Genomic DNA, 46924 nt, shown 5'->3' with positions numbered 1-46924 from the left:
CGACGAAGGAGCAAGCCCCGGTGGCTAACCGGCGGCCCCTCGGGGCCGCGACTCGAGCGCGCCAGCGCTCCAAAAACACAGCGTCAAACCTCCTGGGACTACCGAACAAGTGATCCCCCCTGTGACCACCCCTTCAGCCCCTCGTACCCTGGAAAGGCTGCCCCCACCGAAAGGCTCCCCTTTGTCCGAGTCCGGAGAGAACGTCGCCCCCACCCCCCGCGGGTTGCCCGCCGAGGTGGCCCGTCGGCGCACGTTCGCCGTGATCTCGCACCCCGACGCGGGTAAGTCGACGCTCACCGAAGCGCTGGCCCTGCACGCCAGGATGATCTCCGAGGCGGGCGCCATCCACGGTAAGGCCGGTCGCAAGTCGACGGTGTCGGACTGGATGGAAATGGAGAAGGCGCGCGGTATCTCGGTGAGTTCGACCGCGCTGCAGTTCAACTACCGCGCCGCCGGGTCCGATATCGACAATGTGATCAACCTCGTCGACACCCCCGGCCACTCCGATTTCTCCGAGGACACCTACCGGGTCCTCACCGCCGTCGACGCGGCGGTGATGCTGATCGACGCGGCCAAGGGCCTCGAGCCACAGACGCTCAAGCTGTTCCAGGTGTGTCGCCACCGCGGCATCCCGGTGATCACCGTGATCAACAAGTGGGACCGGCCGGGTCAGGCCCCGCTCGAACTGCTCGACGAGATCAGCGAGCGGATCGGCCTCACGCCCACGCCACTGTTCCTGCCGGTCGGCATCGCGGGCGATTTCCGCGGCCTGCTGCGTCGCGGACCGGAAGGCGAGGCGGCCGAGTACATCCACTTCACCCGCACCGCCGGTGGCGCGACCATCGCCCCCGAGGAGTACCTGACCGCCGACGAAGCCGAAGCCCGCGAGGGTGAGGCGTGGACGACCGCGGCCGAGGAGAGCGAACTGCTCTCGGCGACCGGGCAGGACCACGATCAGGAGATGTTCCTGGCGGGCCAGACCTCGCCGGTGATCTACGCCTCGGCCATGCTGAACTTCGGTGTGCGCCAACTGCTCGAGACGCTGGTGCAGCTCGCGCCCGCGCCCGGCTCACGCGAGGACGTGACGGGCAAGGAACGCACGACCGGTGACCCGTTCAGCGCGGTGGTGTTCAAGGTGCAGGCGGGCATGGACACCGCCCACCGCGACCGGTTGGCGTTCATGCGGATCGTCTCCGGCGAATTCGAGCGCGGCATGGTGGTGACCCACGCGCAGACCGGTCGCCCGTTCGCCACCAAATACGCGCTGACGGTCTTCGGCCGCGAGCGCACCACGGTCGACACGGCCTACCCCGGCGATGTGGTCGGCCTGGTCAACGCCACCGCGCTCGCGCCGGGCCACACGCTGTTCGTCGAGAAGAAGGTGGAGTACCCGCCGATCCCGAGCTTCGCCCCCGAGCATTTCGCGACGCTGCGCGCGCAGAGCGCGGGCAAGTACAAGCAGTTCCGCAAGGCCATCGACCAGCTCGATTCCGAGGGCGTGGTGCAGGTGCTGCGCAACGACGCCCGCGGTGACGCCACCCCCGTGCTGGCCGCGGTCGGTCCGATGCAGTTCGAGGTGGTCACCGCGCGGATGCAGGGCGAGTTCAACGTCGAGACCCAGCTGGATTTCCTCCCCTTCACGCTGGCGCGGCGCACCGACGCGGAGTCGGCGCCCGAGCTGGATCGCCAGCGCGGGGTCGAGGTGTTCACCCGCACCGACGGCGTGATCCTGGCGCTGTTCAGCGACAAGTGGCGGCTGCAGTACATCGAGAAGGAACACCCGAAACTCACGCTGGAACCGCTGGTCGCCACCGCGGACTGACGCTGTCTGGGCCGGAGGTATCAGGCGGCCGGTCCGGGATTGCGTTCCACCGAGGAGATGTGGTTCTCCTGGGCGATCATTCCCCAGCGGCTCGCGGTGAGCCGCAGGCTGGGTAGATCGCTGAGCGAGAGCACTACTTCGTAGGTGCGCTCGTACCCGGTGTGGGAGATGCGCCAGTGCCCGTCCTCGCAGCGCACGTAGCTGTCGGTGTAGAAGGCGGCGCCGCGCAGACACATGTTGTGTTCGGGGATGATCACCGTGTCGGCCAGGTACCAGGTGCCGCTGGCGGTGTCACCGTCGACATCGATCTCGGGGTGGTCGCAGCGATGCTCGGTGATCACATGCGGTCCGAGGGTGTTGCGCAGGAAGGCCAGGAAGGCCTCGCGCGACTCGAATTGCAGATACTCGCTATAGGTAGCGGTCGCCTCGGGGACCAGGGTGTCGGCGAACTCGTCCCACGACTTGGTGTCCAGGCTGCGCAGGTAGCGGTATTTCAACCTGCTGATCGCGATGAGGTCGTCGGGGTGATCGGGCGGACGCTCGATCGGTGCGGGCTGTTCGTCGTCGTCCGACGGCGCTGTCGCCATCCACGCCTCCCCCGAGTCCGATCCGGCGACCAATGGCTCGTCCTCGCCGGGCAGCAACGGCACAGGGCCTGTCCACGCGGACGCGACAGGTTCGTCGACGTGCACGTTCGGCAATTCCGGGCCCTGCTCCATCTCTCCACGATCCCACCAGAAACGGCTCGCCGCCCGTTCTGTATCAGATCGCTATCACTGCCGACACCGGAGTGTGACCTCCGGCGCCGGCTGTCCCGGCTGTCTGAGCTACCCGATGGTGAAGCAGGTCCGGCAGAAATCCTCGCCGAATTCCGACAGACGCAGGCTCTTGCGCACGATCTTGGGCGCGCGGCCCGCCTTCTTGAGCGCGTGTTCCACGACCGGCTGCACTTCCAGCACCATGTACCGGCTCAGCACCACCGGATCGTCGGAGGTGAGCGTGAGTCCGAGGCGGTTGAGATTGATCAGGTAGGAGCGAGCGCGGTCCGGGTAGCGCACGCCCGCCTGTTCGGGGACCGAGGTCAGGTCGCCCTGCACCAGCTCCGAGCCGATGCCGAGCGGGCGGTTGGTGCGCACGTCGACCGAGGGTTGCGGACCGTTGAGGGCCATGAATCGCAGGATGCGGGCCTCGTCGGGAGCGACCTCGTCGAGGATGCGGTCATAGGCCGGGTGCACGTCTTCGGTGAAGTACACGTCGGCCGAGCGGGCCAACAGCGCGTCGCCGCGTCGCCGCAGGTCATCGGTAGTGGCCGAGCGCAGGTACGGGCCGACGGTGATGGACTGCTGCGACGCGCCGTTCGGCGTCGGCACATAGCTGACGATCTCGCGCACCGACCCCTCGGTGACGCCGAGTGCGCTGCGCGCGATGGAGCGCAGGGCATTGCCGGTGCGCTCGGCGATATCGGCGGAGGATTCGCCGTCCAGCGCCGCCTGCGCCAGTTCCTTGGTGACCTCATAGGTGGTGCCGACAGCCCATTGACTGCCGCGCACCGCGGTACCGGCGGCCAATCCGGCGGCGCGGAACACGCCACGGATCAACCGTGCTTCATTACTGATCTGTCGCTGCTCGACATCCGAGCTGCGCTCGACGGCGCGGGTACCGGCACGGGCCAGGTCCTGTCCGGTCCTGTCGTCTGTCACGTCCTACTCCGAAGTCTCGCCATGTGAACAGTGCCACCACCCACCGCGCGTCCCCTCTGCACGGTATTTGTGGCCTGTCACGAAAGGTGGTGGTGGTCATTGTGTCCGACTCGCCAAGGCGAGTACGCCATTCGGGACAGGTTCTGTGACTGATGTCTCAGACACTACCCTGTGGCCTGACCCACGACGAATGGACCCAGTTCCTCATCTCACAGTAGGGTCACCTCGCCGCGGGGGTGATAAATTTTTGGTTCTCGGTGAGGCGGTGGTCACCGGGTATCGGCAGGAGGGCGTGTCGTGTTGGAGAGTGTGTTCGGGTTACACCCGACACTCCTGCTAGAAATTCTGACCATTCCTCTTTTCACAGGAATTATCGGTTACATAACCAACTGGTCCGGCATTCTCATGCTGTTCCAGCCGATCAAATTCCACGGATTCCGACTGCCCGGTCTGCGCGCGGTCTTCCCTTATCTGCCCAAGCGGATCCAGGTATTGCCGCTGCTCAGCTATGACGGCCGGATCGGCTGGCAGGGCATCGTGCCCTCGCGTGCCGACAAGATGGCCAGCATCGCGGTCGACAAGGGCCTGTCCAAGCTGGGCAGCGTCGCCGACTTCTATCGCGAGCTCGACCCGGAGAAGTTGGCCGAACATCTGGCGGAGGTGGCCGACGCGCAGATCCGCGACATCGTCGAGGTGATCTTGCGCCGCGAGCATCCACAGCTCTGGTACAACCTGCCTGTTCAAGTCAGAGAGATGATCCATCAGCGGGTGCGTTCGCAACTGCCGGAGATCCTGCGCGACCTCACCATGGAACTCGGCGCCAATATCGATCAGCTGCTCGATGTGAAGCAGATGGTGATCCGCTACTTCCAGGCCCGACCCCAATTGCTCAACCAGCTGTTCCAGGTACTCGGCGCCAAAGAGCTTCGGTTCATGCAGAACTTCGGCTTCTACTTCGGCGCACCCTGCGGCCTGCTGCTGGTGCTCGCGCTGCACACCACCGGACTCTCAGCGCTGGTCGTGCTGCCGGTCGGCGGAATCATCATCGGCTGGGTGGTGAACTGGATCGGGATCAATATGATTTTCGCGCCCGCCACACCGAAGTGGTGGTGCCCGTGGCGGCAGGGTCTGCTGATCAAGCGCCAGCCCGAAATCACCGCGGGTTACGCGGCATTGGTGTCCACCGAGGTCGTCACGGTGGCCAACATCGGCGACGAACTGCTCAACGGACCGCGCTCGGACCGGACCCTGCAGATGCTCGAGGACACCCTGCGCCCGGCCGCCGACCGTGCGCTCGGGCCCGCGCGGCCCGCGGTGAAATTCATGCTCGGCAGCCGCGAATACGACTCGCTGCAAACAACTCTCACCACGCAGGCCATGACGATCGCGCCCATGGCCTTCGCCGACCCCGCGTTCAATGCTCAGCAGAGCAGGCAGGTCAACGATTACATCGCCCGGCAAATGTCCGCACTTTCCCCCCATGACTTCGTGGACATGCTGCGCTCGGCGATCAAACAGGACGAATGGTTGCTTTTCGTCCATGGCGGCGCGCTGGGACTGCTCGCCGGATACGCTCACATCCTGGTCTTCGGAACAGGAGTAGCGACGACATGGATGTAGACGACGGGACCCCGTCCACCGACATGGTGCGACGTTCGGTACCGCCGCTCGAGGTATCCACCGACAGGCGTGGCCTGCTGCCCGTCTCCCCGGTGCGCACGGTTCGGGCGGCGACCGGGGTGGCGCGCGTCGCGCTGACCGCAGCCTCGGGAATGACGCTGTGGACCCTGGACACCGCGCTCGGGGTGACCGTCACGGTGTTGCGCGGCAGCATGGCGGGCAACCCGCCCAACGAGGTGCTCGCGGAAGCGGAGACCGAAGTGCGCGACCGGCTCCGGCACGCCCTCGGCCTGCCCACGGGCGCGGAACACCACCACGAGGACGGCACGCCGACCCTGCGCGAGCAGGGCGCCGAACTGCTGCGCCTATCCGCCAGCACCACCGCCGCGCAGCCCGACGCCCATCCGGCCTATCCCGGCATCCTCGCCGAGATCACGCCGGACGAAGCACGGATCCTGCGCTTCCTGCACGTCGACGGACCGCAGCCCGCCATCGATGTGCGCACCGGCCGGCAGCGGGCGTTCGGTGGTGAGCGGTTGATCAGCGGACTCACCATGCTGGGCGACCACGCCGGCCTGCGGTTTCCGAACCGGGTGCCGCAGTACCTGCCCAACCTGCGCAGGCTCGGGCTCATCGAGTCCACCCGCGAACCCGTCGGCAACCCGCACCGCTACCAGGTCATCGAGGCCCAGGAACAGGTGCGGGAGGCGTTGAAGCGCCCCGGTTTCGGTACGAAGGTGAGCTACCGCAGCATCCTGCTCACCGAATTCGGCGCCGATTTCGTCCAGACGTGTTTACCGGTCGTCATCAACGACGGCCGAGAAACCACTGGTCCGCCTCCCCGCGACTTCGGGCCGGACTCGAGTGCGCGGTCACGGAGCGTCGGCGGCTGAGAGCAGGACTCCCGCCGAGTCAGCCCGTACCACGGGAGTTACCCATGTGCGTGCGAGATCACTGGTCGGCGGCTTCTGCCAATTCCATCCAGCGCTCTTCTGCCGCTTCTTTTTCGGCGACAACTTCCTTCAGCTCGGCTCCCAGCTTGACCAGCTTGTCCGGGTCTGTCGCGGCGTCGGCGAGGGCGGTATGGAGTTTCTGTTCGCGCTCGTCGAGTTTGGCGATGCTGCGTTCGACCTTCGACAGTTCCTTGCGGGCGGCGCGGCGGTCGGACGAATCCGTCGAGGTGCCACCGGTCTTCGCGGTGAGCGGCTTGGCGTTGCCCGCCATGGTGGCGCGCTTGGCGAGGTAGGAATCGATGCCGCCGGGCAGGTTGGTGAGTTTGCCGTCACCGAACAGGGCCCAGGTGGAGTCGCAGATGCGCTCGACCAGGTAGCGGTCGTGGCTGATGACCACCAGCGTGCCCGCCCAGTTGTCGAGCAGATCCTCGAGCTGCTGCAGGGTGTCGATGTCGAGGTCGTTGGTCGGCTCGTCGAGCAGCAGCACGTTCGGTTCGGCCATCAGGATGCGGGTGAGCTGCAGGCGACGGCGTTCACCACCGGAGAGGTCACCGACCGGGGTGCGCTGGCGGGCCGGGGTGAAACCGAGCCGTTCGGCGAGCTGACCGGCCGAGATCTCCTTGTCGCCGAGCATGATTCGCTGTGCGACCTGCTGCACGGCCTCCAGCACCCGCATATCGGTGGGCAGGTCGTCGAGTTCCTGCCGCAGCCAGCCGATCTGCACGGTCTGGCCCTGGATCCGCTTGCCCTTGGCGGGTTCGGTCTCCCCGGCCAGCGCGCGCAGCAGCGTCGTCTTGCCCGATCCGTTGACGCCGACCAGGCCGACCCGCTCGCCCGGCGCGAGCCGCCAGGTGAGGTCGTCGACCAGCACCCGGCCGTCGGGGGTGGTGAGGGCGGCATCCTCGAGTTCGATCACCACGCGGCCGAGGCGCTTGCGGGCGAAGGCGGCCAGCGAGACCGAGTCACGCGGCGCGGGCACATCGGCGATCAGTGCCTCGGCGGCCTCGACGCGATAGCGCGGCTTGGAGGTGCGCGCCTTGGCACCGCGCCGCAGCCAGGCCAGCTCCTTGCGGGCCAGGTTCTGCCTGCGCGACTCCGAGGCGTCGGCCTGACGTGCGCGTTCGGCGCGGGCGAAGATCCAGTCACCGTAGCCGCCCTCGTAGACCTCCACCTTGCCGCCGACGACCTCCCAGGTGCGGTTGGCGACGGTGTCGAGGAACCAGCGATCGTGGGTGACGACGACGAGCGCGGTGCGCCGGGCGACCAGGTGTTCGGCCAGCCACTGCACACCCTCGATGTCGAGGTGGTTGGTCGGCTCGTCGAGGACCAGCAGATCCAGGTCGCGCACCAGCGCCGCCGCCAGGGCGACGCGGCGGCGTTCGCCACCGGAGAGGTTCGTGACGAGGGTGTCCAGGCCCAGATCGGCGATGCCGATGCCTTCGAGGATCGAGCGCACGCGCGAGTCGGCGGCCCACTGGTGGTCGGCGATGTCGGCGGTCGACAGGTCGTCGGACAGCCCGGCGAACACGATCGAACCGATGCTGGCGCCCTCGGGCAGCACGCCGCGCTGGGTGACCACGGCCATCCGCAGCCCGCCCACCCGGCTCACCCGGCCCTTGTCGGGCGGCTCCAGTCCGGTCAGGACCTCGAGCAGCGTGGTCTTTCCGCCACCGTTGAGGCCCACCACCCCGATCCGTTCCCCCGCGTGAATTCCGAGGGAGACGTCATCCAGCAGCGGCTTGACGCCGAAGCTCTTGGAGACCTGTTCCAGGTTGATCAGGTTGGACATAGGTGTAGCCTGTTCCGCCTCCCCGCGACTTCGGGCCAGACTCAGGCGCGGGGAGGCGGTGCGTCGGCGGCCTACGTTGGATTGCTGGATCAGTGGGCCCGTCCCCGGCGAGTTACCCATGTCCATACGAGATCTGTTACTTGCGATCATAGAGGACCGGCCGTCAGCCGCTCTGGCCCGCCACCGCGGCCGGGCCGATCAGCGTTTGGACGATGCCTCGGCGTCGAGCACTCGCGCGCCGGGAACCGGCCCGCTCGCGGTGCGCACACTGCGACACACGCCCGCGCCTGCCAGCTCCGCGGCGACACCGATCGCGGCCTCCTCGGACTCGCAGAGGAAGGCGCAGGTGGGGCCGGAACCCGAGACCAGCCCGGCCAGGGCGCCCGCGCCGACGCCCGCGCGCAGGGTGCGGCGCAGTTCCGGCTTCAGCGAGAGAGCGGGGGCCTGCAGGTCGTTGCCCAGCAGCGGCGCGAGGGTGTGCGGATCGCCCGCGGCCAGTGCCTGCATGAGTTTCTGGGGGTCGCCGAGGCGGGGCGGTTTCCCTTCGGCGCGTAGCCGGTCGAGTTCGCGGAAGACCGACGGGGTGGACAGGCCGTCCTTGGCCAGCGCGAGGACCCAGTGAAAGGTGTTGCGCGACAGCACCGGAAGCAGGCGTTCGCCGCGGCCGGTGCCCAGTGCGGTGCCGCCGTGCAGGGAGAACGGGACGTCGCTGCCGAGTTCGGCGGCGATCGTTGTCAGTTCCTCACGGGTCAGGCCGAGGTCCCACAGCTCGTTCAGCCCGACCAGGGTCGCGGCCGCGTCGGCGCTGCCGCCCGCCATGCCACCGGCCACCGGGATGCCCTTGGTGATCGCGATCTCGACCAGCGGGGCACGGCCGGCCAGATGCGCCAGGCGGACCGCGGCCTTCCAGACCAGGTTGGTGCGATCGGTGGGTACTTCGGCGGCGCCTTCGCCGCTGACCCGCACGGAGAGCGAGGCCGAGGGGGCCAATCGGAGGTCGTCGGCGAGGGACAATGCCTGGAACACGGTGGTCAGGTCGTGGTATCCGTCCGGGCGCAGATCAGCGACTCCGAGATGCAGGTTCACCTTCGACGGAGCTCGCACGACGACCGGGCTGGGCACAACTGACAGCACGATTACCCAGCGTAATAGGTTCCACCGACTAGTACGCACGCCGAATGCCCGGCACTCGGCCAAGGGGTTGCGGCGGGTACCCTTGGGGGGTATGTTCGTTCGTGTCGGGGACATACCCCTGGACCGTATGTTCGATGAGCGAAGGAGCCGGCCATGGCCACCACCACCTACACCGTCACGGGGATGACCTGCGGACACTGCGTGAGCTCGGTCAAGCAGGAGATCGGCAAGATCGACGGCGTCACCAGTGTGGACGTCGACCTCGCCAGCGGCCTCGTTCGCGTCGACAGCGCGGGCGAACTGGCCGACACCGATGTGGCCGCCGCGGTCGACGAAGCGGGCTACGCGCTGAGCGCCTGACTCCACCCGTGCTGGGCGAGCAGGCGCCGCGCGCGTCCAGCTCGCCCAGCATCGACCCGGTCCGCGACAACGTCCCCGTTCACCGTGGGTTCACCCACGTCAGGACGTGTCACGAATCATCCACAATGTCATCCACATCCCTCCCCGAACGTGGTGCGACACCGAATTCCGGGTTCCACCGGGAGCGCCACCCGCCGATCATGATCAACTCCGAACGCCGCGAAAACCGGTTGTCCACAATTGCTTTCACAGGGACACCACAACCCGCACCGGTGAACGGCCGGTGTACTGCGGGTTCTCCTGCGGGAGCCCGCGATTCGCCGAGCGGGACGCACCGCTCGCGCCGATCAGGTCGTCGCAGCCAACCGGACGAACGCCGACGTCTCCAGGGTCTCGCCCCGTGCCGTCGGATCGATCCCCGCGGCGATGAGCCGGCGCTCGGCCTCGGCGGGCGAGCCCGCCCACCCGGACAGCGCCGCCCGCAACGTCTTTCGCCGCTGCGCGAACGCCGCGTCGATCACCTCGAACACCCGCCTGCGATGCGCGTCGTCCATCGGCCACGGCGGTTCGGCGTATCGGTCGATCCGCACCAGACCCGATTCGACGCGCGGCACCGGCCAGAAGACCTGCGTCCCCACGTGACCGGCCCGCCGGACCTTTCCGAAGAAACCCGCCTTGACACTCGGCACCCCGTACACCCGGTTCCCCGGCTCGGCGGCGAGCCGGTCGGCCACTTCCGCCTGGACCATCACCAGCGACACCATGATGCTGGGCAACGTCGCGAGCAGGTGCAACAGCACCGGCACGGCCACGTTGTACGGCAGGTTCGCCACCAGCGCGGTCGGCACGGCGGGCAGCTGCTCCGGACGCACCCGCAGCGCGTCGGCCTCGACCACGCGCAGACGCTCGACCAGGCCCGGCGCGCGATCGGCGACGGTTTCGGGCAGATAGTTCGCGAGCACGGGGTCGATTTCGACGGCGACCACCTGATCGACCACGTCGAGCAGCGCCAACGTCAGCGAGCCGAGACCCGGGCCGACCTCGAGCACGGTGTCACCCGCGCCGACGCCCGCCGCGGACACGATGCGCCGCACCGTATTGCCGTCGTGCACGAAATTCTGTCCGAGCTGCTTGGTGGGTCGGACGCCGAAACGCTCGGCCAGGGTCCGTACCTCGGCGGGACCGAGCAGGGCGGCACGGCTACCTCGAGCGGAATTCTCTGGTTCGGACACTGCTAGAACCTACCAACCTCGCTGATCGGGCAGCTCAGCGCTGTGTCGGGGCGGCGTTGACGCGCGCGAGGAAACCATCGATGGCGGCGAGCTGCTCGGGCGAGACCGAGCCGTGCCTGCCGGTGCCGGTGACCACCTGCTGGTCGACGCCGTTGGCCGCGAACTGCGCGACCAGTGCCGCGTGCAACGGGGACGGCACGATCGTGTCGGTGACGTTCATCGTGAGCAGGATCGGGGCGTCGTAACCGCTGGTCGGCAGCATCATGTACGCGGCGAGCGGGTCACGCAGCGGGGCGAGCGGACGCGCCAGGAACTCGGCCGAGGTCACGCCGTTGGTCGCGGCGATGATCTCGTCCAGGCACTGGGTGCCCGCGTCGTCGACGAGCGCCTTGCCGCGCTCGGTCAGATAGGAGTCCACGTCGAGTTCCGGGTGGGTGGCGCGCAGCCCGGCCAGGATGCTGACGATGAACGACGTGGTGCCCGAAAGGCCGGGTACCGAGGGAACATCGGGTCCGAGGAACGGCAGGATCTTCTCCACATCGGAGGCCGCGTCGATCGCGGCTGTGCCGCGGAAGTCCAGTTCGGGAGCGTATTCGGCCTGCACGTGTGCCGCGCTCAGCGCCGCGTGACCACCCTGAGAGGTGCCGACCGCACTCCACGTCCGCGACAGTTCGGGGCTAGCGGCGCGGGCCGCACGGACGAGGTCGATCGTCGCCGTCGCCTCGCTGCGCACCTCGAGGTATGGATGCGGGCCGGTGTCGAAACGGCCGAGTCCGAGGTAGTCGGGGGTGACCACGGCGAAGCCCTGGTCGACGAATCGCTGGATCAGCCGGTCCTCGGCGGCACGGTGCAGGGGCAGCGGCCCGGTTTCCGGGTCTGCCTGACCACCGCACCCGGGGCCGGAACCCGAGGTGCCGTGGTCGTAGGCCACGATCGGCCAGCCACCGGCCGGTGCGTCGCCTTCGGGCAGGAACATCGCGCCGCTGGCCGGGCGCTGAACGCCGGCCGAGTCGGTCATCCAGTACTCGACCGACGAGCCACGGCTGAGCCCGTGCCAGCCCGCGGGTTCGGCCTGCACCGAGATGAGCGAACCGGGAGCCTCCGCGACGGCCGGAGCGAACGCGGCAGCGGTCAGGGCAGCCGCGACCAGCGTGGCGACGACCGTCGCGCGAATCGGGTTGTTCAGCACAACTCAGTCTCCCTACCAGGCGGTCATGATCTTGGACGAGTGTACAGATCAGGACTGGCCGGGCTCCGGATCGACCTGAATCCATGGGGACAGATGGGCAAGGAGCGGCAGGCGATCAGTGCACCCGGGCGAGGAACTCATCGATCGCGGACCACATCGCCGGATTCAGCTCGCAGTGACTGCCCGTCCCGACCACCGGTGTGTAGTGCACGCCGCCCGCGGTGAACTGCGCGGCCAGTGCCGCGTGCAGCGGCGAGGGCACCGTGCGGTCGGTGGCGTTGACCAGCAGCAGGATCGGTGCGTCGTAACCGCTGGTCGGCACGGTCATGTAGTCGGCCATCACCGACCGCAACGGCTCGTCGCCGAGCGAGCGGCTGAGCATCGCGCCCAGCGTCAGATCAGCGACCCGGTCGTCGATGGCGTCCGAGCACAGGGCACCGATCTCGTCGAGGACCTGGCGGCCGAGCGGGCTGAGGTAGCTGTCGACCTGCGCGTCCGGACGGGCAGCGCGCAGTCCGGCCAGGATGCTGGCCGAGAACCCCAGGATCCCGCCGCTGAGGCGATCGGGATTGCCCGGACCGAGCAGCGTTGCCACCTTCTCCACGTCCGATTCCGGGTCGATCGCGATGGTCCCGCGGAAGTCCAGCTCCGGGGCGTAACTCGCCTGTCGGTGCGCGGTGCCGAGCGCCGCCTGCCCACCCTGCGACATCCCCGCCGCCACCCACACCGGCGACAGATCATCGCGCGCGGAATGCGCGGCCCGGAGCATGTCGATGGTGGCAGTGGCCTCGGTGTCGATCCCGAGATATGGATGCGGACCGGTATCGAACCTGCCGAGCCCCAGATAATCCGGCGCGACGACAGCGAACCCCTTCGACACCAGATACCGCAGGAAAACATCCTGCCCCACTTGCGATTCCGGCCACGGCGCCCCCGCCGGATCCGACTGTCCCCCGCACCCCGCCCCCAGCCCGGTAGTCCCGTGGTCATAAGTGACAACAGGCCAACCACCCGCAGGCGCGACACCAGTCGGCAGATACAGCGCACCGCTGGCGGGCTGCGACACACCGCCCACCCCGCGCGTCCAGTAGTCGATGACCTGAGCCCCCGACATCCCGTGGAATCCATCCCCCTGCGGAACAACCGCGATAACAGTCCCCGGAGCCTGCGCATGCGCCACCGGCAGCGGCACACACATCCCGACCCCCGCCGACAGAACCGCCGCGGCCACCGAACGCCACCAGGCCGAAACCCTACGCATCACAACCACCCGTCGACTCGTCACCGACCCGACCCCGCCGCACGAGCACAGCAGACCCGGCGAAACGAGAGCACGCTAACAGGCTGGGCTGTTCCGCCTCCGCGCATGTCCAGCGTGTCGCCCCGGAGCCCGAGTGCCAGTTCTCGGCCTCACGCCGGAGCGGAGGTGGCTGGGAGTTACCGACTGTTCTCGCGAAATCAGCTGATTCCCAGGCGCCCGGTGCACGCGGGCCAGGCACCCCAGCCCTGACGGGCCCGCGTCACCTCGGCGATCGCGATCTGCTCTTCGCGGCTGGCCAGGTCGGCGCGCGGTGCGTACTTCAAGCCACCCTGGCGTTCCCAGGTGCTCTGATCGAACTGGATGCCGCCGTAGTACCCGTTTCCGGTGTTGATCGCCCAGTTCCCCGTCGACTCGCACTTGGCCAGCGCGTCCCACACCGCACCGTCACGCACCGGCGGAACCTCGGTCCCCGGCTTGGCGCCCTTGCGGATCGTCTTGTTCTGCGCGGGCGTGATCACATTCGAATGCACCTGCACGCGTGAGGCTTCGACGCCGTTCACCATCTTCACCGCGAACGTCGCCTCGTGCAGACCGGGCATCCCAGGGTTCTCCACCACGGTGCGGCTCATGTTCATGGTCACGTCCTCGATCACCGTTTCGGTGGGATCGAGCGGCAGGGTCTCGGTGCGCTGTTCGGTGCGCTGCCGGGTGACGACGACCTGCATGCCCTCCGCGAGGGGGGTCGTGGCGGCGGGCTCGGTGAAGTCCTCGTCCTTCAGCGGAACGCCCGCGGCCGTGAGGAATTCACCGATGGTCGCGGCGGCGAGGCGCACATCGACCGGGGCCGCGCCACCGTCGACCAGCGAGATGTTGCGCGGGGTGTACACACTCAGCGCCGCACCCGCGAGGGGCAGTTTCTCGGTGCGCGAAGGCAACACATGCGTGTCGGACGGGATCTGCATCGACGCGAGCGCGTCGCCCGCGGTGGTGCCGGTGGTCCACACCTTGCGCTCGACACCGTCGACGGTGACCGTGATCTCGCGGCCCCGGTTGAAGGTGATGGTGGCGCCGTCGCCGACCTTGGCGCTCGCGGCGGGGATCACCTCGTCGTGTTCGGAGATCTCGTAGCCCGCGTCGGCCAGGATGGCGCGCACGTCGCGCGACATCGTCGAGAGCTCGGTCCGTTCGCCGTCGATGACGATCGCGACCGTCTTGTGGTTCACGATGGCCAGCGAAGCGCCGACGACAAGAATCAGCAGCATAGCCGCCACCGCTGCGAACAGCAGCGGTGAACGTGACGAGTTGATCCGCGCAAAAGCTGACATGATTACAGGACGATAACGACGAGGTGCGCGTTAGACAACACCAGGCCGCCCGAACAGCGGGATCGTAGATCACAATTCGATATAGACAGCGCTGGTAGATAACAACGTGAGCGCGCAAATGTGAGCCGACTCACGTTTAATGTCCAGCCCCCTGTCGAACAGACGAAACGGACTACCGAATCCGGTACAGCCTGCGCGCGTTGGCGGTGGTGATCTCGGCCAGCGTCTGCGGGTCCTGCTCGCGCACTTCGGCCAGCGCGCGAACGGTGTACGGCAGGCAGTACGGCTCGTTCGGCGCACCGCGATACGGGTGCGGTGTCAGATACGGCGCATCGGTTTCCACCAGGATCTGGTCGTCGGGCACCAGCTCGGCCGCCTCGCGCAATTCGTGCGCGTTCTTGAAACTCACCGTGCCCGAGAAGCTCAGCACATACCCCTCCGCCACACATGCCTCGGCCATCGTGGCGTCCGAGGAGAAGCAGTGGAAGATCACCGTGTCCGGCGCACCCTCGTCGAGCAGCACCGTGAGCAGGTCGTGGTCGGCTTCGCGGTTGTGGATCATCAGCGGTTTGCGCACGCGTTTGGCCAGGTCGATGTGCCAGCGGAAACCCTCGATCTGGGTTTCGATGTCGGCGCAGCCGTCGAGCTTGCCCGGCCAGTAGTAGTCGAGGCCGGTCTCCCCGACCGCGACCACGCGCGGGTCGGTGGCGAGGCGCTCGAGCTCGGCCTTCGCCTTGTCGTCGAGGGCGTTGGCCCGGGTGGGATGCAACGCGACCGCGGCGTACACCCGCGGATCCCAGTTCGCGGCCCGCACGGCCCACTGCGCGGCGGCGAGATCGTCGGCGACGGTCACCACGTGCCCGACACCGGCCGAGGCGGCCCGGTCGACGATGGCCGCGGTCGACGCGGCATCGGTTGCGCCACAGGCATCGAGGTGGGTATGCGCGTCGATCAGGGGCGCGAGCGGCGGCGGAACAGGCGGAGCCGGACGATTCGTATTTGCCACCCGGATTACAGTAATGGGCATCATGAGTGCAGCCGAAGGCGCCGAGGCGCCCGCCTTCTACGTCACGACGGCCATCGCGTACCCGAACGGTGCGCCGCATATCGGCCACGCGTACGAGTACATCTCCACCGACGCGATCGCCCGCTTCAAGCGACTCGACGGTTACGACGTGTTCTTCATGACCGGCACCGACGAGCACGGTCAGAAGATGCAGCAGACCGCGGCCACCGAAGGCATCCCGGTGCAGGAACTCGCGGCCCGCAACTCCGATGTCTTCGAGGCGATGGACAAGGCGCTCGACATCTCGTTCGACCGCTTCATCCGCACCACCGACGAGGATCACCAGGCCGCCTGCGTCGCCATCTGGGAGCGGATGCTCGCCAACGGCGACATCTACCTGGGCAACTACTCCGGCTGGTACTCGGTGCGCGACGAGGCCTTCTACAACGAGGAGGAGACCACCCTCCTCGCCGACGGCACCCGCGAGTCCACCGAGACCAAGACCCCGGTCACCTGGACCGAGGAGTCGAACTACTTCTTCAAGCTCTCGGAATACCAGGACAAGCTGCTCGCCCTCTACGAAGAGCGGCCCGAGTTCATCGCGCCCTCGACCCGGCGCAACGAGATCGTCAGCTACGTCAAGGCGGGCCTGAAGGATCTGTCGATCTCGCGCACCACCTTCGACTGGGGCGTTCCGGTCCCCGGCGAGCCCGACCACGTGATGTACGTGTGGGTCGACGCGCTCACCAATTACCTCACGGGCGTGGGCTTTCCGAACACCGACTCCGCCTCGTTCGAGAAGTTCTGGCCGGCGAACCTGCACATCATCGGCAAGGACATCACCCGGTTCCACACGGTGTACTGGCCCGCGTTCCTGATGTCGGCCGGGATCGAACTCCCCGACCGGGTGTTCGTGCACGGGTTCTTGTACAACAAGGGCGAGAAGATGTCGAAGTCGACGGGCAATGTCGTCGATCCGCTCTCGCTGGTGTCCACCTACGGCCTCGACCAGGTGCGGTTCTTCCTGCTGCGCGAGATCTCCTACGGCCAGGACGGCAGCTACAGCAACGACGCCATCGCGGGCCGCATCAACGCCGACCTGGCCAACGAGTTCGGCAACCTGGTCCAGCGCAGCCTGACCATGGTCAACAAGAACTGCGACGCCAAATCCCCCACTCCGGGTGAATTCACCGACGAGGACCGCGCCCTGCTGGACCGCGCGAACGCGCTCCTTGCCAAGTGCCGCACGGAGTTCGACGCTCAGCAGATGCACCTCGCCCTGGAAGCCATCTGGCTCACCCTCGGCGAGACCAACCGCTACTTCTCCGCCAATGCCCCCTGGGCACTGCGCAAGTCGGGCACCGAGGAAGACCTCGCCCGCATGGCGACGGTCCTCTACGTCACCCTCGAGGTGGTCCGCATCGTCGCCATCCTGGTCCAACCGGTGATGCCGGGCTCGGCGGGCAAGATCCTCGACCTGCTCGCCCAGGAAGGCCGCACCTTCGCCGACATCGCCACTCCCCTGGCCCCCGGGCTCGACCTGCCCGCGCCGGAGCCGATCTTCCCGCGCTACATCGAGCCCAAGGAATAGTCGAACGAGCGGTGGCGCACGGCCTTTCGCCGTGCGCCACCGGTTCGGAACCGAGGGGCAGCTCAGCCCACCGCGGTCGGTAGCGTTCGCCAGGCCGGTCTGCGACCGATGGTCACCCATCGCAGGATCCATTCGGCGGGGCCGTATCGATGCCGGCGCAACCACAGCGCGCTCACCCAGAGTTGCGTCACGAAAACGAGCAGGGCCAGCGCCATCGTCGCCAATGGCGACAAGCTACCGGCCGCACCGAATCCGACGCCGGTGAAGATCACCAGGCCGATCGCGGATTGCCCCAGGTAGTTGGTCAACGCGATCCGTCCCGCCGGCGCGAGCGCTGAGCCGATCCACGCGGTACGCGGACTGTGCATCATGCGCAGCACCGTCGCGACGTAGGCGGCGGCGAGCAACGGCGCGGTGGCGACGCTGACCGCGACGGCGAGCGTGTGCCCGGTACCGCCGCTGAGCGTGAATACCGTGCTGCCCGCCAGTCCCACCGGAAAGCCGATCCACTGGACTCGCCGCAGGATCGGTTCATCGCCGCGGACCCGCGCGAACACCTGCCGGCGACCCGCGACCATGCCGAGCAGGAACATCGCGAGCGCCGTCGGCCCCTGCAGAGTGAGAGCCTGCAGGATCAGCAACGGCAATCCGCCGAGGTGCTGGCCGATGATCTCGCCCCACCCGCCCAGCATCGCCGTGGTGGCCTGTTCGGCGTTCGCTTGCGCCACCTCGGGCGCGGGCAAGAAGCTCGCGGTGTCGAGGAAGAGCCCGCTCAGCAGCAGGCTCGCCAGCACGAGGCCGTACAACGCGGCGGCCACCCGCAGCGCCGTGCGATCCCGGCACCGCCGCATCCAGAACAGCACCAGGCAGGCAGGCGCGTAGGTCGTCAGTACGTCGCCGCCGTACAGGAAGACGATGTGCAGCACGCCGAGCACGAACAGCCCCGCGATCCGGCGCAGCATGCGCGGCTCGAAGGCCGCTCCGGCGGCGGCCGCCGATTCCATCTGCAACGTGAAGCTGTAGCCGAACAGGAACGAGAACAGCACATAGAACTTCATGTCGACGAACACCGACGACAGGCCACGCACAGCGTCGTCGAGGGGCGAGGTGAAGGCGGGGTCGATGACCAGGTTGCCCGGATATCCCGAGGCCATGAAGGTGATGTTGACGACGAAGATGCCGAAGAGCGCGAAGCCGCGCAGCGCGTCGACGTCGTGCACTCGAGGTCGGGGGGCGACCAGTTGATCGGTCATGCGGGTTGCCAACCTCTCGCATAGCGGCAGCACTAAGTATCCCTTAGATATTATCCCAAGGATAGTAATCGCGTGGATAGTATGTGCCGCAGCCCGATCGACGCTGCCCGAACCCAGGAGGTAATCGCCGCGATGACCGACGAGCCGGTGCCCGCAGACCTGGGCAGACTCTGGCGGCTACCGGATCGGGCGCGGCTCGGCCGACCGGCGGAGCTCGACGTCGAACGCGTCGTGCGCGCCGCGGTGGAGCTGGCCGACCGGGGCGGCATCGGCGCGGTGACCCTGGCCGAAGTCGCCTCGACCCTCGGCTTCACGAAGATGGCGCTCTATCGCCACGTCGGCTCGAAGAACGAACTGTTCGAGCTGATGTCGGATCTCGCACTCGGCCCCGCACCCGGCATCGATACCGAACCCGGACAGTGGCGCACCGGCCTGCGCCGCTGGGCGCACGCACTGCGCGCGGAATTTCTCGCGCACCCGTGGCTCCCCCAGCTGCCGATCAGCGGACCACCGCGGGGACCCCACTCGATCGGCTGGCTGGACGCCGCGCTGCGCGCCCTCGCGGCCACGGAGCTCGACTGGGCGACCAAAGTGGGCATCGTGATGCTGGTGAACATGCATGTGCGGCAATCGAGTCTGCTCACCCAGCAATTGGCGGACGCCAGGCAGGGCACCGGCCTGGACGAGGCCGCGGTCAACCAGAACTACGGCGCGGCGCTGGCCCGGCTGGTCGATCCCCACACGCTCCCGCAGGCAGCCGAGCTGTTCGCCTCGCCGTTGTTCCAGTCGCCGCCCGACGATCCGGCGGACGGCGACTTCGTCTTCGGCCTCGAACTGATCCTCAACGGCGTCGCCGCGGAGATCGAGAGCAAGGCCTAGCCGCTATTTCCAGGCAGCCAGCAGGGTGGTCGCCTCAGCGCCGAGGGCGGCCTGAAGGAACGGGCCGAAGCTGATGCGGGCGACGCCGAGGTCGGCGAAGTAGTCCTTGGCCGGGCTACCCGGCTGGCCGATCGCGTTGATCGGCAACGGCAGGTCGGTGGTGAGCCGGCGCAGGTCGGCGTCGGCGTGCTTGCCCACCGGGTAGAGAACGTCGGCACCCGCTTCGGCGGCCAGGGTCAGGCGCGCGATCGCGCGGTCGAGACGGTCGGCCTCGTCGCCGTCTTGACGCAGGAACAGGTCGGTGCGGGCGTTGACCACGACGTGCACGCCCGCCGCGTCGGCGGCCTCGCGCAGGCCGCGGACCAGGTCGGCGTGTTCGGCGGGCGAACGCAGGCGCTTGCCCTCGCTGTGCACCGTGTCCTCGATATTGAGGCCGACGGCGCCCGCGGCGAGCAGGCCATCGATCAGTTGCAGCGGTTCGAGGCCGTAGCCGGATTCGATGTCGACCGAGACCGGGACCTCGACCGAGGCGGTGACCTGGGTGACGCGGGCCAGAAGTTCGTCGAAGCTCATCCCCTCACCGTCGGCGCGGCCGATCGAGTCGGCGACCGGGTGGCTACCCATGGTCAGGCCCGAAAAACCGGCCGCCACAGCGACATTCGCCGACCAGGCGTCCCAGACGGTCGGCAGCACCACCGGATTTCCCGGACGGTGCAGTTCGAGCAGAGTCTTCGCCTTGGCATCCAGAGAAGTCATACCCGCGATGATGCCCGAGACGTCCGACAAGAGCTATACGCAGCCGGATTTCGGCGGGCAGTTCACCTGGACATCGAGCACGCGCGCACCGGGACCCTCCGCACCGAGACGGTCGTGCTCGTTGACGAGTTTGCACGAGCCGAGCGACAGACAGCCGCAGCCGATGCAGCCGGTCAGGTTGTCGCGCAGGCGCACGAGCTGGGTGATGCGGTCGTCGAGATCCTCGCGCCAGGTGGTCGACAGGTTCTCCCAGTCGCGACGAGTCGGGGTGCGCCCCTCGGGGAGCCGGTCCAAGGCCGAACGAATCTCACTGAGTGGGATACCGACCCGCTGCGAGATGCGAATGAAGGCGACCCGGCGCAAGGTCTCGCGAGAATATCGACGTTGATTGCCACTGGTTCGACGGCTCGATATGAGACCTTCGCGTTCGTAGAAGTGCAACGCGGACACTGCAACTCCACTACGATCGGATAGCTGCCCGGGGGTCAGCTCCTTCGTTTGCCAATCGGCCATCGTCATCTATAGCTCCTCCCACTACCACCTAAACAATACTTCAGGTATTCGTGTCGTGTACGAAAAATGGGCGGAACACGCGCCCGAGCGGCGGGCACCGACGAGCAGCCGCGGCCGAACCCAGCGCGTTGCAGCTCGCAGACACGCGGTCCTCGCATTACGGTTTGCAGATGGGAACCGCCCCCGACTCGCGCCTGACCGTCACCTCCGAGGTCGGCCAGCTACGGACGGTGCTGCTGCACCGCCCCGGCGCAGAACTACGCCGACTCACCCCGAGCAACAACGACCAGCTGCTTTTCGACGGCATCCCCTGGGTCGAGCGCGCACAAGCCGAACACGACGCCTTCGCCACCGTACTGCGCGAGCGCGGCGTAGAGGTGCTGTTACTGGCAGACCTGCTGACCGAAACCCTCAGCGCCAGTGGGGCTGCCAGGATCCAGGGCATCTCGGCGGCAGTCGATGCGCGCAGGCTCGGCCACGGCCTGGCCGACCAGCTCGCCGCCGAACTGCGCAAATTCGACGCCCCCGCGCTCGCCGACATCCTGATGGCCGGGATGACCTTCGACGAGCTGCCGTTCGGCCCCGATGCCACCTCGCTGGTGCGCCGCATGCACCACGGCGGCGATTTCGTCGTCGATCCGCTCCCGAATCTGCTGTTCACCCGTGATTCCTCGTTCTGGGTCGGCCCGAAGGTCGCGATCACCTCGCTGGCCCTGCCCGCCCGCAGCCGCGAGACCTCCATCACCGACCTCGTCTACGCGTTCCATCCACGTTTCCTCGGCGTGCGCCGGGCCTACGAGTCACACACCGCGCCGATCGAAGGCGGCGATGTGCTGCTGCTCGCCAAAGGTGTTGTCGCCGTGGGTGTCGGCGAGCGGACGACCCCCGCCGGCGCGGAAGCGCTGGCGCGCAGCCTGTTCGACGACGAGCTCGCGCACACCGTGCTGGTGGTGCCGATCGCGCAGAACCGGGCCACCATGCATCTCGACACCGTCTGCACCATGGTCGACACCGACGCGGTGGTGATGTATCCGGGTGTGCGGAAATCGTTGGAGGCGTTCACCATCCGCCGCGAAGACGGCTTCTCCGGACGCGGTGACCTCGAGCGCATCAGCATCACCGGACCCGAACCGTTCCTGCCCGCCGCCGCCGCGGCGATGGGCATCCCGAAGCTGCGCGTGATCGACACCGGCCGCGAGGGGCCCGACGCCGAACGCGAACAGTGGGACGACGGCAACAACACCCTCGCCCTCGCGCCCGGCGTGGTCGTGGCCTACGAACGCAACGAGATGACCAACTCGCGCCTGACCGAGGCGGGTATCGAGGTGGTCACCATCAGCGGTTCGGAGCTGGGCTCCGGCCGCGGCGGTCCGCGCTGTATGTCCTGCCCGCTGTCCCGAGACGAGGTGTGAGCATCGTGTTCCACGTCGAGCTGTCCACCGATTCCGCCCAGCCACCCTACGAGCAGTTGCGCATGGCCGTGATCGAACAGGTCCGCGCGGGCACCCTCCCGGCGGGCACCAAGATCCCCACGGTCCGCGCGCTGGCCGCCGACCTCGGCATCGCCCCCAACACCGTCGCCCGCGCCTACCGCGAACTGGAATCCGACGGCGTGCTCGAAACCCGTGGCCGCCAAGGCTCTTTCATCGCTTCCTCCGGCGATCCCACCCGCGATATAGCCAGCCGCGCGGCCGTCGACTACGTGACCACCATCCGGCGGCTCGGACTCGACGACGCCGACGCGATCGCCTTCGTCCACCGCGCCCTGGACTGACTGCCCGGCGCTACCGCCAGCTCGGCAGCCAGAGGTGGTCCTGCCAGTTCTGCGGCGTGATCGCCTGACCCGTGAGGATCGGCCACAGCCAGACGAAGTTCGCGATCACCAAGCCCAGATAGATGCTGACGATCAGCAAGCCGAGCGCGTACCGCTCGTTCACCGGGGCGGGGAGATAGGTACCCGTCGGGCTGCGCGGTATCCCGGCGGGTCTCGCCGACCCGAGAATGTCGCCGAGTGCCAGCGCCATCCCCATCACCAGGAACGGCGCGAGCACCACCGCGTAGAAGAAGTACATCTGGCGGTCCAGCGTCAGGAACCACGGCAGCAGCCCGGCGCCGTACCCCACCAGCACCGCCGCGTAACGCCAGTCGCGGCGCACCACCGAACGCCACACCATCCAGCCGATCAGCGGCAGCGCCAGCCACCACAGCGCGGGTGTGCCGACGGCCATCACGGCCTTCACGCACTGCGCTTCGCCGCAACCGGTGACGGTGCCGTCGGCGTAGTAGTAGAGCATCGGGCGCAGGCCCATCGGCCAGGTCCACGGCTTGGATTCCCACGGATGGTGGTTGCCCGCCGAATTGGTGAGACTGGAATGGAAGTCGAGGGTCTCGCCCTGGTAGTACCAGAGCGAGCGCAGCGCGTCGGGCAGGAACGCGAACGCGCCGCCGCTGCCGACCTGATTGCCCACCGCGTACCGGAACACCCCGTTCTCGCTGGCGAACCACGCCCAATACGAGGACAGGTAGACCACCAGCGGAATCACCACCAGCGCGTACAGCGCGGGCCCCACGTCGCGCACCATCGCGCCCAGCCACGGTTTACGCACGCCGTACGCGCGGCGCGCGCTCACGTCGAAGGCCACGCTGAGCAGGCCGAAGAACATGATGTAGTAGATGCCCGACCACTTGGTGCCGCACGCGAGCCCGAGCAGCACGCCCGCGCCGAACCGCCACCAGCGCACGCCCAGCCGCGGACCCCAGTCCGAGACGCCGACCCGCCCGGCCAGATCCGCGCGAGCCATGCGCTCGCGCACGTCGTCGCGGTCGACTATCAGACAGCCGAACGCAGCGGTGACCAGCAGCGACATGAAGATGTCGAGCATGCCGATGCGCGAGGAGACGAAGGTCAGGCTCTCGGCGATGAGCAGCACGCCCGCGAACGCGCCGATCAGCGTCGAACGGGCCATCCGGCGCACGATCCGCACCACGAGCAGCACCAGGATCGTGCCTGCCAGCGCCGCCGTGCCACGCCAGCCCCACGCGTTGTAGCCGAAGATCGCCTCACTGAGGGCGATGAACTGTTTGCCGACGGGTGGGTGCACGACCAGGCCGTAGGCGGGGTTGTCCTCCACCCCGCCGCCGGTGACCATCTGCCAGGCCTGTGGGGCGTAATGCTTTTCGTCGAAGACGGGCGTGCGCGCGTCGGTCGGATAGTTCAGGTTGATGAACCTGGTCAGCGCGGCGATGACGGTGAGCACCGCGGTGACCAGCCAGCCGCGCGCGGTGTCGAGCGGACCGAAATCGGGGGCCGGGCGCAGCGGCGCGGGGCTGACCAACGCCGACACGGGACGCGACGGAGGCATCGCGCGCTCATCGGTCACCGGGATCACGCCCCGATCGTAGGCGGTGCCACCCACGAAGTCCGACCCGACACTTGTGCCCCCTCGTTTCCCCACCTACGCGCCCTCGGGCGCGGCTCCCCCGCCTGACAGAATGAACACGCGCCATCTACGCACGCGGCTTCCTGGCGACCGAATACCGCCTGGCCGCACTGCTCGCCGCACTCGATCGCCTGCGGGGAGAACTTACCGGAGAGGTCGGACAACACTGTGTTGGTCTTAGCGGCAACCCCCATGGGCGACATCGGCGACGCGTCGCAGCGACTGCGCGACGCGCTCGGTTCGGCCGACGTGGTCGCGGCCGAGGACACCCGCCGCACGAAATCGCTCGCGAAGGCGCTCGGCGTCGAGATCACCGGCCGCGTCGTCAGCTTCTACGATCATGTGGAAGCCGCCCGCATCCCCGCCCTGCTCGACGACATCGCGAGCGGTCTGACGGTCCTGCTGGTCACCGATGCCGGCATGCCGTCGGTGAGCGACCCCGGCTATCGCCTGGTCGCCGCCGCCGTCGACCGTGATCTCCCGGTCACCTGCCTGCCCGGCCCCTCGGCGGTCACCACCGCGCTGGCCCTGTCCGGTCTCCCGGTGGAACGCTTCTGTTTCGACGGCTTCGCCCCGCGCAAGGGCGGCCAGCGCCGAGAGTGGTTGCGCACGCTGGCCTCCGAACAGCGCGCCATCGTCTTCTTCGAAGCACCCCACCGCCTGGCCGACTGTATGGCCGACGCGGTCGCGGTCCTCGGCCCCGACCGTCGCGCCGCCATCTGCCGCGAACTCACCAAAACCTACGAGGAGGTCGTGCGCGGCACGCTCGGCGAACTGGCCGCCTGGTCCGCCGATGGCGCCCGCGGCGAGATCACCGTGGTTCTCGAAGGCTCCCAGCCGGTTTCGGCCGAGCCCGCCGAATTGGTCGACGAGGTCGAGACACTGGTGGCAGGCGGTATGCGGCTCAAGGACGCCTGCGCCGAGGTCTCCGCCGGCCGGGGCGCCTCTCGCCGCGAGCTCTACGACGCCGTCCTGGCGGCCCGCTCGCAGAGCTGAACCGGAACGCCGAGCCGGGCGGATCAGCGGCCCAGCACCGCGAGCATTCCCGCGACCGCGCGGGGCCAGCCGAATTGCTCGGCGCGCGAGCGGGCAGCTCGACGGCGGCCGGAGGTGGGCATGGCCAAGACGTCGGTGACGGCGCGCGCGAAGGCGCGGGGACGATCGGCGGCGATGGCCCCGCATTCGGCGGTGACGATATCGGCGAGGGCGGACGAGCGGCTGGCCACGACCGGAGTGCCCGCGGCCAAGGCCTCCAGAGCGGCGAGGCCGAAGGTCTCGTGCGGGCCCGGCGCCAGTGAAACATCGGCGGTGGCGAGCAGTTTCGCCACCATCGCGCGTTCGTTGATGAAGCCGGTGAAGTGGACCGCGGGTTCGCCACCGGGCAGGGCGGGCAGGGTGCGGGCGCGGCGTTCGAGCGACTCGCGCCGCGGCCCGTCGCCCGCGACGACCAGCCGGGCGGGTACGCCGGCGCGATGCAGGGCGCCGACCGCCTCGATACTGCGGTCGACACGCTTCTCCACCGACAGCCGACCGCAATGCACCAGCATCGGATGCCCGGCGACGCCGAGATCGGCGCGCAAGCCGAGGTCACGGCGTCGGGGACTGAACAGATCGAGGTCCACCCCGAGCGGGACCAGTTCCACGTTCGGCGCACCGATCCGCAGGAACTCCTCCCGCGCGAAGTCGGTGGTGCACACGACCATGTCGTAGTCGGCGGCCGTGCGCCGGTTGGCCACGTCGGCGCAGCGGCGCGCGGCGGGTCCGGGCAGGAACTGGCCGAGCAGCCGGTCGAGGCGCTCGTGCGAGATCATCACGCTCGCCACCCCGCGCCGCCCTGCCCACCGGCCGAAACCACGCAGCGTGAGCCGGTCCGACACCTCGAGCACGTCCGGCGACAACCCGGACAGCACATCGGCCACCCGCCGCGGATCCGCCGCGCGATACCCACCGGTCCACGGAATTCCCAACGCGGGCAGAGTAATTCGCAACGCACCGGTGGGCAGAACCTCTTCCGAACGCCGCGACCCCGGCACGATCAGCACTACTTCGTGCCCGGCCGCCACATAGCCCTCACCGAGGTGGTGCAGGGCAGTGCGCAACCCACCCGATCGCGGGCCATAGAAATTGGCAAGCTGCACGATGCGCACACGCCGATCGTCGCGCCGCGCGGGTTACCTCCGGGTCATGCCCGAGGAACGGGAGGTGAACAGCGTCGAAAGATGCGGCTCAGTGCGCGACGGGCGCGCCGTCACCGGCCGACCACACCCGCAGCAGCCCGTGCCCCGTACTCATGGCCACCAGTTCGGCCTGCGCGGTGATCCACTCCCCGACCGCGAACCGCACCCGCAGCTCCAGTCGCCTGCCGGTACCCGGAGTGCGGGCCAGGTCGTGGCAGGCGCCCCGCAACGCGGCGAGATCATCAGGATCGATGACGGGTCGCTCCACCAGCCAGCGATCCAGCGGGGGCAGCGGTGGTCCGGCCCATTCGTAGATCAGGGCGCTGGTCAGCTCGATGATGCCGACACCCACACCGCTGCTCTGCGAAACGGCGCGCAACATGGCCGTATCGGGATCGGCGGCGGGCTGGGCGGTGTCGAGCTCGGGGATGGCGTGCATCAGCGCGCTGATCCGGCGTTGCGCGGGTACCGCCCTGGTGATCATCTGGAAGTGGCGGACCTCGTCGTCGTCGCCGGCCATGTCGACCTCGCCCTGCCACAGGCCACCGTCGTCGATGCGCGCGACCATCGCGAAGTAGTCGATGCGCCCGTCGAAGCGCGCCATCCGGCCGAACGCCTCGGGCGGCGTGCGGATCACCCGGACCTGCTCGGGGTCCCTGGCGAAGACGAGTTCCTCCAGACCGGGTCCGTGATGGGCGAGCTCGGTGTCGGCATCCCAGTCCCAGGCCGCGACCCGGCGCGGTGGCGGGATCGGGGTATCGACGGCTCCGGCCCACAGCCGCACCCCGTGGACGCCGCCGTACGCGCACGGCACCGGCTCGGTCACCACCAGCGAGTCCGCCTCGACCACGCGCTGCGCTCGCTCGTCCGCGTGGCAACGCCGCACCGCCTCCGTCGCGATCCGTGCGCGGGACGGGCCGAGAACGCGACGCAGCGAGCCGAGCCCGGACCAGTGCCTGGGGTGCGCCCCCGCGGCGACCACCGTCGGCTCACCACCGGGGTGAAGGGTCTCCACCAGGAGCCAATCGTCGGACGGCATCGCCGCGATTCAGCTCGACGCCACGCCACGGCCCGCGCGCGGCAGGTCGAGGTCCAGCGGAATACGTCCTTCGCGCAGGTGCGCCTCGACTTCCTCGCCCGGCATCGGCCTGGCGATGAGGAACCCCTGCGCGCGGTAGCAGCCGAGACCGACCAGCGTTCTGGCCGCCATCGGCGTCTCCACTCCCTCGCCCACCACGCCGAGGCCGAACGACCCGGCCAGCCCGATGATCGACTTCACGATCGCCAGGTCGTCGTCGCTGTCGCCGAGCCGCTGCACGAAACCGCGGTCGATCTTCACGGCGTCGACGGGCAGCGCCTTGAGATGGGAGAGCGAGCTGTAGCCGGTACCGAAATCGTCGATGGCGATCTGCACGCCCATCCGTTTCAGGCCGCGCAGGGTGAGCCTGGTTCGCACGAGGTCCTGCACGACCACGTGTTCGGTGATCTCCAGGCAGACAGAACTGCCATCGATCCCGTACAGGCGCAGAATGTCCTCGATGCGCTCGACGAAATCGGCGCTCACCAGCTGGACCGGGGACACATTGATCCGGATCACCACATTGGCGGCCAGCCCGCGGCGGCGCCAGTCGGCGAATTGCGAACAGGCCGACCGGATCACCCACCGGCCGAGTTCGCCCGCCAGGTTGGTGGCCTCGGCGACGGCGACGAACGCGCCGGGCGGCAGGAGTCCGCGTGTGGGGTGCTGCCAGCGCACCAGCGCTTCCAGCGCCACGATGCGTCCGGTGCGCAGGTCCACCTCGGGCTGATAGTGCAGCACCATCGACCCGTCGGACACCGCGCTGCGCAGATTGACCTCGACGTCGTCCTGTAACTCGAACTGGACCCGCATGGCGTCGGTGAACACCGCGATCCCGTTGCCACCACCGGATTTCGCCGAGAGCAACGCGTGGTCGGCACGGCGCAGCACGTCCGACACCGTCGTCTCGCCGGGCACACCGAGCGCCACGCCGACGCTGACCCCGCGGCTCACCGATTCCTGCCCGACCGAGACCCGGCGCCCGACCAGCTCCTGGATCCGGTTCGCCTCCAGTTCGGCGGCCACCGCGTCCATCGTCTTGGCGGGCACGATGACGAACTCGTCGCCACCCAAGCGCGCGATCATGTCCTCGGGGGCGAAGTTCTTGCGTAACCTGGCCGCGAGCGTGCGGATGAAGTTGTCGCCGGCGTTGTGACCGAGGAAGTCGTTGAGCGCTTTGAGCCGATCGAGGTCGAGGAAGAAGGTCGCGACCGGACCCTCGTTCCCCGGCGCGAGCCGTTCCTCCATGTGCTCGAGCAGCGCGCGCCGATTCGCCAGGCCGGTGAGATCGTCGTGCGAGGCGATGTAGCGCAGCCGGTCCTCGGCCTCCACCCTGGCCTGGAGCTGGGCGAACAAGGCCGCGATCGCCTTGAGCACATTGACCTCGCGGATGGTCCAGGCCCGGTCACCGCGCCGGACGAAGCCGAGCGCGCCGGTGGACACCCCGCGCGAGACCAGGGGTACACAGGCGGTCACCATCGAGGGCATGCCGGTGGTCTGCCTGATCATCTCCTGGTAGTCGGGGTATTCGTCGCCCCGGCTGACGATGATCGGCTCGACGGCGTTCTCGCTGGCCAGGAAGAGCGAGTCGGCCTCGGCGAAGTCGATGACGCGTAGGGGGTCGGGGTCGGGCACGTAGGGCCGACGCGGCCACTCGGCGATCAGCACGGTTTGGCGCTGCTCACGCACGGTGTGGCGCAGATAGGCGAACTCCACGTCGAAGTAGTCCACCAGGCTCGCGAGCACGCGCTCGCTGGCCACGACCATGGTCGTGGCGTCGACGCCCATCAACTCCGAGGCGACCTGCGTCACCAACGAGTCGAGGTTTCGCCGAGGCACCGTTTCTCCGATCGTGCTATCTGTCAGTTCCCTGAACCGAGTACCGGGAGCCTGGCGCTCCGTACTGTCGGCGCGGGCGCATAGCTCAGTCGTAATACTGCCGTGACCGTCTCGTGCCCGGGAATTCCCATCAGTGCGGAGAACCGTTTGTGGATCGAGGCCAGTGTATCTGTGAATCCTGCGGATACGTTGCGCAAATCGTTGGCGTCACGGACGTAGAGGAAAACCGGGGACATCGGCTGCACCGCGAGGCCCAGCTTCTGCGCGGCAATCCACACGCGCTCGACGGCGGAACCGCCACGCACATAATCGGTCAGATCGGCGTCGGCGCCGGCTGGACAGGTGACCGCGATCAGCGCCGAGCCGGACGAAATCCGCTGGTGCGCGTAGTCGCCCAGCGCCGCGCCGCCGGACCAGTCCCGCAGGTAGGCCATCACATCGGCACGCCCGCCGATGGCCAGTTTGGCGTACTCGTCGGAGGCCAGCTCCATGGTTCGCAGGTCGAGTCCGGTTCGTAAATCGTCAGCGGGCCAGCGCAATTCACCGAACATCTCCGCGTGCAGCCGGGGCGTCAGGTAGCGGATGCGGTCGGACTCGGCGAGGAGTTCCGCGACCTCGCCGAGCCCGGCGCGATCGGTGACCCCGCGCACGAAAGCGCCCTCCGCCGCCGCCGAAACAGCCAGTGCGTCAAGCACTTCCGGCGCCAAGGTGCGCCCGTCGCCGAGGTGCCGGTTGGTGGCACGGGTGAGCATTCCAGGGTAATCGGCGGCCAGTTCGGGGTCGGCGCGCGCACCGAGGTGCAGCACAGCCGACACGGGAGCCGTACCGCCGAGCACGATCTCGTGGGTCCCCAGCAAACCCTGAGCGGCGGCGGCGACGCGGGCGTTGTAGAGGGCTGCGCCGAGAGCCACCGCGCTGCCACGGAATCCGATATCCATCCCGGAGGTACGCGCCGGGTCGACCGCGAGATGCACGGCGGAACCGTCGACGCGCACCACCCACGGCTGCGCGTTGCCGCCCGACGGCGCGCGTTCGATGCCGTGCAGGATGCGGGCGATCGATGTGTGCGGCTCGTCGAGCTCATCGAGCGGCACGGCATCGGCCGTGAATCTGCGGTCACCTCGATCGGGCTCGCCGAGGCTGTCGAGCTCGCGCTCGAGGTCGACGCGAATTCGCCCGGACGGCAGCGCCTGATCGAGGCCGATCCGGCGCACCGCCGTGGCGATGATGGCCGCGCCGAGCCCCACATCGCTGCCGAGCTGGGGCCACGTGGTGACCGTCTCGTCGATTTCGGTGAGGCTGGCGGCGAGCCGGGCCGAGAGCTGGTCCGGGTCGAGGATCCGCATCACGTGCGGGGCCTTGTCACGGTTCGACAATCCGCGCAGATCAGCTCTCGTCGTCTCGCCGAGCAGGCCGTGGAACGGCGGCCGATCGGGTTCGAGATCGAATCGCTCGACATCGAACAGACCTCGATCATTGGTCTCCATCAGCACCGGGACGCGGTGCCGCCTGGCCGCCTCGCGGGCGGCGAGTTTCACGTCGAGGGAATCGCAGACCTCGACCACCACCGACAGCCCGGTCAGGAATTCGTCCATCGAGGACTCGTCGACGCCCGCCGGGAAGATCTCGACAGGCAGGTACGGATCGAGTTCGGCGATCCGCCGGGCGGTGACGACACACTTGTTGAGCCCGATGTCGAACAGCCCACCGGGAATCCGATTCAGATTCGACAGCTCGACGGTGTCGAAGTCGGCGATCCGCAGCAGCCCGCAGGCGCCTTCCAGCGCGGCGACGTAGGCGATCTCGTGCCCCGCGCTCTGCCCGATGACGCCGACCGACTGTCCGCGCAGCTGCCGTTGCTCGGCGATGGTCAGCTTGTTCCGGTTGCGGTCCTGCCGAACAGCGCGAAACGCGGTGGCGCCGACGATGGCGACCAGCGCGCAGCGCCACGGGTAGTACACCCAGCGATCATCGGCCGGGTCCGCGTCGGGCGCGGCTTTGAGCCGGGCCAGTTCCGATCGCATCGCGGGACGCAGATCGCTCACCGAGATACCGGGGAGCTGCCGCAGGCGTGCCAGCTCGGCCGCGTCGGCGGGGACCGCGTCATCGAGCACCGACGCCCGGAAGACGTCGGTGGGTGCGAGGTCTCGGATCATGGGCGTCGCGTTTCGAGCAGTTGCGCGCGCTCGACGTCGATCAGATCGCGCTGGGCCGGTGTCGCCGCCGACAGATCGGTCAGGTCCCACCACACCGGCACGGTGGTGTACCGCTCGTCCGGGTAGGACACGGCGGGAATGCCGGGATCCTGGCGCGCCCCACTCGATCGGTAGGACTCGAGCTGATGCAGGGGGCTGACGCCGAACCCGTACCGCACGTCGAGCAACCAGGTGACATGGACGACGCCGCGGGCCACCAGCGCACCGAGTTCCGGCCTGCGCGGGACCGACCGTATCGACCACCCGCCCTTGGATTCGGCGACTCCGTGCGGCACCTTGGCGTCGACGGAGGCACGCAGGGCGGCCTCGCCTGGAGTGCCGAGCCATGGGTGGAATCCGGGGATATCGTCGGCGGTCGCGTGCGGCCCGTGCGCGCGCAGTCCGGCCACCACCGACCCGTCGGGATCGATCGCGACGAGGAACAGCGACGTCGAACGGCCGTCGGCGAGGGTCTCGACATCGAGCGCGTCCTGAACTCCGTAGTGCCGGTAACCATTCAGCGCACCCTCGAGATACCGATCCCACAGAGCCGGATCTTCCTCTGGTGAACAGATGCGGACATGGCATCCGGAGCTGCTGTCGAGGTACCGCAACCCGCCCGCATTCGCACCGACCACCCGGTGATCCGAGCCGGTGTGAGCCGACACCCTCATACAACTCCGTACCTACACCCACGTCGGCTTTGTCCGACCAGCCAAAGATTTCCTACGCAGTATCCGTCATTCCGCAGGAATGCACCATACGAGTGGCTAATTTTCCGGTAACCTTCTGAGCCAGTTGAAATAACCCCAGGTCAGAACGGGTGAATACACGGAAGGCGGTCGAGTCCAGACCGATCGGTTCGAATTCGGCTAACTTTCAGCTATCAACTGTGATCGACACGAACAGTTCCACCGTGTCGGGACCGTGCCAGACTTCGATCTCCTCGCGGTAGGCGCGGGAGATCTCGGCCGACGCCGTCGCGTCGTCGACCTGGGCCCAGACGTCTTCCACCGGGTCGTGATAGTCGCCGTTCGGCGCGAAACGGGCGTAGATGCCCTTGGGGACGCGCAGCATGAGATCGCCGACCGGCACGTCGTCCGGAGTCGCGTATTCGCGTGCCACCAGCGCGTTCCAGTTGCCCGCCGGGTCGGGCACGTAGACCGTGTGCAGCGGTTCGCCGCCGCCGGGGCGGTCGCGCAGCCGGTCCTTGAGGAACTCGATCAGGTCGCTGTTGCTCACCTTGAAACTCGGGTGCACCTTCGGCACCGCCAGGCCGCCGTACAGCGCCGCGCCACGGACCACGATCGAATAGGTCATCGCGGGTCGACCGCCAGGTACAGGTCGATCTTGTACGCGTGCGGGTAGCACTCGAAATCGCCGGTGAAGGTGCGCTTGATCTGGTTGTGCTCCTCGGCGTAGGCGATCTGGGTCCACAGATCCGTCATCACCTGCGGGAAATTACCGACCGAGGAGAAACGAGCGTAGGTGCCGCGCGGCAACCGGGCCGCCAGATGTCCGCGAGTGACCTGATCGAGCGACTCGCACTGATAGCCCACGATCTGGGTGTTGTACGTGCTCAGCTCACCGGTGTAGTCGGTATAGGCGCTGGCCAGTGGCCCGCCGAGATCCTGATGCAGAACCGCCGACCATGCCGCTTCGAGGTCACGGTCGCGGAGCTCACCGAGTGCGCGTTTGGGACTGCGAACCGGAAGACCGGCCACCCAGGTCTCGTCCCGCTCGACGATTTCGAACTGCAATTGACGACTCTCTCGAAGGGTCCTGCTCGGGTTGCGCCATGCTATCAAACCCCACCCTAACCATATCTGAGCTGGACAAACGTCCACCACTCCCGGACGGACACCCGGCGCTGTTGTTCGATTCATCTCCATGCTCTAAGCTCCCGCGCTCGTGTGGGTACGCGCGGAGCTCGAACCGCGAAAACAAGTCGTGCGGTGGGCCGGGGTCGTCATCGCCGCGGTCCTCATCGGGTATCTCGCTGTGCTGCTGGGGGATTCGCGACACTTCTATACCGACGACACCGAGGCGCAATACGTGCCGATGTGGCAGTTGCTCGGGACCGAATTGCGGGCGGGGCGGTTCCCGGCGATGGTGCCGTGGGAATGGATGGCGGGCAACTACAGCCTCGAGGAAGCCGGGCTCTACAACCCCGCGCAGTTGCTGGTGTACCTGCTGGCGCCGTCGTTCGACAATCTCGCGCTGTACGCGACCGCCGTGAAGTTCGTGTTCTCCGCGATCGCCGCACTCGGCGTCTTCCGCATCTGCCTGGCCTACGGCGCCCGCGCGCCATGGGCCGCGGTCGCGGGCGTGGCGTTTCCGTTCAGCGGATGGTTCCTGTTCTTCGACGAGGCCAGCTGGTTCACCTCGCAGACCGGCACCGCCTGGCTGGTGCACGCCTGGGCCTCCGCTGTCCTCTACGCGCGAGGCCGCACCGGGCCGATCCCGCTGTTCGTGTTCCTGTACCTGGCGCTGACCATCCAATACGCGTTTCCCGCAGTCGAATCCGGCTTGATGATCGCCACCGTCGCCGCGGGCGAATACCTGTACCAGCGCAGGTGGGCGCCGGTCGCGCGGCTGCTCACCGCGTCCGGGCTCGCGGTGCTCGCGTCCATGATCGCCAACCTGCCGATCCTGCTGTCCTCGCAGGCCACCTGGCGCGGTGACGTCTCCACCATCCACAACGACCCGTTCCTGACCGTCCCGTGGTCGGAATCGCTCAACGCGAGCCTGCCGAGCACCGTGCCCGCGTTCACCGCGTGGTGGGGGCATGTGCAACCGCTACCGATGGTCTACATCGCGTGGTTCGTGATTCCCGCGCTCGCCTTCATCGATTGGAAGGCCGCGGCACGCCATGCCGCCTCGTGGAGTGGCATCGCCCTGTTCGCGGTGGCGACCCTGATGTGGACAGCGGGACCGGGAGCGATCGGTCCGCTACGGTGGCCGGCGCGCGTGTTGCCGATGCTCGCGATCGCTCTGCTGGTGCTGGTGTGCGTGCTGATCAGTCGCTACGGCGATTTCACCGCGTCGCGGCGACGGTACGCGGCGGCGGGTGCGCTGATCGCGTTGCTGTTCATCCGATCGTTCTCCGCCGCACCGAAACTCGTCGAACGCCACGCCCTCGCCGTGTTCGTGGTGGTCGGGCTCGGGGCCGGGGTGGTGTGGCTGGCGCGCACGCGCGGGATCGCCGCCGCGGCCGCGCTGACCATCGCCACGACCTTCCCGATCGCGTTCGTCCAAGTGGCGTCGGCGCCCCGGACCCCGATGTCGTACGGATTCGCCGAACAGCGCTCCGACATGACCGCCGCGTTCCCCGATTTCGGCGGTCGCACACTGCAATTGGCGGACCGGATCATGGTGCGCGACGAAGAACGCACGCTCGCAGGCACTTACGGCTCCATCGCCCTGGGCAGCTATGCCAAGAACCTCGGTCTGCAATACGTGAACGGGTACACACCCGTCGGGCACGCCGCCTTCGCGGGCTTGCTGTGCATGGCATGGGACGGCGGCACCTGCCCTGACGCGTACAGGAGGGTCTTCGCTGTCGAGCCGTCGACCGACACACCGATCGTCGATCTGATGCGGCTGGATCGCATTGTCCTGCAACGCAGTCAGTATCCCCACGCGGGAAACGACCCCGCCCCCGCAGGCTGGAAGTTCGTCCACTACCCCGGCCACGAACACCAGATCTGGGTCCTCGAACGAGTCAACCCCCTACCCTCCCCCGGCGACCTGATCGCCCACGAATCCGGCGTCCACGCCACCGTCATGCCCGAAGCGGGCCTCACCAACCGCGCCACCGTCTCCTCCGGCACCGGCGGCCGAATCGTGCTGTCCCGCCTGGCCTGGCCCGGCTACACAGCCACCCTCGGCAACAGCGAAATCCCCATCCGAGCAGTAGCAGGCACCTTCGTAGCGGTGGACATCCCACCCGGCACCCACAACGCGACCCTCACCGTCACCTGGCGTCCACCCGGTCTCCCCATCAGCCTCACCACAGCCCTACTGGCCCTGATCGGCATCACGTTGCTGCAGTGGTGGTTCCGCAGAACCCGCCAGAACACCCCGTCCGAGACCCTCGAACCCGAACCCTCGACCAACCTCCCGGCCCCTGGGGAGGGACGGCCACAAAATGGCCGGTCTCACGTGCTGGGACCACTCACCCGATAGCCCCGGCCAAGTGCGGCCAAGCCTCGTGCAAGTCAGCCTGAAACTGCCCCCACGTATGAGACCCGGTCGGCCGGTGCACATGCACAGCAGGTATCCCCAACTGCCCCAACCGCCCAGCGAACGCGGCCGTACACGCCCCCGCGAGAGCTTCGATCGGCGGCATAGGCAACCCCCGGTCCTGCGCACCGGGAGACCCCGTAGCCGCAGACAGGAAAACAGTCTTCCCCGCGAGCCGCCCGGCGTTGGCGAAGACGTCGTGCTCCCGCCACCCCGGCCCACCAGGAATCCCCCACATATTTCCCGGATTCCCCCCACCACGCACCGCCTGCGCACTGGCCATCGCGATCCCCATCGGATCCGAAGCCCACGGGCAACCACTCAGCGCCGCCACCGCGGAAAACCGTGATCCACTCTGGATCGCCAGATCCAGCGCCGACGACGCACTCATCGACACCCCGGCGATGGCATTGCGCCCACTCGTATCCAGCGCACCATCGATAACTTCGGGCAGCTCCTGCGTCAGATACGTCTCCCACCGCACCCGACCGACCCCCGGATCATCGGAAATCCAGTCGGTATACAACGTGAACGCCCCACCGACCGGCATCACCACGTTCACGAACTTGTCGGCGAAGAAGCTGCGCACGTCGGTGTTGTCCCACCACGAGATGCCGTCCGCCCCACCACCGGCCCCGGTGAGCAGATACAACGTGGGAGCCCCGGCCCCCGCCGCCTTGATCACCTTGTTCTGGATCACCCGCCCCATCGCGGGCGAGTACACATCGATCTGAGCGGACCTGCCACCCAGCGGCGCCTCCCCCGCCACATACGCCCCCGGATCGGCCGATGCCTTCGCACCCCCGAGAGCGGCGACAATCGCACACACCACAGCAAGCCAGGTTCTCGATGCAGTCACCTAACCGGTATACCCCGCAGCTCGGGGTCCACTCCGGGAAACACACCGGCGCGCCGTCGGCCGAGATCAGGCAGTGACCAGGCTCACGATCCAGCGTGAGACCGGCTTCGATATCCCCGGGACCTGCGCCTTTCGATACGTCCCTGTCGGCGCGAATCCGAAAAACCAGGTGATTTGTGTCGTACCCGCCCGGAATACTGACCGGCGCCCGATGAGTTGGACCGACGGAATCCGTCTCTTCTCTTGTGGTGCCGGGACGTCGTCGACTCGGCATCGGGCCACAGCTCACGCCCCGCCGTTTCCCATGTTTTCCGGAGGTTACCCCGATGCCAGCCGATCTATCCACGCCGACGACGAAGGGCAAGACACCGACCGTCATCCGCGTGCTGGTGCTCGCGACCTTCGTCGTCATCCTCAACGAAACCATCATGATCAACGCGATCCCGCGGTTGATGAGCGATCTGCATGTCACCGAGGTCGCCGCGCAGTGGGTCTCCACCGCGTTCATGCTCACGATGGCCGCCATCATCCCCACCACGGGCTGGTTCCTGCAGCGGGTCACCACCCGTCAGGCCTATGCGGCCGCGATGGGCGTGTTCATCGCGGGCACGGTGATCTCGGCGCTCGCACCGACGTTCGCGGTGCTGCTGATCGGCCGCGTCATCCAGGCCGGTGGCACCGCGGTGATGATGCCGCTGCTGATGACCACCCTGATGACCGTCGTGGCGGAGCAGGACCGTGGCCGCGTGATGGGCAACGTCACCCTGGCCATCTCGGTCGCGCCTGCCATGGGGCCGGTGATCTCGGGCCTGATCCTGCAGATCGCCATCCCGGGAATCGACTCCTGGCGACTGCTGTTCGTGGTGATGCTGCCGATCGCCGGTCTGGTCACCTGGCTGGGTCTGCGCCAGCTGGAGAACGTCGGCGAGCCGCAGCCGGGCACGCTCGATCTCCCCAGCGTGGCACTGGCGGCCCTCGGCTTCGGTGGGCTGGTGTTCGGGCTGAGCAAGTTCCACGGTGACAGCTACTCCACCGCGGCACTGATCACCGCCGGCGGCGTCGCGCTGATCGCGGCGTTCGCGCTGCGCCAGATCAGCTTGCAGCGCAACGGAACCCCGCTGCTGGATCTGCGGGTCCTGCTGCAGGGCACCTACACCAAGGCGCTGGTCCTGATGTCGGTCGCGTTCCTGGCGATGATGGGCTCGATGATCCTGCTGCCGCTGTACCTGCAGAACCTGCGCGGTCTGAGCCCGCTGGAGACCGGCCTGCTGGTGATGCCGGGTGGTCTGGCGATGGGTCTGCTCGGTCCGACCGTGGGCAAGCTGTTCGACAAGTTCGGTGGGCGCGCCCTGGTGATCCCCGGCTCGATCGGTATCGCCGCCTCGCTGGCCGGTTTCACCCAGATCTCGATGGACATGCCGTACTGGCAGCTGCTGGGCCTGCACATCCTGCTGATGGTGTCGCTGGCCGCGGCGTTCACTCCGGTGTTCACCCTCGGCCTCGGCGCACTGCCGATGCACCTGTACTCGCACGGCAGCTCGATGCTGGGCACCATCCAGCAGGTGGCGGCGGCCTTCGGCACCGCGCTGGTGGTCACGGTCATGTCGGCCCGCAGCACCTCGCTCATCGAGGAGGGCACCCCGGCTGCCGTCGCCACCCTCGACGGCATGCGCCTGGCCTTCCTGATCTCGGCCATCCTGGCCCTGGTCGTGATCGCGATGGCGGTCCTGCTGCCGAACCGGGCGGCAACCGACCCGCACGCCGCGCCCGTGCAGGACGACGTGGATGCGCCGGAGCTGGTCAAGAACTGACTCCGACGACGAACCCCCCGGTCGCGCTCGCGGCCGGGGGGTTCGTCGTTCGCCTGTCAGCGAGTGGGCCGGGTGGTTGCCCGGTGGTCTCGCCAGAGGCCGAGGTCGAAGTACAGCGTGGTCATCGAGTCCCACAGGGTCGACCACTGCTGCTTCGGGCCCTTGCATACCCAGACGGCCGTCATGCGGTCGATACCGGGGATGCCCATGGGGTCGTCGAGGTGCACTACTCGCTCTACGTCGGTGAAGCGGGCGCGCAGTTCGGGCTCGGCGGTGTCGAGTCCGAGGTATATCACCGAGGTCGCCGAGTCCGGCGGCGGGCCGAAGAAGCCGAAGCCCCGGCTCGGGCTGTAAGTGGCGGGCAGGTTGTATTCCCCGCCGAATTGCTCGACGGCGCCCGCCTGCCAATAGCCCTGGGCGATCACGACCGCGTTGGACTGTTCCGCGAGCGTCAACGTGTCGTACCCGGTGTCGACGGCGGACACCATGGACGACCAGTTGGTGGTTCCCCAGAATGCCGACCGGATTCCGAGGTCGATGGCGTCCTCGGCCTCGCTGCGCCAGCTCGGCGGCAGCGGCGTCACCGTGAGCATCGCGATGAACGACAGCACCGAAAGCGCGGCGATCGGGATCATCGCCAGATTCATCCACCGTTTACGGTCGTACTGCCACAGGCCGACAGCGCCGAGGGCGAACATGGCGGGAAAGAAACCGGTCGGGTAGTAAGGCCGGCCATGCGTAATGATGACGAATGTGGTCATGATCACCAAGGCGACCGCGATGAAACGATACGGACGCAGCGATTCCTGCTTGAAAACAGCCCAGAATCCGATCGCGATCAGTAATCCGCCGAGGAAGCCGGCCAAGCCGATCCATTGCGGCAGGAATCCCGGCGGACCGTAACCGGTGGCATCCTGCTCCGCGCCGATGATCGGACCCATCGCCAGCTGCGGCCAGTTGTTCTGCGACTGCCAATAGAGAATAGGGATCAGCGACAACGCGAGGATGCCGGTCGCCCCCCACAGCGCCGGACGGCGCAGAATGTCGCGCGGACCGCACAGGATGACGCCGAGGCCAAGACACGCCCAGACGATCGGGATCATCCACTTCACCTGCATGTCAACGGCGGCAACAAGTCCCGCCACGATGAGCAGCCAGTCCTGACGGGTACGCACCCAGCGGATGAACAGCCAGGTGATCACGGCCGTGAGGGTGGCATCGAAGGAGAAGGTGCTCAGCACGACCTGGGTGGCCAGCAGGTACGAGGTCGCGTAAGTGGCCGCGGCGAGCAACTGGACGCGGTGGCTGCCCCGCAGTTCGTACGCGATCAGCGCCGACACCACGACCGCGCCCACGCCCATCACGACCGCCGGGAACCGCAGCGCCGTCACCGATCCCGGTGCGAGCTGATCAGAGATCCAGGTGAACAGCGGCACCACCACGCCCTGATCGGCGTAGGTGTAGTCGAGTCGCCGTCCGGCGGAAAGGAAATAAAGTTCGTCGCCGAAGAAATCGTAGCGACCCGCCGTCACCGTCAGCGCGATCGCGGCGATCGAAGCGATCAGCGCGACGCCGCGAAAAGCGAACGACGGATGGGTATTCGGAATATCTTCGGGCTCGGTCCGAGCCTCGATGACCGCTGTCATGAACTGCCTCTGATGCTTTCCAACAGACGCATTCGACGCCCCCTCCCGTGGTGGCGTCACATCTGTTCGCTGGTGAAACGATTCCTCCCCGGCAGCGAACTTGGTGAGCGCGGGCGCTCGCGGTCCTGCGCGGATCATGTGCTTTACCGAAACGTTACTGCTATTCGGCAGGGTCCGCAAATGCATTGACCTCCACAGTAATAGCCATTTTCGGTGTATCGGCTACCACTTGGGCAGCGTTACCGATGTGACCGAGCTAACGGTTTAAGTAGTTTGCGAATAAGTTAATTCTGCTGCACAGCAAAGTGAAGCTTTCATAATGAAGGAAATTGAAAAGACTATTACCCACCAGTATTAAATCGATCGACGGATCATGCCAAAACAATTGGGGGCATGCATTCGATCGTTGCCGAGTCTAAGGTGCGTGCGGCCAGCGCGCGACCGCCGACGCCGGGCCGACACAGAAAAAGGGCCCGGTCGGTGACCGGGCCCTTCTGGGGGTGGAGCTAAGGGGAATCGAACCCCTGACCTTCTCGATGCGAACGAGACGCGCTACCAACTGCGCTATAGCCCCGTGCGGCTCTGGTGAACCGCGCTGTGACACTGTATCAGGGGTTGCGCCCCGATACCGAATCGGTACTCTGACCTGCTGTTTTGCGTGGTTACTACCAGCTACTCGCCGACGGCTTGACCGAGGTCTTCGACCCGGTTGCGGAGCGCGCGAGACGTGGCCGGATCGAAGATCTCGAGGAACTCGAACCTCGGATCCTCGTCGTCGGTGTCGAGCAGGGTGGAGCGGCGGCGCAGGGCGCGTGCGGTGTCACGATCCATCGTGCGACGGGTGGTGGCCGCCTCCGGGGTGACTTCAGCGGCCTCGTGGCGCTTGCCACGGGTGAGGCGGGCAGCGCGCCTGCGGCGGATCTCCTCCTCCACGTGGACCTGCTTGCGCAGATACGCGAGGTAGCCCGTGAGGACGGCGGCCGACAGCCCGAACGCCCACCAGAACATCGAGTTGAGCAGCAGCCCGAACGCGGCGAACAGGATCAGGCCGATGACCAGACCCATGACCGCGCGCTGACGGAAGCTGTAGCGGGCGGCGCGGGCGATGGCATCGGCCTCGGGGTCGTAGCCACCGCGACCACGGCGCGACGGGGTGAAGTCGTCGTCATCGTCGAATTCGGCGTCATCCTCGGCCACGAGGTCGTCCAGCCGGGCCGGCGGCGCGGGTGGGATGCGCGCGGCGACGGGTGGTTCCTCGGCGGCTTCCGCCGAGAGTGGTTCCGCCGCAACGTCTGCCGTCTCGTTGTCGTCGAGATCGGCTGTCGCGGTGGCCTCGCCGATGTCGTCGGTGTCCACTTCGGCAACCGCCGCCTCGAGTTCGGCTGCGGGGGTCAGTTTTTCGTCGTCGTCTTCGGTGACGGGCTCTTCGGTCGTCATCCGATCCTCCGAATCAGTTCGGTGGGAGCGCTTACGCAGCACACGGGGTCGGTAATCGGGGTCACTCTCGTGACCGCCTGCCGCGCCGATGCGGATCCGTCGTTCGGCCCCGCCACGGTGCAGCACGCGTGTGGCGAGCGCGGCATCGGTGGTACGGCGGATCCGGGGATGCCGGTCCGCCAGGATCGGGAACAGGACGAAGACCCACAGCACAACCAGTCCGATCCACAGGATCGAATTCGGCATCGCGGTCATCACCTCCCGTCCCCACCTACGTGTTGTCCCTCTGTGGACGCACCACTGACGTCCGTAGGTTAATTCGGGCAGACGCGCCCGTGTGGCAGGCGCGCCGTGCACACCTGCCACATGAGTAACAGAAATTTCACGGCAGCGCCGCCCGACCCTCCCTGACCAGGCGATCCACCACAGTGCCCATAACCTCTTCGACGGTCAGCCCGACCAGAAGATGATCGCGCCACGCACCGTCGACATCGAGGTAGCGGCGCAGCAGGCCCTCTTCCCGGAAGCCGACATTGCGCAGAACCGCCTGGCTGGCATGGTTTTCCGGCCGCACTGTCGCCTCGACGCGATGCAGACCGACCGGCCCGAAGCAGTGGTCGAGCCCCAGCGCGAGCGCGGCCGTCGCCACACCCTGGCCGCCGAGATCCTTGGCCACCCAGTACCCGATCCAGCCCGACCGCAGCGCCCCGCGCACGATATTGCCGATGGTCAGCTGACCGCTGAACTGCCCGTCGACCTCGATGACCAGCGGGATCATCGCCCCGCGCCGGGCCTCGGCCTTCAAGCTCGTCCACAGCGACGGCCAGTTCGACGCGTGATTGCGCGCCTCCCAGCTGCCGCGCCCGGTCGGCTCCCAGCGCTCCAGGTGGTCACGGTCGCGCAGCCGGATCCGGCTCCACGCGGCGGCATCGCGAAAGCGCACCGGCCGCAGCGTCACCCTGCCGCCTGCCACCATCACCGGACCGAGCCGGGCGGGCCAGCCGGGATGCTGTCCGGCCCGGAATACGTTCATGGAGTCCACTGGTCAGCCGCGCTGCGCCAAGAACGCGACCTGCACTTCGTCACCGGTACGGAAATCGGTGTCGTCGGGTTCCACCACGATCAGGCTGTTGGCCTCGGCGAGGGTCGCCAGCAGATGCGAAGAGCCCGCGTTGCCGTTGCCGAGCGGCTGCACCAGATAGTCGCCGGTCGCCTCGTCGCGCAGCAGTTGCGCGCGCAGATACCCTTTGCGGCCCGGCATCGAGGTGATGGGAGTGATGGTGCGCGCGCTCACGATCCGCCGCATCGGCTGACGACGGCCGAGCGCGATCCTGATCAGCGGACGGACCATCACCTCGAACACCACCAGCGCGCTCACCGGATTCGCGGGCAGCAGGAAGGTGGGCACCTCGTCGCGCCCGAGCCGTCCGAAACCCTGCACCGAGCCCGGGTGCATCGCCACCCGCTCGACCTCCAGCTCGCCGAGCCCGTCGAGGGCCTCGCGTACCTGATCCGAGGCCCAGCCGCCGACCGCACCCGCGATCACCACAACCTCCGAGCGCACCAGCTGGCCTTCGACCACATCGCGGAGCCGGCGCGGATCGGCGCTCACGATGCCGACCCGGTTCACATCGGCGCCCGCGTCGCGCGCGGCCGCTGCCAGCGCGTAGGAGTTCACGTCGTAGACCTGGCCGGGGCCCGGGGTGCGGTCGATGTCGATCAGCTCGCCGCCGATCGAGATCACCGACAGCCGCGGGCGCGGGTGCACGAGCACCTTGTCCTGGCCGACCGCGGCGAGCAGTCCCACCTGGGCCGCGCCGATGATCGTGCCCGCGCGCACAGCCACGTCACCGGGCTGCACGTCGTCGCCGACGCGGCGCACGTAGTCGCCCGAGCGAACCGGCTCGAAGACCTTGATCCTGGCCCGCCCACCATCGGTGAAGTCGACCGGCAGCACCGCGTCGGCCAGGGTCGGCATCGGTGCGCCGGTATCGACCCGCACGGTCTGGCGCGGCTGCAACCGGATGGGCTGGCGCGAACCGGCCACCACTTCGCCGACCACCGGCAGGGTGAGGTCGATCAGCTCGCCCTCCTCGTCGCGCACATCGACGCCCGCGGCGGTGACATCGACGCTGCGCACCGCGTATCCGTCGATGGCGGCCTGATCGAAGCCGGGCAGCGGCCGTTCGGTGACGACGTCCTCCGCGCACAGCAAACCCTGGGCTTCGGATATCGCCACCCGGACCGGCCGGGGTGCGACCGCAGCCGCGGTGACCTTGATCAGCTGATCCTCAACCGAGCGCATCGAGCTCCTGAATCTATGGCGGCGGCGTATCTACCGCGTTTAGGCGACGGGCGACTGTGGATCCCACTCCGGGCTGAGCCGGAACTTCAGCCACTCGCGCAACTGCGGGCCGTATTCGTCCCGCTCGAGGGCGAAATCCACAGCAGCTCGAAGATAACCGCCCGGGTTGCCCAAGTCGTGGCGCGACCCACGGTGGACCACCACGTGCACCGGATGACCCTCGGCGATCAACAGCGCGATGGCATCGGTGAGCTGCAGTTCCCCGCCCGCGCCCGGCGCGATCCGGCGCAGTGCGTCGAAGATCACCCGGTCGAGCAGATAGCGACCGGCGGCGGCCAGGGTCGACGGCGCGTCGGCGAGGTCGGGCTTCTCGACCATGCCCTTCACGCGCAGCACGTCGGTCTCGGCGTTGTCGGCGCATTCCTCGACATCGAAGACGCCATAGGCGCTCACCTGGGACTTCGGCACATCGATGGCGCACAGCACCGAACCGCCGCGTTCGCGGCGCACGCGGCTCATCGTCTCGAGCACGCCACACGGCAGCACCAGATCGTCGGGCAGCAGGACGGCGATGGCCAGTTCGTCGTCGTCGAGCACGGCTTCGGCCTGGGCGACCGCGTGGCCGAGGCCGAGCGGTTCCTCCTGGACGACCGAGGTCACATCGAGCAGGCCCGGCGCCTTGCGCACCTTCTCGAGCAGCGCGAACTTCCCGCGCTCGGCCAGGGTGCTCTCCAGCACCAGGTCCTCGACGAAGTGGGCGACCACGCCGTCCTTGCCCGGCGAGGTCACGATCACCAGGCGGTCGGCGCCGGAATCGGCGGCTTCCGCGGCGACCAGCTCGATGCCGGGGGTGTCGACAACCGGCAGCAATTCCTTGGGCACCGTCTTGGTGGCAGGCAGAAACCGCGTCCCGAGTCCGGCCGCGGGTACCACCGCAGTGCGGAAACCGGAAGTCTTGTCTGTCATGCGCATACCCTATCCATTCAGTGCCGTCCGATCGCCTCTCCGCGACGATCCGGCGTCGGCAAGAGCTTAGGCGTCCGCCGTCGGCTCGGCCGTGCGCGCAAGACATCGGATCGACGCGCGCCTGTGCAGACTATGGTGGTCGCTGTGGATATGCCCGGTGAGCGCACCAAATATGCGTGGCGCGGCGAGATCCTGGCCACTCGCGCACAGGTGGGCTCCGCCGAACACGCCGTCGACGCGGCCTCGCTCGCAGCCTCGGCGGCCGGGCTGGCCACCGGCGATGACATCGTGTGCGCCTACGTTCCGGTCCGCGGCGAACCCGGCGATCTGCGCATGCTCGACGCGCTGCGTGCACGCGGCGCCACTGTGTTGCTGCCGGTAACCGGCGAGCCGGGTCCGCTGAGCTGGGCGCGCTACGAGGGCGCCGATTCGCTGCGCAAAGCCCGCTACGGCCTGCTCGAGCCGGCCACCGAGACCTTGCCGCCCGCGGCGGTGGCCGACGCCGCGACGATCCTGGTTCCGGCCCTCGCCGTCGATCGGCGCGGGGTACGGCTCGGGCGCGGCGCCGGGTATTACGACCGCACGCTGGGCGCCGCGCGGGCGGACGTGCGCCTCATCGCTGTTGTCCGGGATAATGAACTGGTCGACCGGCTTCCCGAGGAACCGCACGATCGGCGAATGGGTTGGGCGCTCACCCCGGGTGGCGGACTGGAACAGCTGGGCCGCGACCTCGCCGTTTCGCCGGAATGAAACCGCGATTCGCGACGTTGGCAGTGTCGGCGGTAGAGTGCTAGATCGACGAGAGACTTGCGGAGGATCCTGTGCCAACTTATTCGTACGCGTGCACCGAGTGTGACAACCGCTTCGACATCGTTCAGTCCTTCTCCGACGACACACTGACGGTATGCCCGCAGTGCTCCGGGAAGCTGCGCAAGCTGTTCAACTCGGTCGGCATCGTGTTCAAGGGCAGCGGTTTCTACCGCACCGACAGCCGTGGCGGCGCGTCCACCGCGAGCGAACCGGCGAAGACCTCGTCCGAGAGCACCAGCGGCAACGGGTCGAGCGGCAACGGATCCGGCGGCAACGGCGATTCGTCGTCGAGCGCGTCGACCAGCTCCACTCCGGCCGCCGCCAGCTGACTTTTCGGTAGTTGTCCACAGCCCCGCGGTTATCCACAGGCGGGGCTTTCAGCGACTTTCCGCAGGGCCGCGGCTCTACGCTTTCGCCCATGACTCGCAGTCTCGCCGATCTGGGACGTGGCAGCTCCTGGCGTTTCGCCCTTGGTAATCGTCCGGCCTGGGCCGACACGTTGCTCGTCCGCCGTATCGCCGCCGCCGTTCTTGCCGTAGCCGCCGTCGTCCTGTTCGTGCGTGGCGACCCCGGTGGAGCCAGGGTCGCGGTGGTGGTCGCTGCCCGCGATCTCGCGCCCGGCCGGTTACTCACCGCCGACGATCTGCGCGTGGACCACCACGAATCACGTTCGCTCCCAATAGGTTCCGTCAGCGAGACCGCTCCCCTGCTCGGCGCGACGCTGACCGGCGCCATGTACGCCGGGGAGACCTTCACCGATCTGCGCGTCGTCGGCCCCCGTTTGGCCGCCGCGGCCGCGGGCAGCACCGATGCGCGGATCGTGCCGATCCGGCTGGCCGATGCCGCGGTGGCTGATGTGTTGCGGGCGGGCGACCGGGTCGATGTCGTCGGCGTGGAGGATGCCGGCGCGCCAGGTGCCACCAAGCCCGCGCGGACGCTGGCCACCGACGCCGCGGTGGTACTCGTCACCGCGACGGGTGATCGGCGTGGCGCGGAACGGGTGGTCCTGCTCGCGCTGGATACCGCATACGCCGCCGCCGTGGCCGGTGCGTCGCTGCGGACGGCACTGACTGTCGTCTTCCACTGACGCCTTGCCGGTCGCCCACGGTGTAGTTCGCGAGAAATTTGCCCGAACTCTCGTTAGCATCACACAGGAACCAAGCACACCGTTTCGCAGCATTCGATATGGAGCGCAGCGCCCCGGGCCGGCTCCTGTACGAAGGAGACATCGGCAATGCTCAAAGGTTTCAGAGACTTCCTACTCCGCGGCAACGTGGTCGACCTGGCGGTCGCCGTCGTCATCGGCACCGCGTTCGTCGCGATCGTCACCGCGTTCAGCGAGGGAATCATCAATCCTTTGCTCGCGCTGTTCGGCGGATCGAACGAGATGGGGCTGGGCTTCCAGCTCGTCGCGGATAAACCGGCCACCTTCATCGAGGTCGGGCCGATCATCACCGCGGCGATCAACTTCCTGCTGGTCGCAGCGATCCTGTACTTCATCCTGGTGGTGCCCGCGACCAGGATGAAGAAGCGGTTCTCCCAGGCCGACGAGGAGCTCACCGAGAACGAGCTGCTCATCCAGATCAGGGATCTGCTGGCCGAGCAGCGCGGTCGCTCGAACGGTAAACACGGCCTCCGGGCCGAGCCGGCGCAGCACACCGACGGCGACAACGCCTACTGATTACTCACTGCCACATCGAGTTCGGGTCCTGCACACCGCGGTGTGCAGGACC

41 protein-coding genes and 1 tRNA gene are annotated in these 46924 nt (G+C 67.9%); 15 read left to right on the top strand and 27 right to left on the bottom strand.

Annotated elements, in window-relative coordinates:
* Nucleotides 1–181 precede the first annotated feature (181 nt).
* On the top strand, nucleotides 182–1822 hold the full coding sequence (locus tag ACFULV_RS33145) for a peptide chain release factor 3 (protein WP_378636033.1): 1641 nt from the start codon (nucleotides 182–184) through the stop codon (nucleotides 1820–1822).
* Between the two features lie 20 nt (nucleotides 1823–1842).
* Here ACFULV_RS33145 and ACFULV_RS33140 read toward each other — a convergent pair whose 3' ends face one another.
* Together ACFULV_RS33140 and ACFULV_RS33135 are read right to left on the bottom strand one after the other, a co-directional pair.
* On the bottom strand, nucleotides 1843–2367 hold the full coding sequence (locus tag ACFULV_RS33140) for a nuclear transport factor 2 family protein (protein WP_378636353.1): 525 nt from the start codon (nucleotides 2365–2367) through the stop codon (nucleotides 1843–1845).
* A gap of 282 nt (nucleotides 2368–2649) precedes the next feature.
* Nucleotides 2650–3522: an Abi-alpha family protein gene (locus tag ACFULV_RS33135; protein WP_378663703.1), complete on the bottom strand. Its 873-nt coding sequence runs from the start codon at nucleotides 3520–3522 to the stop codon at nucleotides 2650–2652.
* Between the two features lie 405 nt (nucleotides 3523–3927).
* Here ACFULV_RS33135 and ACFULV_RS33130 point away from each other — a divergent pair, with 405 nt between their 5' ends.
* Together ACFULV_RS33130 and ACFULV_RS33125 are read left to right on the top strand one after the other, a co-directional pair.
* A complete protein-coding gene (locus ACFULV_RS33130) occupies nucleotides 3928–5142 on the top strand; it encodes a hypothetical protein (RefSeq protein ID WP_378636028.1) in 1215 nt (404 codons plus the stop codon).
* The gene (locus ACFULV_RS33125; protein WP_378663700.1) at nucleotides 5133–6035 is read left to right on the top strand and encodes an Abi-alpha family protein; all 903 of its coding nucleotides are present in this window, start codon (nucleotides 5133–5135) and stop codon (nucleotides 6033–6035) included. Before ACFULV_RS33130 ends, ACFULV_RS33125 begins: the two co-directional genes overlap by 10 nt.
* Before the next feature lie 58 nt (nucleotides 6036–6093).
* Here the strand turns inward: ACFULV_RS33125 and ACFULV_RS33120 are convergent, their stop codons facing one another.
* Together ACFULV_RS33120 and ACFULV_RS33115 are read right to left on the bottom strand one after the other, a co-directional pair.
* Complete coding sequence (locus ACFULV_RS33120; RefSeq protein ID WP_378636023.1) at nucleotides 6094–7884, bottom strand: ABC-F family ATP-binding cassette domain-containing protein; 1791 nt, start codon at nucleotides 7882–7884, stop codon at nucleotides 6094–6096.
* A 198-nt stretch (nucleotides 7885–8082) separates the two neighbouring features.
* Nucleotides 8083–9018, bottom strand: a complete 936-nt coding sequence (locus ACFULV_RS33115; protein ID WP_378663697.1) for a 4-(cytidine 5'-diphospho)-2-C-methyl-D-erythritol kinase — start codon at nucleotides 9016–9018, stop codon at nucleotides 8083–8085.
* 153 nt (nucleotides 9019–9171) lie between these two features.
* Here ACFULV_RS33115 and ACFULV_RS33110 point away from each other — a divergent pair, with 153 nt between their 5' ends.
* Nucleotides 9172–9378 carry a cation transporter gene (locus tag ACFULV_RS33110; RefSeq protein ID WP_358071300.1) on the top strand — a complete coding sequence of 69 codons (207 nt, stop codon included), beginning with the start codon at nucleotides 9172–9174 and terminating at the stop codon, nucleotides 9376–9378.
* Between the two features lie 347 nt (nucleotides 9379–9725).
* Here ACFULV_RS33110 and rsmA read toward each other — a convergent pair whose 3' ends face one another.
* From rsmA to ACFULV_RS33085, 5 genes are all read right to left on the bottom strand, one after another.
* Entirely contained in the window at nucleotides 9726–10610 is an 885-nt protein-coding gene (rsmA, locus tag ACFULV_RS33105) for a 16S rRNA (adenine(1518)-N(6)/adenine(1519)-N(6))-dimethyltransferase RsmA (RefSeq protein WP_378663694.1), read from the bottom strand.
* 34 nt (nucleotides 10611–10644) lie between these two features.
* Nucleotides 10645–11796, bottom strand: coding sequence for a lipase family protein (locus tag ACFULV_RS33100; RefSeq protein ID WP_378663712.1), 1152 nt, complete (start codon nucleotides 11794–11796; stop codon nucleotides 10645–10647).
* Between the two features lie 118 nt (nucleotides 11797–11914).
* Nucleotides 11915–13060, bottom strand: coding sequence for an alpha/beta fold hydrolase (locus ACFULV_RS33095; protein WP_378663692.1), 1146 nt, complete (start codon nucleotides 13058–13060; stop codon nucleotides 11915–11917).
* Between the two features lie 197 nt (nucleotides 13061–13257).
* Entirely contained in the window at nucleotides 13258–14385 is a 1128-nt protein-coding gene (locus tag ACFULV_RS33090) for a transglycosylase family protein (RefSeq protein ID WP_378663689.1), read from the bottom strand.
* Between the two features lie 172 nt (nucleotides 14386–14557).
* Nucleotides 14558–15412 carry a TatD family hydrolase gene (locus tag ACFULV_RS33085; protein WP_378663687.1) on the bottom strand — a complete coding sequence of 285 codons (855 nt, stop codon included), beginning with the start codon at nucleotides 15410–15412 and terminating at the stop codon, nucleotides 14558–14560.
* 1 nt (nucleotide 15413) lies between these two features.
* Between ACFULV_RS33085 and metG the strand changes: the two genes are divergently transcribed.
* Complete coding sequence (gene metG / locus ACFULV_RS33080) at nucleotides 15414–16982, top strand: methionine--tRNA ligase (RefSeq protein ID WP_378663684.1); 1569 nt, start codon at nucleotides 15414–15416, stop codon at nucleotides 16980–16982.
* Nucleotides 16983–17044: 62 nt separating this feature from the next.
* Here the strand turns inward: metG and ACFULV_RS33075 are convergent, their stop codons facing one another.
* Nucleotides 17045–18235: a DUF418 domain-containing protein gene (locus ACFULV_RS33075; protein WP_378663682.1), complete on the bottom strand. Its 1191-nt coding sequence runs from the start codon at nucleotides 18233–18235 to the stop codon at nucleotides 17045–17047.
* Between the two features lie 81 nt (nucleotides 18236–18316).
* On the opposite strand from ACFULV_RS33075, the gene ACFULV_RS33070 reads away from it, so the two are divergent.
* On the top strand, nucleotides 18317–19114 hold the full coding sequence (locus ACFULV_RS33070; RefSeq protein ID WP_378663709.1) for a TetR/AcrR family transcriptional regulator: 798 nt from the start codon (nucleotides 18317–18319) through the stop codon (nucleotides 19112–19114).
* 3 nt (nucleotides 19115–19117) lie between these two features.
* Here the strand turns inward: ACFULV_RS33070 and ACFULV_RS33065 are convergent, their stop codons facing one another.
* Complete coding sequence (locus ACFULV_RS33065) at nucleotides 19118–19870, bottom strand: isocitrate lyase/phosphoenolpyruvate mutase family protein (protein ID WP_378635997.1); 753 nt, start codon at nucleotides 19868–19870, stop codon at nucleotides 19118–19120.
* Nucleotides 19871–19903: 33 nt separating this feature from the next.
* Nucleotides 19904–20389 carry a redox-sensitive transcriptional activator SoxR gene (soxR, locus tag ACFULV_RS33060; protein WP_101465780.1) on the bottom strand — a complete coding sequence of 162 codons (486 nt, stop codon included), beginning with the start codon at nucleotides 20387–20389 and terminating at the stop codon, nucleotides 19904–19906.
* Between the two features lie 164 nt (nucleotides 20390–20553).
* On the opposite strand from soxR, the gene arcA reads away from it, so the two are divergent.
* Together arcA and ACFULV_RS33050 are read left to right on the top strand one after the other, a co-directional pair.
* A complete protein-coding gene (gene arcA, locus ACFULV_RS33055; RefSeq protein WP_378663679.1) occupies nucleotides 20554–21795 on the top strand; it encodes an arginine deiminase in 1242 nt (413 codons plus the stop codon).
* A gap of 5 nt (nucleotides 21796–21800) precedes the next feature.
* The gene (locus tag ACFULV_RS33050; protein ID WP_378635991.1) at nucleotides 21801–22157 is read left to right on the top strand and encodes a GntR family transcriptional regulator; all 357 of its coding nucleotides are present in this window, start codon (nucleotides 21801–21803) and stop codon (nucleotides 22155–22157) included.
* Between the two features lie 10 nt (nucleotides 22158–22167).
* Here ACFULV_RS33050 and ACFULV_RS33045 read toward each other — a convergent pair whose 3' ends face one another.
* On the bottom strand, nucleotides 22168–23772 hold the full coding sequence (locus tag ACFULV_RS33045) for a dolichyl-phosphate-mannose--protein mannosyltransferase (RefSeq protein WP_378663676.1): 1605 nt from the start codon (nucleotides 23770–23772) through the stop codon (nucleotides 22168–22170).
* A gap of 177 nt (nucleotides 23773–23949) precedes the next feature.
* Here ACFULV_RS33045 and rsmI point away from each other — a divergent pair, with 177 nt between their 5' ends.
* A complete protein-coding gene (gene rsmI / locus ACFULV_RS33040; protein WP_378636348.1) occupies nucleotides 23950–24819 on the top strand; it encodes a 16S rRNA (cytidine(1402)-2'-O)-methyltransferase in 870 nt (289 codons plus the stop codon).
* A 23-nt stretch (nucleotides 24820–24842) separates the two neighbouring features.
* On the opposite strand, the gene ACFULV_RS33035 is transcribed toward rsmI, so the two are convergent.
* The 7 genes from ACFULV_RS33035 to ACFULV_RS33005 form a co-directional block, all read right to left on the bottom strand.
* Entirely contained in the window at nucleotides 24843–25970 is a 1128-nt protein-coding gene (locus tag ACFULV_RS33035; RefSeq protein ID WP_378663674.1) for a glycosyltransferase, read from the bottom strand.
* A gap of 79 nt (nucleotides 25971–26049) precedes the next feature.
* Nucleotides 26050–27039, bottom strand: coding sequence for a GAF domain-containing protein (locus tag ACFULV_RS33030; protein WP_378663671.1), 990 nt, complete (start codon nucleotides 27037–27039; stop codon nucleotides 26050–26052).
* A 9-nt stretch (nucleotides 27040–27048) separates the two neighbouring features.
* A complete protein-coding gene (locus ACFULV_RS33025; RefSeq protein ID WP_378663668.1) occupies nucleotides 27049–28917 on the bottom strand; it encodes a putative bifunctional diguanylate cyclase/phosphodiesterase in 1869 nt (622 codons plus the stop codon).
* Nucleotides 28918–28940: 23 nt separating this feature from the next.
* Nucleotides 28941–31073: an Rv1355c family protein gene (locus ACFULV_RS33020; RefSeq protein WP_378663665.1), complete on the bottom strand. Its 2133-nt coding sequence runs from the start codon at nucleotides 31071–31073 to the stop codon at nucleotides 28941–28943.
* Entirely contained in the window at nucleotides 31070–31786 is a 717-nt protein-coding gene (locus tag ACFULV_RS33015) for a hypothetical protein (RefSeq protein ID WP_378663662.1), read from the bottom strand. The genes ACFULV_RS33020 and ACFULV_RS33015 overlap by 4 nt, the downstream gene beginning before the upstream one ends.
* A 205-nt stretch (nucleotides 31787–31991) precedes the next feature.
* A complete protein-coding gene (locus ACFULV_RS33010) occupies nucleotides 31992–32432 on the bottom strand; it encodes an AraC family transcriptional regulator (protein WP_378635974.1) in 441 nt (146 codons plus the stop codon).
* A complete protein-coding gene (locus ACFULV_RS33005; protein WP_101465771.1) occupies nucleotides 32429–32872 on the bottom strand; it encodes a GyrI-like domain-containing protein in 444 nt (147 codons plus the stop codon). Before ACFULV_RS33005 ends, ACFULV_RS33010 begins: the two co-directional genes overlap by 4 nt.
* A 151-nt stretch (nucleotides 32873–33023) precedes the next feature.
* On the opposite strand from ACFULV_RS33005, the gene ACFULV_RS33000 reads away from it, so the two are divergent.
* Nucleotides 33024–35300 (top strand): hypothetical protein, encoded by a 2277-nt coding sequence (locus ACFULV_RS33000; RefSeq protein ID WP_378663659.1) that lies wholly within the window; start codon nucleotides 33024–33026, stop codon nucleotides 35298–35300.
* Here ACFULV_RS33000 and ACFULV_RS32995 read toward each other — a convergent pair.
* Nucleotides 35290–36216 (bottom strand): alpha/beta hydrolase, encoded by a 927-nt coding sequence (locus ACFULV_RS32995; RefSeq protein ID WP_378663656.1) that lies wholly within the window; start codon nucleotides 36214–36216, stop codon nucleotides 35290–35292. The two genes, ACFULV_RS33000 and ACFULV_RS32995, sit on opposite strands and share 11 nt — an antisense overlap.
* Before the next feature lie 326 nt (nucleotides 36217–36542).
* On the opposite strand from ACFULV_RS32995, the gene ACFULV_RS32990 reads away from it, so the two are divergent.
* Nucleotides 36543–38027, top strand: a complete 1485-nt coding sequence (locus tag ACFULV_RS32990; protein ID WP_378663653.1) for an MDR family MFS transporter — start codon at nucleotides 36543–36545, stop codon at nucleotides 38025–38027.
* A 56-nt stretch (nucleotides 38028–38083) separates the two neighbouring features.
* On the opposite strand, the gene ACFULV_RS32985 is transcribed toward ACFULV_RS32990, so the two are convergent.
* The 6 genes from ACFULV_RS32985 to ACFULV_RS32960 form a co-directional block, all read right to left on the bottom strand.
* Entirely contained in the window at nucleotides 38084–39673 is a 1590-nt protein-coding gene (locus tag ACFULV_RS32985) for an ArnT family glycosyltransferase (protein ID WP_378635965.1), read from the bottom strand.
* A gap of 501 nt (nucleotides 39674–40174) precedes the next feature.
* A tRNA-Ala gene (locus ACFULV_RS32980) sits at nucleotides 40175–40247 on the bottom strand.
* A 98-nt stretch (nucleotides 40248–40345) separates the two neighbouring features.
* On the bottom strand, nucleotides 40346–41356 hold the full coding sequence (glpR, locus tag ACFULV_RS32975; protein ID WP_378635962.1) for a gephyrin-like molybdotransferase receptor GlpR: 1011 nt from the start codon (nucleotides 41354–41356) through the stop codon (nucleotides 40346–40348).
* A 136-nt stretch (nucleotides 41357–41492) separates the two neighbouring features.
* Nucleotides 41493–42143: a GNAT family protein gene (locus tag ACFULV_RS32970; RefSeq protein ID WP_358109313.1), complete on the bottom strand. Its 651-nt coding sequence runs from the start codon at nucleotides 42141–42143 to the stop codon at nucleotides 41493–41495.
* A 12-nt stretch (nucleotides 42144–42155) separates the two neighbouring features.
* Nucleotides 42156–43415: a gephyrin-like molybdotransferase Glp gene (gene glp, locus ACFULV_RS32965; RefSeq protein ID WP_378663650.1), complete on the bottom strand. Its 1260-nt coding sequence runs from the start codon at nucleotides 43413–43415 to the stop codon at nucleotides 42156–42158.
* A gap of 39 nt (nucleotides 43416–43454) precedes the next feature.
* Complete coding sequence (locus tag ACFULV_RS32960; RefSeq protein WP_378663647.1) at nucleotides 43455–44381, bottom strand: UTP--glucose-1-phosphate uridylyltransferase; 927 nt, start codon at nucleotides 44379–44381, stop codon at nucleotides 43455–43457.
* Between the two features lie 150 nt (nucleotides 44382–44531).
* Between ACFULV_RS32960 and ACFULV_RS32955 the strand changes: the two genes are divergently transcribed.
* The 4 genes from ACFULV_RS32955 to mscL all read left to right on the top strand — a co-directional run bounded on the left by ACFULV_RS32955 (nucleotide 44532) and on the right by mscL (nucleotide 46872).
* Nucleotides 44532–45131, top strand: coding sequence for a 5-formyltetrahydrofolate cyclo-ligase (locus ACFULV_RS32955; protein WP_378663706.1), 600 nt, complete (start codon nucleotides 44532–44534; stop codon nucleotides 45129–45131).
* Between the two features lie 71 nt (nucleotides 45132–45202).
* Nucleotides 45203–45520: an FmdB family zinc ribbon protein gene (locus ACFULV_RS32950; RefSeq protein ID WP_378663645.1), complete on the top strand. Its 318-nt coding sequence runs from the start codon at nucleotides 45203–45205 to the stop codon at nucleotides 45518–45520.
* Between the two features lie 89 nt (nucleotides 45521–45609).
* Nucleotides 45610–46278 (top strand): SAF domain-containing protein, encoded by a 669-nt coding sequence (locus tag ACFULV_RS32945; protein WP_378663642.1) that lies wholly within the window; start codon nucleotides 45610–45612, stop codon nucleotides 46276–46278.
* A 147-nt stretch (nucleotides 46279–46425) separates the two neighbouring features.
* The gene (gene mscL / locus ACFULV_RS32940) at nucleotides 46426–46872 is read left to right on the top strand and encodes a large conductance mechanosensitive channel protein MscL (RefSeq protein ID WP_378635949.1); all 447 of its coding nucleotides are present in this window, start codon (nucleotides 46426–46428) and stop codon (nucleotides 46870–46872) included.
* Nucleotides 46873–46924 lie beyond the last annotated feature (52 nt).

This window comes from Nocardia sp. NPDC057272, from assembly GCF_042668615.1.
GTDB lineage: Bacteria > Actinomycetota > Actinomycetes > Mycobacteriales > Mycobacteriaceae > Nocardia.
The sequence above is the reverse complement of the archived record's forward strand: the minus strand, read 5'-3'. Positions and strand labels throughout refer to the sequence as shown.

Bases quoted from the DNA above. Each gene is read 5' to 3' on its own strand.
- ACFULV_RS33130 (WP_378636028.1), top strand. From the start codon at position 3,928: ATGCTGTTCCAGCCGATCAAATTCCACGGATTCCGACTGCCCGGTCTG.
- ACFULV_RS33125 (WP_378663700.1), top strand. From the start codon at position 5,133: ATGGATGTAGACGACGGGACCCCGTCCACCGACATGGTGCGACGTTCG.
- ACFULV_RS33120 (WP_378636023.1), bottom strand. From the start codon at position 7,884: ATGTCCAACCTGATCAACCTGGAACAGGTCTCCAAGAGCTTCGGCGTC.
- ACFULV_RS33110 (WP_358071300.1), top strand. From the start codon at position 9,172: ATGGCCACCACCACCTACACCGTCACGGGGATGACCTGCGGACACTGC.
- ACFULV_RS33095 (WP_378663692.1), bottom strand. From the start codon at position 13,060: ATGCGTAGGGTTTCGGCCTGGTGGCGTTCGGTGGCCGCGGCGGTTCTG.
- ACFULV_RS33090 (WP_378663689.1), bottom strand. From the start codon at position 14,385: ATGTCAGCTTTTGCGCGGATCAACTCGTCACGTTCACCGCTGCTGTTC.
- ACFULV_RS33085 (WP_378663687.1), bottom strand. From the start codon at position 15,412: ATGCCCATTACTGTAATCCGGGTGGCAAATACGAATCGTCCGGCTCCG.
- metG (WP_378663684.1), top strand. From the start codon at position 15,414: ATGAGTGCAGCCGAAGGCGCCGAGGCGCCCGCCTTCTACGTCACGACG.
- ACFULV_RS33075 (WP_378663682.1), bottom strand. From the start codon at position 18,235: ATGACCGATCAACTGGTCGCCCCCCGACCTCGAGTGCACGACGTCGAC.
- ACFULV_RS33070 (WP_378663709.1), top strand. From the start codon at position 18,317: ATGTGCCGCAGCCCGATCGACGCTGCCCGAACCCAGGAGGTAATCGCC.
- ACFULV_RS33065 (WP_378635997.1), bottom strand. From the start codon at position 19,870: ATGACTTCTCTGGATGCCAAGGCGAAGACTCTGCTCGAACTGCACCGT.
- soxR (WP_101465780.1), bottom strand. From the start codon at position 20,389: ATGACGATGGCCGATTGGCAAACGAAGGAGCTGACCCCCGGGCAGCTA.
- arcA (WP_378663679.1), top strand. From the start codon at position 20,554: ATGGGAACCGCCCCCGACTCGCGCCTGACCGTCACCTCCGAGGTCGGC.
- ACFULV_RS33030 (WP_378663671.1), bottom strand. From the start codon at position 27,039: ATGCCGTCCGACGATTGGCTCCTGGTGGAGACCCTTCACCCCGGTGGT.
- ACFULV_RS33020 (WP_378663665.1), bottom strand. From the start codon at position 31,073: ATGATCCGAGACCTCGCACCCACCGACGTCTTCCGGGCGTCGGTGCTC.
- ACFULV_RS33015 (WP_378663662.1), bottom strand. From the start codon at position 31,786: ATGAGGGTGTCGGCTCACACCGGCTCGGATCACCGGGTGGTCGGTGCG.
- ACFULV_RS33010 (WP_378635974.1), bottom strand. From the start codon at position 32,432: ATGACCTATTCGATCGTGGTCCGTGGCGCGGCGCTGTACGGCGGCCTG.
- ACFULV_RS32990 (WP_378663653.1), top strand. From the start codon at position 36,543: ATGCCAGCCGATCTATCCACGCCGACGACGAAGGGCAAGACACCGACC.
- ACFULV_RS32985 (WP_378635965.1), bottom strand. From the start codon at position 39,673: ATGACAGCGGTCATCGAGGCTCGGACCGAGCCCGAAGATATTCCGAAT.
- glpR (WP_378635962.1), bottom strand. From the start codon at position 41,356: ATGCCGAATTCGATCCTGTGGATCGGACTGGTTGTGCTGTGGGTCTTC.
- ACFULV_RS32970 (WP_358109313.1), bottom strand. From the start codon at position 42,143: ATGAACGTATTCCGGGCCGGACAGCATCCCGGCTGGCCCGCCCGGCTC.
- glp (WP_378663650.1), bottom strand. From the start codon at position 43,415: ATGCGCTCGGTTGAGGATCAGCTGATCAAGGTCACCGCGGCTGCGGTC.
- ACFULV_RS32960 (WP_378663647.1), bottom strand. From the start codon at position 44,381: ATGACAGACAAGACTTCCGGTTTCCGCACTGCGGTGGTACCCGCGGCC.
- ACFULV_RS32955 (WP_378663706.1), top strand. From the start codon at position 44,532: ATGCCCGGTGAGCGCACCAAATATGCGTGGCGCGGCGAGATCCTGGCC.
- ACFULV_RS32945 (WP_378663642.1), top strand. From the start codon at position 45,610: ATGACTCGCAGTCTCGCCGATCTGGGACGTGGCAGCTCCTGGCGTTTC.
- mscL (WP_378635949.1), top strand. From the start codon at position 46,426: ATGCTCAAAGGTTTCAGAGACTTCCTACTCCGCGGCAACGTGGTCGAC.